38 protein-coding genes and 5 pseudogenes (1 of these 43 running past the window's edge) are annotated in these 57,671 nt (G+C 68.0%); 27 read left to right on the plus strand and 16 right to left on the minus strand.

Going from position 1 to position 57,671, the window contains the following annotated elements; translation table 11 throughout:
- The 4 genes and pseudogenes from JE024_RS38230 to JE024_RS38240 form a co-directional block, all read left to right on the plus strand.
- A partial coding sequence (locus tag JE024_RS38230; RefSeq protein WP_205378602.1) for a Helicase associated domain protein occupies positions 1–238 on the plus strand: 238 nt, incomplete at its 5' end.
- A gap of 372 nt (positions 239–610) precedes the next feature.
- A pseudogene (locus JE024_RS42475) lies at positions 611–1,096 on the plus strand (TniQ family protein); the annotation flags it as partial.
- Between the two features lie 66 nt (positions 1,097–1,162).
- Positions 1,163–3,901 carry a helicase associated domain-containing protein gene (locus tag JE024_RS38235; protein ID WP_244883672.1) on the plus strand — a complete coding sequence of 913 codons (2,739 nt, stop codon included), beginning with the start codon at positions 1,163–1,165 and terminating at the stop codon, positions 3,899–3,901.
- Between the two features lie 228 nt (positions 3,902–4,129).
- A complete protein-coding gene (locus tag JE024_RS38240) occupies positions 4,130–5,995 on the plus strand; it encodes an ATP-dependent nuclease (RefSeq protein WP_205378604.1) in 1,866 nt (621 codons plus the stop codon).
- 400 nt (positions 5,996–6,395) lie between these two features.
- On the opposite strand, the gene JE024_RS38245 is transcribed toward JE024_RS38240, so the two are convergent.
- From JE024_RS38245 to JE024_RS38255, 3 genes are all read right to left on the minus strand, one after another.
- Complete coding sequence (locus tag JE024_RS38245) at positions 6,396–7,661, minus strand: IS701 family transposase (protein ID WP_205374336.1); 1,266 nt, start codon at positions 7,659–7,661, stop codon at positions 6,396–6,398.
- Positions 7,662–7,792: 131 nt separating this feature from the next.
- A complete protein-coding gene (locus JE024_RS38250) occupies positions 7,793–9,214 on the minus strand; it encodes a hypothetical protein (protein ID WP_205378605.1) in 1,422 nt (473 codons plus the stop codon).
- Positions 9,208–9,816 carry a hypothetical protein gene (locus tag JE024_RS38255; protein ID WP_205378606.1) on the minus strand — a complete coding sequence of 203 codons (609 nt, stop codon included), beginning with the start codon at positions 9,814–9,816 and terminating at the stop codon, positions 9,208–9,210. The genes JE024_RS38250 and JE024_RS38255 overlap by 7 nt, the downstream gene beginning before the upstream one ends.
- A 679-nt stretch (positions 9,817–10,495) precedes the next feature.
- Between JE024_RS38255 and JE024_RS38260 the strand changes: the two genes are divergently transcribed.
- The 14 genes from JE024_RS38260 to JE024_RS38325 all read left to right on the plus strand — a co-directional run bounded on the left by JE024_RS38260 (position 10,496) and on the right by JE024_RS38325 (position 25,888).
- Positions 10,496–11,437: a DNA-binding protein gene (locus JE024_RS38260; RefSeq protein WP_307840744.1), complete on the plus strand. Its 942-nt coding sequence runs from the start codon at positions 10,496–10,498 to the stop codon at positions 11,435–11,437.
- A 122-nt stretch (positions 11,438–11,559) separates the two neighbouring features.
- On the plus strand, positions 11,560–12,318 hold the full coding sequence (locus tag JE024_RS38265; RefSeq protein WP_244883674.1) for a TnsA-like heteromeric transposase endonuclease subunit: 759 nt from the start codon (positions 11,560–11,562) through the stop codon (positions 12,316–12,318).
- Entirely contained in the window at positions 12,315–14,414 is a 2,100-nt protein-coding gene (locus tag JE024_RS38270) for a TnsB C-terminal domain-containing protein (protein WP_205378607.1), read from the plus strand. Before JE024_RS38265 ends, JE024_RS38270 begins: the two co-directional genes overlap by 4 nt.
- A 74-nt stretch (positions 14,415–14,488) precedes the next feature.
- On the plus strand, positions 14,489–15,457 hold the full coding sequence (locus tag JE024_RS38275; protein WP_205378933.1) for a TniB family NTP-binding protein: 969 nt from the start codon (positions 14,489–14,491) through the stop codon (positions 15,455–15,457).
- Between the two features lie 255 nt (positions 15,458–15,712).
- Positions 15,713–15,883, plus strand: a complete 171-nt coding sequence (locus JE024_RS38280; protein ID WP_205378608.1) for a hypothetical protein — start codon at positions 15,713–15,715, stop codon at positions 15,881–15,883.
- Positions 15,883–16,461: an ImmA/IrrE family metallo-endopeptidase gene (locus tag JE024_RS38285; RefSeq protein ID WP_244883677.1), complete on the plus strand. Its 579-nt coding sequence runs from the start codon at positions 15,883–15,885 to the stop codon at positions 16,459–16,461. The genes JE024_RS38280 and JE024_RS38285 overlap by 1 nt, the downstream gene beginning before the upstream one ends.
- A 158-nt stretch (positions 16,462–16,619) precedes the next feature.
- Positions 16,620–17,141, plus strand: coding sequence for a GNAT family N-acetyltransferase (locus tag JE024_RS38290; protein ID WP_205378609.1), 522 nt, complete (start codon positions 16,620–16,622; stop codon positions 17,139–17,141).
- Between the two features lie 1,100 nt (positions 17,142–18,241).
- Entirely contained in the window at positions 18,242–20,653 is a 2,412-nt protein-coding gene (locus JE024_RS38295) for a preprotein translocase subunit SecA (RefSeq protein ID WP_244883679.1), read from the plus strand.
- Between the two features lie 219 nt (positions 20,654–20,872).
- Positions 20,873–21,496, plus strand: a complete 624-nt coding sequence (locus JE024_RS38300) for a tyrosine-type recombinase/integrase (RefSeq protein WP_205378610.1) — start codon at positions 20,873–20,875, stop codon at positions 21,494–21,496.
- The gene (locus JE024_RS38305; protein ID WP_205378611.1) at positions 21,493–22,437 is read left to right on the plus strand and encodes a hypothetical protein; all 945 of its coding nucleotides are present in this window, start codon (positions 21,493–21,495) and stop codon (positions 22,435–22,437) included. Before JE024_RS38300 ends, JE024_RS38305 begins: the two co-directional genes overlap by 4 nt.
- Positions 22,438–22,488: 51 nt before the next feature.
- Positions 22,489–24,003 carry a tyrosine-type recombinase/integrase gene (locus JE024_RS38310; RefSeq protein ID WP_205378612.1) on the plus strand — a complete coding sequence of 505 codons (1,515 nt, stop codon included), beginning with the start codon at positions 22,489–22,491 and terminating at the stop codon, positions 24,001–24,003.
- Positions 23,993–24,154 carry a hypothetical protein gene (locus tag JE024_RS41645; protein ID WP_244883680.1) on the plus strand — a complete coding sequence of 54 codons (162 nt, stop codon included), beginning with the start codon at positions 23,993–23,995 and terminating at the stop codon, positions 24,152–24,154. The genes JE024_RS38310 and JE024_RS41645 overlap by 11 nt, the downstream gene beginning before the upstream one ends.
- Before the next feature lie 494 nt (positions 24,155–24,648).
- The gene (locus tag JE024_RS38320) at positions 24,649–25,308 is read left to right on the plus strand and encodes an HNH endonuclease (protein WP_205378613.1); all 660 of its coding nucleotides are present in this window, start codon (positions 24,649–24,651) and stop codon (positions 25,306–25,308) included.
- Positions 25,292–25,888: an HNH endonuclease signature motif containing protein gene (locus tag JE024_RS38325; protein WP_205378614.1), complete on the plus strand. Its 597-nt coding sequence runs from the start codon at positions 25,292–25,294 to the stop codon at positions 25,886–25,888. The genes JE024_RS38320 and JE024_RS38325 overlap by 17 nt, the downstream gene beginning before the upstream one ends.
- Positions 25,889–25,925: 37 nt before the next feature.
- Here the strand turns inward: JE024_RS38325 and JE024_RS38330 are convergent, their stop codons facing one another.
- Entirely contained in the window at positions 25,926–26,177 is a 252-nt protein-coding gene (locus JE024_RS38330) for a hypothetical protein (RefSeq protein WP_244883681.1), read from the minus strand.
- Positions 26,178–26,859: 682 nt separating this feature from the next.
- On the opposite strand from JE024_RS38330, the gene JE024_RS38340 reads away from it, so the two are divergent.
- The 3 genes and pseudogenes from JE024_RS38340 to JE024_RS41650 all read left to right on the plus strand — a co-directional run.
- Positions 26,860–27,180, plus strand: coding sequence for a hypothetical protein (locus tag JE024_RS38340; protein WP_205378616.1), 321 nt, complete (start codon positions 26,860–26,862; stop codon positions 27,178–27,180).
- 96 nt (positions 27,181–27,276) lie between these two features.
- Positions 27,277–28,047, plus strand: coding sequence for a hypothetical protein (locus JE024_RS38345; protein ID WP_205378617.1), 771 nt, complete (start codon positions 27,277–27,279; stop codon positions 28,045–28,047).
- Positions 28,048–28,212: 165 nt separating this feature from the next.
- A pseudogene (locus JE024_RS41650) lies at positions 28,213–28,458 on the plus strand (fic family toxin-antitoxin system, toxin component); the annotation flags it as partial.
- 192 nt (positions 28,459–28,650) lie between these two features.
- On the opposite strand, the gene JE024_RS38350 reads toward JE024_RS41650, so the two are convergent.
- The 8 genes and pseudogenes from JE024_RS38350 to JE024_RS38385 all read right to left on the minus strand — a co-directional run bounded on the left by JE024_RS38350 (position 28,651) and on the right by JE024_RS38385 (position 38,443).
- Positions 28,651–30,153 carry a serine/threonine-protein kinase gene (locus JE024_RS38350; RefSeq protein ID WP_205378618.1) on the minus strand — a complete coding sequence of 501 codons (1,503 nt, stop codon included), beginning with the start codon at positions 30,151–30,153 and terminating at the stop codon, positions 28,651–28,653.
- A gap of 186 nt (positions 30,154–30,339) precedes the next feature.
- Positions 30,340–31,788 carry a MobF family relaxase gene (mobF, locus tag JE024_RS38355; RefSeq protein ID WP_244883682.1) on the minus strand — a complete coding sequence of 483 codons (1,449 nt, stop codon included), beginning with the start codon at positions 31,786–31,788 and terminating at the stop codon, positions 30,340–30,342.
- A 1,797-nt stretch (positions 31,789–33,585) separates the two neighbouring features.
- Positions 33,586–33,969 carry a hypothetical protein gene (locus JE024_RS38360; protein WP_205378977.1) on the minus strand — a complete coding sequence of 128 codons (384 nt, stop codon included), beginning with the start codon at positions 33,967–33,969 and terminating at the stop codon, positions 33,586–33,588.
- 180 nt (positions 33,970–34,149) lie between these two features.
- A complete protein-coding gene (locus JE024_RS38365; RefSeq protein ID WP_205378619.1) occupies positions 34,150–34,626 on the minus strand; it encodes a hypothetical protein in 477 nt (158 codons plus the stop codon).
- Positions 34,627–35,356: 730 nt separating this feature from the next.
- Positions 35,357–35,665: a hypothetical protein gene (locus JE024_RS38370; protein ID WP_205378620.1), complete on the minus strand. Its 309-nt coding sequence runs from the start codon at positions 35,663–35,665 to the stop codon at positions 35,357–35,359.
- A gap of 111 nt (positions 35,666–35,776) precedes the next feature.
- Positions 35,777–36,058, minus strand: a pseudogene (locus tag JE024_RS38375) (telomere-associated protein Tap); the annotation flags it as partial.
- A gap of 27 nt (positions 36,059–36,085) precedes the next feature.
- Positions 36,086–36,598 carry a hypothetical protein gene (locus tag JE024_RS38380; protein WP_205378621.1) on the minus strand — a complete coding sequence of 171 codons (513 nt, stop codon included), beginning with the start codon at positions 36,596–36,598 and terminating at the stop codon, positions 36,086–36,088.
- Between the two features lie 1,668 nt (positions 36,599–38,266).
- Positions 38,267–38,443: a hypothetical protein gene (locus JE024_RS38385; protein WP_205378622.1), complete on the minus strand. Its 177-nt coding sequence runs from the start codon at positions 38,441–38,443 to the stop codon at positions 38,267–38,269.
- 2,610 nt (positions 38,444–41,053) lie between these two features.
- Between JE024_RS38385 and JE024_RS38390 the strand changes: the two genes are divergently transcribed.
- Together JE024_RS38390 and JE024_RS38395 are read left to right on the plus strand one after the other, a co-directional pair.
- Positions 41,054–45,022 (plus strand): nSTAND1 domain-containing NTPase, encoded by a 3,969-nt coding sequence (locus JE024_RS38390; RefSeq protein WP_205378623.1) that lies wholly within the window; start codon positions 41,054–41,056, stop codon positions 45,020–45,022.
- Positions 45,023–45,193: 171 nt separating this feature from the next.
- Positions 45,194–45,766 (plus strand): hypothetical protein, encoded by a 573-nt coding sequence (locus JE024_RS38395; protein WP_205378624.1) that lies wholly within the window; start codon positions 45,194–45,196, stop codon positions 45,764–45,766.
- Between the two features lie 503 nt (positions 45,767–46,269).
- Here the strand turns inward: JE024_RS38395 and JE024_RS42615 are convergent.
- Positions 46,270–46,395: pseudogene (locus JE024_RS42615) on the minus strand (transposase); the annotation flags it as partial.
- 43 nt (positions 46,396–46,438) lie between these two features.
- On the opposite strand from JE024_RS42615, the pseudogene JE024_RS38405 reads away from it, so the two are divergent.
- Together JE024_RS38405 and JE024_RS38410 are read left to right on the plus strand one after the other, a co-directional pair.
- Positions 46,439–46,906 (plus strand): annotated as a pseudogene (locus JE024_RS38405) (RNA-guided endonuclease InsQ/TnpB family protein); the annotation flags it as partial.
- Positions 46,907–47,140: 234 nt separating this feature from the next.
- A complete protein-coding gene (locus tag JE024_RS38410) occupies positions 47,141–47,458 on the plus strand; it encodes a hypothetical protein (RefSeq protein WP_205378625.1) in 318 nt (105 codons plus the stop codon).
- Positions 47,459–48,974: 1,516 nt separating this feature from the next.
- Here JE024_RS38410 and JE024_RS38415 read toward each other — a convergent pair.
- Positions 48,975–50,147: an MFS transporter gene (locus JE024_RS38415; protein WP_205378626.1), complete on the minus strand. Its 1,173-nt coding sequence runs from the start codon at positions 50,145–50,147 to the stop codon at positions 48,975–48,977.
- Positions 50,148–51,147: 1,000 nt separating this feature from the next.
- On the opposite strand from JE024_RS38415, the gene JE024_RS38420 reads away from it, so the two are divergent.
- On the plus strand, positions 51,148–51,744 hold the full coding sequence (locus tag JE024_RS38420; RefSeq protein ID WP_205378627.1) for a hypothetical protein: 597 nt from the start codon (positions 51,148–51,150) through the stop codon (positions 51,742–51,744).
- A 422-nt stretch (positions 51,745–52,166) separates the two neighbouring features.
- On the opposite strand, the gene JE024_RS38425 is transcribed toward JE024_RS38420, so the two are convergent.
- Positions 52,167–52,589, minus strand: a complete 423-nt coding sequence (locus JE024_RS38425) for a DUF6283 family protein (RefSeq protein WP_205378628.1) — start codon at positions 52,587–52,589, stop codon at positions 52,167–52,169.
- A gap of 313 nt (positions 52,590–52,902) precedes the next feature.
- A complete protein-coding gene (locus JE024_RS38430) occupies positions 52,903–53,550 on the minus strand; it encodes a GNAT family N-acetyltransferase (protein ID WP_205378629.1) in 648 nt (215 codons plus the stop codon).
- A gap of 2,719 nt (positions 53,551–56,269) precedes the next feature.
- Between JE024_RS38430 and JE024_RS38435 the strand changes: the two genes are divergently transcribed.
- A protein-coding gene (locus JE024_RS38435; protein ID WP_244883683.1) for a pentapeptide repeat-containing protein crosses the window boundary here: on the plus strand, positions 56,270–57,671 show its 5' portion. It continues 188 nt past the right edge of the window; the window shows 1,402 of its 1,590 coding nt (coding positions 1–1,402); its start codon is at positions 56,270–56,272; its stop codon lies off the right edge, out of view.

Raw genomic sequence — 57,671 nt, forward strand, 5'->3', positions numbered from 1 at the left:
GGCGCGGGGGAAGCGGGCGGGGGCTGGGGCGAGCGCGGCGTTCGAGCGCGGCATCGCGGCGCTCGCCCAGTACATCGAGCGGGAAGGACGCACCGTGGTCCCCCGGGCCTGGGTCGAACAGTTGCGGGACGGGCCGCAGAATCTGGGGGTGTGGGTATCGAACACCCGATCACGGCGGGCCGGGCTGAGCGAAGAGCAGCGCAGCCGGCTGGCCGCACTCGGCATCGACTGGGCGTGATCGCGGGCTTCCCCGTTCGGCGGCTGGCCGCTGGCGGTCGGGGACACGGTCTGCCATTGGGGGACTGTTGGCGGGGCGGGTTGCGGTGCTGTGAGGGAACGCGGCGGCACTGGGGGCGCCTGCGCGGGTGGTCACAGCTGTGCGGTGAGCCCGAGCGCGACCGCCGCAGTGAGTACTGGTGTGCTGCGGGTGAGGCCTCGGGTGAAGTGGTCGCGGCGCCGTCTGCCCTGCTGGTTGAGTTGGGGGCTGCAGTGGACGACGTGTGCTTGGTTTTCGACGAAGAGCGGGCCAGACGTCCAGGGTAGGTGGCTGACGGCCTCTCAATCTGCGTCGTTCATGTGGTGAAGCCTGTCAGATGAACTACTCGGTCACATGAGTCGAAGCGCGCGAGTTGTCACAGGCGATGAAGGGGAGGGAAGGCTGTTGCTGGCCGTGGGTGCCTTTCGGGTGGCTCCTCTGCAGGGTGAGATGACGCTGTCGTTCCTGGGGCGGGTCGCGGACAGGTACGGATTGACGGTGCGGAGTCTGCTGTGGTCGATGACTGACGTGGCTGGCCAGCATGGTGTTGCTGGGGCTCTGCGGGGCGACAGTGAGGTGTTCTTGAACGCTGCGGCCCGGGACCGGGCCGCAGCGTTGTGCCGTGTGCCGCAGGTGGGCTTACGCCGTGCGTTGCCGGCGTGGATGCGGGAGGAGCCGCTGGGGTCCTCGAAGGAGAGGCCAGTGGCGCGGCTCCACAACGGGGTGGAGACGGTCGCTGCCTGGGGTCCGGCGTGCCCGGGCTGTGTGGCTGCGCGGACCGGTCGCGTTGCACCGGCCCGGATGTATCTGGCGGCGCACCAGCGAGTCTGCCCACGTCACTGGTGCTGGTTGATGGGCGTGCCTGGCAGCGGGGGTCGTGTCGTCGGGTTGGGCGGATGCCCGGAGGTGGTCCAGGCGCAGGGGGGTCACCGCAGGCTGCTGCGTCGCTCCTCCGTCGCCGGTGCGGCTTTCGAGGCTGCTGAAGCGGTCGCAGCCTGGTGGTGGGCGCAGGAGTGGCCCGAGGAGCGCCTGTGGCCGATGCGGCTGGCTGCGACCATGCCTGCGGGCGAGGATCCGCAGCGGTGGCGGATCCTGGCGCGGGATCTGGTCACCTATCCCGAGACTGTCCTCCTCGCCACGCTTCTGGCCAGCCGGGCCTGGCGGTTGCGTGTCGCGGCTGACAGTGGTGGTCACCTCCCCTACCGGTTGGCTGATGTGCCCTGTGCGCCCAGCGAGCTGGGCCATCGCCTGCGGCGTCCGTGGCTCACCGAGCGTCTGGCCGCCTGCACCCACGGACCGCTGTTTGCCTGGACGTACCAGTGCATCCGTACGGGGGGCGGCAGTGGAGACGACGAACAGCGGCTGTGGCAGGTCCCCTTGGCGCTCCGGCCCCGGCCTCTCGCCGAGGTTCTCGCGGGCTACCAGCGTCGGCAGACCGCGGGCACAGAGGGTCTGCCGGCTCAGAAACGGCTGCGGGGCCACAGCGTGCACGCCGACGGGGCCTTCGCCGCCGGCCTGGCCCACGCGCGTACCTACGCCGCCCAGCACGGCCACCTCGCCACTCGCCGCGACACGCGAGTCGGTTCCTTCTCCCTGGGGAAATGGGTGCACAACCAGCAGGCCCACGCCTTGGCCCTGCCCGAAGAAAAGGCCGCCGCCCTGAAGGAGGTGGATCCGTGGTGGAACATCCCCTGGTCGGTGAAGTGGCAGCGCTCCTACTACCGCGCCCGCGACCACGTCAGGCGCCACGGCCCCCTCAACGCCGCCGACGGCTTCCCCGACACCCACGTGCTGACCGGGGAGTGGCTGTACCTGCAGTGCACCGACTACGGCTCACTCCACCCCGAACAGCGCCGTCTGCTGGCCGACATCGGCATCACGGCCCAGGTTGCCGGTAGCGCACGCCCGCGCCGAACGAGCCGGACAGCGGGCATCGATATGGCTGTTGCCTGTGCGCGCGCCTTCGTCGCCGAACACGGATGCCTGGCCCTGGCCACCAAGAACATCTCCCACCAGGGGCTTTTGCTCGGGAAATGGCTCGCTGCCCAGCGTTGCCTCACCCGCCGCCAGGACGAACCAGCGCACCTTCAGGTGCTCGACACGATCGACGTGTGGTGGAACCCACCGTGGCCCCTGGCGTGGCAGCGCACCTGGCACCGGATCCGCGCTCATGCCCAAGAGCGGCGCCAAGGGGCTGCAGAAGGTGGCTGGCCGGACGGCAGTGACGGCTGGGCCACATGGCTGTCCGTACAGTGCACCGGCTACAAGCAGTTGCATCCGCTGCAGCAGCGTCTGCTGACGGAGATCGGCATCACCGCCGAGACCGCCGCCGCTTGCCCCCACGCGATCATCGGCCAGCTCTGCGGTACGGGCCCCGGGCTGGCCCACGCACGCACGTACGCCGTCGCACATGGCCACCTCGCCACGCCCCTGAAAGCTTGTTTTGAGGGGTTTCCGCTGGGGCGGTGGCTGAGCGAACAGCGCCGCCAAGCGCGGCAGCACCACCGTATTACGGGCGGAACATGGCCGGTCAGCACGCTCCTCGCAGCGCTCGACCCCTGGTGGAACCCGATCTGGTCCTTGGCGTGGCAGCGCGATTGGAGTCGCGTATGGAGGCGGTCAGAGTTTGCGTCCGCAGCCGACGGCGGTGGTACCGGCATCGCGGACCTGGAGAAGGAGCTGGCTGACTGGGTGAGGCGTCAGTACGCCGGCTACGGCACCCTCGACGCCGGACAGCGCCACCTGCTGATCAAGATCGGCATCACTGCTGAAGCAGCCCGCGCCGCCGAACCACCGGCTCCCCGCGCCCGCACCGGCCCTGGTTTCCTCGACACCGCGCTCACCCAAGCTCGCGCTTATGCGGCCGTGTATGGACATATCTCCGTGCCCTCCTCCAGCACCGTCCTCGACGGGTTCCGGCTGGGGAAGTGGCTGGCCTGGCAACGGCGACGCGCCAATCAGGGGCGCCTCTCCCCCACCCGGGTCAAAGCCCTGGCCATGATCGATCCGTGGTGGAATCCGCCCTGGCCCCTGCAGTGGCAGCAGGCCTACCACCGCATCCGCACAGCAGCTGCGGGTGCCGACGGCCTCCCGGCCACGAACCTCTCCCGAGGCCTTTACCGCTGGATCCGTGTCCAGCACGAGTCCTGGGAGCATCTCCACCCCGCCCAGCAGGACCTCCTGACCGCCCTCGGCATCACACCCCACGCCGACACGAGCGAACGGCCCGCCTCAGCCACACGCTCCTACCCCGTCAGCCCCGGACTGGGCCATGCACGCGCCTACGCCGCCCAGCATGGCCACCTCACCCCGGACAAGCACACCCGGCAAGACGGCTTCCCTCTCGGCCAATGGCTGGGCCAGCAACGCCGCCATGCCCGCGCCGGCACCCTCTCTGCCACCACCGCAGCCGCGCTCACCAGCCTGGACCCGTGGTGGAACCCGCCCTGGCTCTACACCTGGCACCGCACCTGGCAGCAATACCGCACCACGATCAGCGGGAACAAACCCGTCCCGGACACACTCCACCACTGGGCCGCCCAGCAACGCACCCGCTGGCATACCCTCCACCCCCACCAACAACAACTCCTCGCTCACACCCGCATCGTCGGAGGAGATTGCGGTGTGCAACAGACCGGCGAGTAACCCGGAGTGACTGCCTGTCCCCCTAGCGGTCAGGGAGGCTCCCATCGTCCGAGAAGGGACGTATGTCGCCCTTCTACGCTGACGCGCCATCTGCAACGTGCGATCTTGGCTCTTCCATGCCTCATCAGACGCTAGAGTTTTCCCACCTCGCCCCGAAGTGGTCTGTTCCAAGGGCGCGTTGACGGCTGCTGGCCCCCGCGTGTCCGTGCCCTATAGCAAGGGAGCCTTGTGCGACTCGTCGAACTCAGCGTCACTAATTTCCGCTCGCTGGGCGACGTCCAGAGCATCCCAATCCACAAGCAGACCATCTTGACGGGCCACAACGACTGCGGGAAGACAGCAACCCTGGATGCCATCGCCTTCCTGCTCGGCGAGCGCCCTCTCGCGGACAGTGACGTCTCTCAGTTTGCCGAAAGTGAGCCAGCGCGCGCTGCGCTGCCATCGGACGATGACGCTGCGGAGCCGATCGCGGTGACGGTGGAGGGCAGGTTCGACCTGTCCGACGCCGATAAGAAGGCCCTAGGGCTCACCTCTTCGATTCAGGTGCGCCGACGGCACGTAGAAGGTGAAGGCGTCTCACTCGAGTGGCTTGCCCAGGTGCCGCAGAACCCCGCTCTACGGAACATCTCCTCCCTGAAGGTGCCCGAGCTCCGCAGCCTTGCCTCGGAGGTAGGGATCAGGTTGCGTGACGGCCAACCGAACGTCAAGGCGAGCTGGACCGAGGTCCTTGAGGACTACGTGGCCTCAGCCCCAACGGTTGCCGGCTGGGCGCAGGCGCCGGAGCACGTCGTCAGCGCCCTCCCTCAGCTTCTCTATTTCCGAGGCGATGCCGCGGAAACTCCCGACACTGTAGTCCGCAGCATCCTGACGGCGAAGTTGCGCGAGTACACCTTGCGTGAGGAGACCCGGCAGAAGATCACCGACCTGGAGACCGCTTTCTCCGGCCTACTCAAGGATGACGCCGCTCGCCTGCAGAAATTGGTCGAGGAACGATGCGCTCTCGACTCCTTCTCACTGGAGCCGACCGTGCAGTTGCGGCCGACCGTCAGTGGCGTCTCGATGACCGCTGCGGCGCCGGGTCAACGGGCGGTGTCGCTGGCTGCGGCCGGGGCGGGCAGGTCCCGCAGGATTTCACTAGCCCTATGGGAGGCCAGCCAGCAGCTTCTTTCGGAAGCAGCGGAGGGCGGCGTCACTGGCGGTGTGATCATCGCTTATGACGAGCCCGACACGCACCTCGACTACGAGCACCAGCGCCGCATCATGGACATGATCAAGGTGTCGTCGTCCGCCGAGCAGTCCACCGTAATCGTTGCCACCCATTCCCTGAACCTCATCGACGGCGTCGACATCCAGGACATCGTGCATCTCAACAGTAGGGACGGACGAGCCTACGTACAGTCACTCGGCGCAGACGACAGCGACGAGGACACCCGGCGCTTTCTGTCAAACATGGCGGTTTCCCTGGGCTTCCGCAACAGTGTCCTCTTGCATGAACGGTGTTTTGTGGGTGTGGAGGGCCCCACCGAGTACGCGGCACTACCAGCGCTGTTCAAGCTGGCGTTCGGCTACCCGATCCAGTCCGCGGGCATCGCACTGTGGGACTGCGGTGGCAACGACGGCGCCCTCAACTTTGCCAAATTCCTCAAAAAGCACAGGCGCACCGTCCTGTTCCTAGTCGATGGCGACTCGATGCGCGACAAGGAAAGGGAATTTAGTCTCAATCGCCTGGAGAAGTACGGTTTTACCGAGAAGGACTGCCTCTTCCTGGGAGATCCGAACGAGCTGGAGGACGTCTTCAGTGACGATCAGTGGGCCGACACCATGAACGCCGAGTGGCCTCGCAAGGACGAGAAGCAGTGGACGCCCGCGGATGTCGCAGGCTTGCGCCGCGCCGGTAAGTTCAGCAAGTCGCTTCACACCCTGCTGTACCAGAACTCCGAGCAGGCTCCGCGTAAGAAGGAGAGCATGGTCGTCCAGCTGGCGCAGCGACTTCGGCAGCCCTCGGACGTTCCGCCTGCCCTGGTGAAGTCGTTCAATGACGCGATCAAGGTGGCCAGCGAGGCCGGGCTGCGTCACTGGTCCGAGGACGAATGAGCCAACCGTGCTGCACGGCGGGCTTTCATCCTGCTCAGACGCTGCTCGCGGGTAGGAGCCTCCCATGAGTGCACTCCCGCAGAAGCCACCCACCGTCGACCGTGTCTGTTCTTTTCCTCGCCGCACCACCGACACCCGGACGGCGCGGGTGGATCTGTATGCCGAACACGCACAGCCATGGCACGCCCCTCAACACTCTCCACTTGGTCCGTCACTGGCGTACTCAAAGAGTCCCATGGGGCACTGACAATCGGCACAGCGAGAGCCGAGCAAAACAGACAGAGACTAGTAGGGCTTGGTCATGTTGGTGCAGGGTCCGGTATGTCGCGGTGACAGGTGGGGCAGGCGCCGGTCCAGGTCGCGAGGAGTATCTGCAGCTCGCGGACGACTCGGTAGAGGCTCAGGCCGGCGCCGTCTCTTTTGGGGATCGGCTCAGTCGCTGGAGGGTGCAGAAGGCGTGGGCTACTGAGACAAGGGTGACGTGGTGGTGCCAGCCTGGCCAGGTCCGGCCTTCGAAGTGGGCCAGGCCGAGGGCTTGTTTCATCTCGCGGTAGTCGTTCTCGATGCGCCAGCGGAGTTTCGCCGTGCGCACGAGGACGGGCAGCGGGGTGGTCTCGGGCAAGTTGGAGAGCCAGAACTGCACGGGCTCGTCCTGGTCGGCGGGCCATTCGGCCAGCAGCCAGCGGACCGGAAGCTCGGCGGTGGTCGCGGCCTTGCGGATCTCACGTCCGGCGGGCCGGATCCGCAGGGCCACGAAGCGCGAGTACATGCGCTTGAATCCGCTGCGGCCACTGCCCGGCCGTGATCCTTCCCTCCACTGCACCGGCCGTGCAGAGGATTTGCCGGCCGCGATGACCAGGTCTTTCACTCGCTGTGCCGACTCGGGGTATGCAGGGACCGGCCGCCGGCCCCTGCCGAGGTAGGCCGGGGTCGTAGGCTGTGCGTCCTCGGGGTGTGCGGTGGTTGTGGTCGAGATGCCCACCACGTAGTCGAGTCCGCGTGTCTCAAGGCCGAGCCGGAAGGCGGCGGTGTCCCCGTAGCCGCCGTCGGCGATGACCTGGGGCACTTCGATGCCCCAGGATCGAGTCTCATCGATCATGTCGAGGGCCAGCTGCCACTTCTCGACATGGCCCACCTGGGCAGGGATGGCGCACTTGTTACGGCGGGCGACCTTGGCCGGATCGGCTGTCGGTGAGGCGGGATCCCAGCTCCCTGGCAGGAACAGACGCCAGTTCACCGCCGCGGAGGCGCTGTTGGAAGCCAGGTGGAGCGAGACACCGGCCTGGCAGTTGGTGACCTTGCCCGCAGTGCCGGTGTACTGCCGGGTCACGCACGCCGACGCGTCCCCGTCCTTGAGGAATCCGGTGTCATCGATGACCAGCGCGATGGGCTTGATGACCGGCTGTATGCGCCAGGCCAGCCGGGCCCGCACATGCGCCGCATCCCATGGGCTGGAGGTCACGAAGTGGGCCAGGGCCTGCCGGTTACCTTCCTCGCCAAGGCGGGCGGCCATCGGCTCCACCGACTTGCGGCCGCCGTCCAGCAGCAGCCCCCGCAGATAGACGCCGCCCCACCGGCGCTGATCCGCCCGCGCGAACGGCTCGAACATCTCCGCCGCGAAGTCCTCCAGATCACACCGAACCGCGGCCAACTCCTCGCTCAGCACATCCAGTCAACGACACGGCCGATCAAGAAGACACGCCATGGCAAATCGCACATGACCAAGCACTACTAGTGCCGTTGCCTGCTCTCATCGGCCCCGTCAGCGTCGAGAGAGCTGACGGCACCGTGCTAGCCCTATACGTCGTCGAAGCTGGACTGACTCCATGGCTGGCCGGGGGGCGCGGCTTGGGCGCCGAGCAGCTGCGTGATCTTCTCAGCTTCGTCGCCCGAGAGATCAGAGAGCAGGCGCGTCGTCGTGCCGAGTAGGGCATCCATCGGTACCTGGGTACGTGCGCCGCGGGCGCTGGCGATTCCGGAGCCGAAGACGCACTGGAGAGTCTCACCGGAAGGAATGCGGGCATCGGCCTCGATGACTCCCTCAGCCTGTCCCAGAGCGTCGCTGATGCCGTCGAGTTGGGTGTCGTGGGAGATGTCGTCTCCGGGGCCGCCGTATCCGACGTGGCGGTCCGTCACGACCATACGCAGAGAGGTCAACGGGATGCCGAAGCGGTCAGCCCTATTCCTCACCTCGTCGAGGCGGGGCAGATCATGCTCCTGCCCGGACGGGAGCTGGCGCCGGGACTGAGCAACAAGCACATGAAAACGTGGGGTCTGAAGGATCAGCTGGCCAGCCTTCACCGCCCAGCGCCACGGACTAATGTCCGCCTCTGCATCGCCGGGCACGATCATGCAGACGCGACTGGTCCAGAGCCGAATCGCCTCACGCATGAGGTACTGAAGATTGCCCGTGCTGGCGGCCGGGGTGCGCAGCAGAATGTGGAGGCTGATCATGCGGACGACCCGATTCCAGAACGCGGTGTCGGTGATGTCCTCGGATTCCAGCAGGTACATCAGGGCCGTCTCGTCGAGATGGCCGATGCCTTGCGGGGCGGGGAAACTGGCAAGCGTGGAGCCGCCGCCCTGCCATAGCGCGGCAAGGAAGGCTGACATCCGGTCGGCGACGTCGGTGGTCATCCGCGCGGTAAGGGCGTCGATGGCGTCGCGGGTGGGGACGCGTTCTCCAGCCCGGGCAGCCTCGGCTCCTTGGACGACCGTGCTGAGGAACTCCTCAGCCGCCGCTTTGTCGAGGGTGCCGCGGCCGCCTTCGAGGACGGAGCGGGACACCAGATGAGGGATACCGGGAGAGTCGTCGGCCGGCTGGAGTGCGCCAAGCGCGGAAGCGTCGAGGAGGAGCGAGGTGCTGCTGCCGGACAGTGGGGGAAGGTCTCCTTGCTGCCGTGCGGTGGGCAGTTGCCCGAGCGCCAGGAGCACCGGCCGGTCCGCACGAGGAAGGCGCTCCAGGTCGTCCTCAAGCTCGTGCTGGTCCGATGTGGTGCGCAGGTAGATGAAGCGGCGCGGTGTGCGGGGTCTGCCGGGCCATTCCAGGACCATGTCGGGGACATGGGTGTGGTTGAAGAACTCGGTCTTGGTGACGGTGGCGCCTGGGTCCATGCGGCGCAGGTGCCGGGCGACGGTGTCTTTGACCCGGGCGAACATCATCCGGTCGTCGGGCTCGTCCATGGCCTGGGAGATCGACTGTTCGACGAGGTTCACCATGAGCCCTCTCTGCGGGTGAGTTCGGCGGCGACGATGGCTGCCCAGTCCTTGAGCGGCAGGAGAGTTTCCTGCTTGTCCGAGAGCACGATCAGCCATAGGCGTGCGGCGACCGACCGGGTGAGTTCGCTGTCTAGGAGCTTTCGGGCTTCCTCGGTGTCGCTGGTGCCGAAAACTCGGTTGCTGTGCTGAAGGACTGCACTCTCCACCTGGTCAGGTGAGTTGAGGGTGGACCAGGAGTTCGCACGGAACGGCGCCCAGGTGATCCACATGAAGTGATCGCTGAGGTGGTGCTCTCTCTGCGCCGCCACGTAGCACTTGGCGAGGAACTCGTCGAACTGCGTTCCTTGATCGCTGGGTTGCGCGTAGTTCTTGACCTCTGCACAAAACATGTCGTTCTGGTAGGGGTCACCGCGCATGGCCCCGCCCAGATCGAAGGAGAACGTCCGGCCTCCGTACGGCCAGGGCAGAGTCAGCCGACGGCCGCAGGACTCCGAGTCCGTGTTCGCGTACGCACCGAAGATACGCATCGTGCCCTCGAGCCACTGCTTGGCTCTGCGGGCCCCCGAGAAGCCCTTCATCTGAGCGTCTTCGCCAACCACCACACTCGTAGCTTAGTGCGATCGGACCATCACGGTCGGCTCGAACGGGCTAATCTCTCGCCACACTGAGGAGTGGCTTCAAGGGGAGGGGCAGCTACGGCCTCAGGGAGGTGCGCCCACGACGCCCGGGGCCGGAAGGAAGCACCGCGAAAGCTCCCTCCCGGATCGGCCAACACGAGACCGTGGTGCAGTGATCCCTCCTCCTGGCCTTTTGCGGACCGCTCCCCTACTCGGAGAGACGAGCTCGTCGCTGATCTGCCGCATCGCGAGCCGCTACGGACTGGAGGCCAAAGCCCTGCGGTCCAGGTGGCAATGGCGCAATCACCAGCCCAAGCACGAGGGCGGGACCTCTCGGGCAGATGCCGAGGTGCTCCTGAACGCGGCCGGACGACAGCTCCTGGCAGGTCTGTGCGGCGTCGAGGAGGGTGTGCTGGCGCGGGCGTTGCCGTCCTGGGGGCGGGAGGATGCCAGGCTGCCGGCCGCGGAGGTCGGGGAGCCGACGGCGGCATGGCGGACCGGTGGTGCGGTTGCCGGGCCGGTGGCTTTCGGCTGTCGTCTGTGTACGGCCCGGCGTACGGGGACGGCTGGGCCGGCGGTGCTGTACGCCCCACGGTGGAACCGTGTGTGTGCACGGCACGGGCGGTGGCTCCTTGATGCGGACGCCGACCAGCCTCACGAGTACTTGGACGTGCGGCGCCTGCCGGAGGTGGTCGCGGCGCAGCGGCGGTGGGCGGGGGTGGCGCGGCGTGCGGTGCGGGCGGGGGCCGAGCCGGAGAGGGTGTTCGCGCTGGCGCAGGCGGTGGTGGCGCGCTGGTGGGAGCAGGCCCTGCACTGGGAGCGGGAGAAGGTCTGGCCGCGGCGGCTGCATCAGGTCGCGGGCGGTGATGCCGGGGGTGATCTGGAGCGGTGGCGGATCGTGGGGCGGGACGCGGTGGTCTTTCCCGAGGTGGTGACCGTGGCCGATGTGTTGCTTGATCCGGCTATGGCTCAGTTGGTGTGGGTGGACAGCGGTGCCGGGCAGCCGCGAGTGCTGCGCGTCGACGGGTTGTTCTGCCGTCGGCTCGGTGAGCGGGTGGGGCGGGAGTGGCTGGGGCCGCTGGCTGCGGCGGACCATGGCGGTCCGCTGATCGCGTGGATGGGCAGCGTGATCCGGTTGCGCCGTGGGGCCGGTGGGCCTCTCGGATACGACAACGACCCCTGGTGGCTGCGCCGGGAGCATCAGCCGGTGACGATGGCGGGGCAGTTGCGGGTGCTGGGCAAGGAGAGAAGGGCGCCGGGTTCGGGGACGATGTGGCGGGCGGTGGTGCCGGCCGAGCAGCGGATGCGGATCAGCAGTCTCCTCGGCAGTGCCGAGGAGCAGTTGCTGCAGCTGCGCGGCGTGCAGAGCGGGCCGACCGCCGAGGTCGCCCGGCAGTTGCTGCAAGGCCTCGGTCACAGTGCCGGTCTGGTCGAGGCGGCCTGGAAGCGGACCGCGGTGGCGGCGGTGAATGGCGGAGTGCCGTTGGAGGAGGTGGCCCGGTGGGCGGACATGCCCGCCGAGACGCTCAGGAGCGTGCTGAGGGCTGGCGAGCGGGGAGACGGGGTTGAGAGCAAGGTAGGACCGGGCGCATCGGCTGTTAGCTGATACAGCACTCGTTTGTGGCAGAAACCTTGAAAACGGCGGCGCCTGTCAGCAGGAGCGGCTTGGCTGACGCGGTGATCAGCACAGGAGCGACCCGGCTCGAGGGCTGGGGAAGGCGAGCGGCCGTGGGCCGAGGGAGCGGGTTCGAGGCGGTGTTCCTCGACCCGGTGGGGCAGGCGGTGCAGCAGCGGTGGGCGGATGCCGCCGTGACCGTGGCGTTCGAAGGCCTGCCGCCGGTGTCGGCGTTCCCGATGGTGCCGGGCAGGCGGTGGGGGCCGGGCCTGTGGTGGTCGGCGACCACCGGGCGGCACGTGGCCGCGGGGTCGAACGCGATGCGCACCCAGCTGATGGTGCTGGACCGTGACCCTGACGTGACCGGGCTCGCGGGGCGGCCGGTACGGCTGCTGTGGCGGGACGATCGGGGGCGGGTGCGTTCCTGGGTGCCGCAGTTGTTCGCCCGGTACCGCGACGGCACGGGTCTGCTGGCCGATTGCCCCGGCCGCCTGGAGGCAGGCGGCGACCGCGCGGTGAGGGCTGCCGAAGCGGTGGGCGAGGCGTGTGAGGAGATCGGCTGGACCTATCGGCGCCTTGCACCGCTCGGTGACGTACCGGCCGCCAATCTGAAGTGGCTGGCCGGCTACCGCCATCCCCGCAACGTTGGCCGCCCGGGCCTGATGCCCGCTGTTCTGGAGGTGTTCGCGCGGCCTCGGCCGCTGCTGGAGGGAGCCGAAGCTGTCGGTGACCCGATCGAGGTGCTTCCCGTCGTCTTTCGCGCCCTGTGGCACGGACAGCTCACGGCGGACCTGGAGGCGCCGCTGCACGAGTGCGTCCTCGTCGGCCCCAGGGGCTGGAACGGTCTGGACAAGGCGGGAGGTGCCGGGTGAGCGCGCGGCGCAATGCCCGGCCGGCGGTGAGGGTCGGGGCGCATGTCCGGTTCCGCGGTGTGAAGTGGCAGGTGGTCGCCCTGTCCGGGCAGACCATTCACCTCGTCGGCCCGGACAGCGGCGGTGAGGCCGTGCTCGCCGGGTACCTGTTCGCCGATCCCGGCTTCAGCGTCATCGGAGCCGACCTGCCGCAGGCGGCCCCGCAGTGGGGGCTGTTCGAGACCGCGCCCGCCGCGGCGCGGAACAAGGCTCTGGCCTGGCAGCGGCACGTGAGGGAAGTCGAATGCGGCCTTGCCGACGGGCCAGGCAGCGAAGGGGTGGTGCGGGAGCAGTACGACCCGGAGCGGCACACGCTGGCCGAGCGGGAGCAGGCCAAGGCCGAGGAGCTGACCGCACTCGGCTTCGGGCGGGTGTCGCGTACCACGGTGCAGCGCATGCGCCTGGCCTACCGCAAGCAGGGACTGTGGGGTCTCCTGGACCACCGCACCACCCGCGCCTCCAGCCCCACCGGGCGCTCCGACGAACGCGTCGTCGCCGCCGTCCGCGAGGCACTGCGCCGCCGGCGCGGGTGTTCCAGGGGCACCATCAACGGCCTGTTCCCGCTGATCAACCAGATCCTTCAGGACCGGCACGGTCCCGGTGCGGTGCCCGTGCCGTCCCAGGCCACGCTGTACCGTCTCGTCACCTCCCTCGCCCGCCCCGGTGAACTGCCCAGTGGTCCGGTGCGGCAGGTGCCCGCGAGTGTCGAGGGGCGGGCTTTCACCCCTGCCACCGCGCTGCGGCCGGGCGAGCAGGTCCAGATCGACACCACCCGCCTGGATGTTCTGGCCCTCTTCGACGACGGGCGCCTCGCACGGCCCGAGCTGACCATCGCCGTCGACGTCGCCACCCGCTCCGTCCTGGCCGCCGTGCTGTGCCCCAGCGCGACCAAGGCCGTGGACGCGGCCCTGCTGCTGGCGGAGATGGCCGTCCCGCACCCGGCCAGGCCGACCTGGCCGGACATCCTGCGCATGGACCACGCCCGCGCGCTGCCCCACCAGCGGCTGGCCACGCTGGATGAGCGCCTGGCTGGTGCGGCGGCACGGCCGGTCGTGTTGCCCGAGACGATCGTCGTCGACCGGGGCAAGGTCTTCGTCTCCGCCGCGTTCACCGCCGCCTGCGAGACCCTCGGCATCAGCGTCCAGCCCGCCCCGCCCCGCGCCCCCACCGCGAAGGGCATCGTCGAGCGGACCTTCGGCTCCATCAACGCCCTGTTCTGCCAGCACCTGCCCGGCTACACCGGATCCGACGTCACCCGCCGTGGCCCCGATGCCGAGAAAGACGCCTGCTACAGCGTCGCCCAGCTCCAGGACCTTCTTGATGAGTGGCTGGTGCACTACCACCACCGGCCCCACGAAGGGCTGCGCCACCCGATGATGCCCAGGAAGGCCCTCACCCCTAATGAGATGTGGGGCGCGCTCGTCGCCGTCGCCGGATACGTGCCCGTCCCGTTGACCGGGCGCGACTACCTCGAACTGCTGCCCGTGCGCTGGCAGGCCATCACCCCCGCCGGCATCTCCATCCACCACCGCACCTACGACGCGGATCTCCTCGCCCCGCACCGCGGCCAGGCCTCACCCGTCGCCGGCCGGGGCGGGAAATGGGAGATCCACTACAACCCCCACGACGTGCGCCAGATCTGGGTCCGGCTTCCCGACGGCGAACTCACCGAGATTCCGTGGATCCACCGCGACCACGTCCACCGGCCCTTCGACGAACGCACCTGGCATCACATCCGCACCCAGGCCGTCGACGGCAACCACGGTGACGCCGAGCAGTACGAAGCCGGCCTCGCCGACGCCCTCGACCAGCTCATGCGCCGCGTCCACAGCGGCCACGCCACCACAACGGAGCAGGCTCTCATGGCCCGCACCGCTCACATCCCGCTCCCCACAGCCCGCGATGGGGACCACGACACCGAAGCACCCGCCGACAGCCCGAGACAGCAAGACGACGACAGCATCGACGACCTCGGCGACCTGCCCGACGACGTCAGCCCCGCCCCGGCCGCCGGATTCGGGCTCTACAACGCACACGAGGAAGCCGCCGCATGGTGAACCCGAGCCAGCCAAGCGCGGGCAGCACACAAGGCGGCACCGACGACAGCGGCGAGGCGGAGCCGTCCTGGCCCCTGACCACCTGGCAAGGCTGGGACCGCTTCGCCACCACCGACCCGCCCGCCCCTCCCCGGCCAGGTGACCCGCCCCGCAGCACAGAGGAACGTCTGGCCTACCACTCCGCGTTCGTCACCATCCGCACCCCCGCCATCAGCACCCTGGCCACCCAGGTCCGCACCCTGATGCTCCTCGGCCGCCATCAGCAGACCACCGCACGGCCCTCGCTGATCGTCACCGGACCCGCCGCAGCAGGGAAAACGACCGCCCTGCTGAACGTCGGCCGCACCTGTCACCTCGCCCACATCCGCAAGAACCCCGCACCGCCCGGATCAGCGCACGCAGTGGTACCCGTCGCGTATGTTCTGGTCCCGCCCGGAGCGACCGCGAAAACCCTCGTCACCGAGTTCGCCCGCTACCTCGGCATCCCCGTCACCGCCCGCATGACCCAGACCCAGATCACCGACGCCGTCTGCCACACCTACACCCAAGCCGGTGTACAGCTGGTGATGATCGACGAGATCCACCGCCTCAACCCCCGCACCACCACCGGCGCCCAAACCGCCGATCTGATCAAAGACCTCAGCGAACGCCTACCGGCCACATTCGTCTACGCCGGCATCAACGTCACCGACACACCCCTCTTCAGCGGGACACGTGGCGCCCAACTCGCCGGACGCGCCACCCTCGTCGACTGCGGCCCCCTACCCGCCCGCCACGGCACACGCCACCCATTCCGCGACGTCATCACCGACATCGAAAACGCCCTCGACCTCACCCACCACAAACGCGGCACGCTCCCCCGACACGCCTCCTACCTCCACCAGCGCACCGCCGGCCGCATCGGATCCCTCACCCGGCTGATCCGCCAAGCCGCCATCACCGCCATCAGCGACGGCACCGAACGCATCACCAAGGCCACACTCGAAGCCATCCGCCTCGACCACCTCGCCGAAACCCACCACCGCCCCCGCCGAGACCGATAGACCCGCCCTCCACACAGGCAGAACAGCTCTGACCAGCACAAACACCAACCGGGCCTTTACACGCTAGAACTACCTACAACAGACCCAGCCCCGCTCAGCACAGAACACATAACCCCAGCCCACACACCACGCCCACCCCGACCAAACCACTCGCTCGACTTCTCAACAAACCCGCAACACCCCAGGCCACCAACGACCCAGCACACCAACAAACCCCCCACCCAGCGTTACGGGGTTCCCGCCGAGCAGTTCGCGGTGGGAGGTGACGCGCCCGCGCAGCGGGAGGAGCCGGAGCTTGTCACGCAGATCGGCTCACTGCTGCGGGCCCGCAAGGACCTCGAGCCTGAGGACATCACCTATCTGGAGGCTGTCATTCAGGCTACGGTGCGCCGCGTGAAGGCCCTGCCCCGGGACAAGGAGGCGTAGTGCGCAGAGGGTTCAAGGCCGAGGCGAAGCGCCTGGCACTGGAGGTGCGGGAAGAGCTCGGTGTCACGGCGCACGAGCCGATGGACCCCTACGCTCTGGCGGAGCTCTACGGCATCGACGTCTTCACCCTGCACGAAGTGGCTGAAGACCACTCCGGTGCGATGGCAGCCATGCGTCACTTCACCGAAGTCCGTCCCGACGTCTTCTCCGCGGCGGTCCTGTGCCTGGGCCGCCGCCGGGTGATCGTGGAGAACTCGGGTCACGAACGTCCCCGGCGCGTCTCCACCCTCGCGCACGAGATGTCCCATGTCCTGCTTGAGCACGAGTTCACCACGCTGCTCCGTACCTCGGGGCGTGAGTGCCGCAACAGCGACCACGACCAGGAGAGCGAAGCGGCAGAGCTCTCCGGTGAACTGCTCCTCCCCTTCGACGCGGCCCGCCGGCTGGCCCACAACGGCGTGCCCGACGAATCCGTAGCCGCCCGCTTCGGTATCAGCGTCAAGTTCGCGCGCTGGCGGATGAATGCGACGGGTGCCCGGCGCATAGCTCAGCGCGCAAGGGCCCGAAGCGGCCGCTGATTGCCACGCCACGGAGACCTATCCGGCAGGGGTCCTCCAAGGACCGTCGGCCTTGTTCTGGCGGACCCACCCCACCCAGTCGTTCCTGTCGGCTCGGTGAGGCAAAGAGTGTCAGCACGAGCGATACTCCGCGCCAGCGGCCCTGCGATACTCAGACCGTGCCCTTGATCCGCGACATCACCGAGGTCGACCACTCGGTGGTGGAAGAAATCCTGGACTCTACTGGCCTCACCATCTGCGGGCCCTACGACCCCGAGGGCATGGAGGTCGTCGTGGCCGAGGTCTGCGGAACTGTTGTCGGGGTCGCCGAGTTCCATCTCCACTGCGATTTCGGACACGACGAAGGCCGGGAGACGCACGCCGGCGAGCAGGCGTTCGTCTTGACCGTGGCCGTTGCCAATGCCTGCCGTCGCAGCGGAGTCGGCCGCGCGCTCCTCACCGAGGTAGCCCGCCGAGCCCACGAAGCCGGACATACTCTCCTGGCCCTGGTCCCACAGGACGGCGACGATGCAGCCAGCCGGCTGGCATTCTTCCGGGCATGCGGGCTCAAGCCCTACGGGCACGACCAGCCGGGCGCGGCCTGGGGCTGCCCGGTCTCGGAGATCTTCAGCGCGAGCGTGGCGGGGCCAAAGCGCGCTGAGCTCTCAAAGGGACACGCCCCGGGTGGAGCTCCCTCCTAGGGACTCGATACCAGAAGGACAACACCGGGATGTCGGCGACGCCCGTCGTCACCTGAGCCGCCAACTTGTCGCCGGTGCTCACCCAAGGCTCGTAGCTTGCGTCAGCCAGCGCTGTCCCAAGAACGCAGAAACCTGGCAGGCAGTGGCAGACGACCTGGGGGAACTGACACGACAGACTGCAGGTGTCGGCCGGCCGGCGGCGGCGCGGCCCGCACCTGCGGCAGCCCGGGCCTGACTCCCACCACCGCCCGCCACACCGGCACCCGGGCAGGCAGCAGATGCAGAGTCTGCTCGACCGCGACCGTCTCACCGCCCGTGCCGGACGGCACGGCCTCCGGGCCGTCCACGACCGGCGGACCGTTCGCACCCTCTGCGAAGCCGAGTTCGGCCAGCGCCCGGTCGTACCGGCTCGGCTCCACCCGGCCCGACGCCGCCCGGGCGACCTAGAAGCACCCGGCCCGCCCGCAACTCGTCCTTGATCGCACGGTGCAGAGTCGCCAAGGACGGCACAAACTCCGCCCCCCAGTGCTCCAGGACGCCCTCGTCCTGCGCCCGGAGCATCCTTCGGCGCAGTTCGGCGACGTTCCCGCCCGCCTGGGGCAGCACCTCCCACAAGGCGTCCCCCACCACGAACCCGCCCTGCCGTGGCCGCGCCTCCAGCCGCCCCTCGCGTCCCTCGGCCAGCCACCGCCATACCGTCCGCTCCGTCACGCCCGCCAAACCGGCCGCGATCCGCACGTGCAACGACGACAGACCACCCTCACCCCAGTCCACCACGAGCAGCCGCCGCACCACCACAGCCCGCACCACCCGCCCGGCCTCCGCCGAACCAGGCGGACCCGGCGCCGTCTCCCCCACCGGGGTTCGCACAGCCGGGCCGCGATCTGCTAGCCGCACCATGACAGCCAACCGGTCACCCCATGACAGCAGCGGTCTCCCACCAGCGACCGCCGACCACCCGGCTAACCGCAGACAGCCGGCGAAGGTGGCTGCTGTGCAACGCCAAATCCCTTGCTGGCCACCCGTATTATGTGGTGAAGTGCCCCATGGGCTCCCGCACGAAGCGACGCGAAGCGCGCAACAAGAGACATCGCCGTTCCGTGCCGGAGACGCTGGTGCTCGATCCGCACGCGCAGGTCATAGCGGATTCCTTGACCACCATGACCACGCTCATGGCCTCCTTCACTGGCGACGACCCTGCATCTGAGGCCGACGCGGCCTTCGCCACGGCGATCGAGGAGTTCGTCGTGGAGGTGCGGCGTTTCGACGCGATGCGGCTTATCGAGGTGGCTCGTCAGCGATTCTTGCCGATGGCCCGCGAGGGCGAGATACCTGTCACTGCGGAAGCGGGCGCGGTCTACGTCGAACTGCTGGCGCTGATTGCTCTGACCGCCCGGCAGGAGGCAGGGACGACGGTCGGGCCCGAAGCCGGATTTCAGGAGATGAGCCACTTCGTCTCCAGCGCGAAGGAAGAGCTGAGCAAGGTCCTCCACCTTGCTCAGCTGCGTTCATTCGCGCGTGCTGACCCGAACGACAAGTTCGCCATGGTCTCTTTGTTCATTCGGGGCGCCGAAGTATGGATGCGCAATCCGTCATATCCGGAAATGGTAGAGGAAACCAATCTGGCGCTACTTGACGGCGTTGAGAGCGTCCGCGCAGCCCTGCAGGCGCAACTGGGCTTCGACGCCGCGGATGCAATTGCCGTCCTCAACGCCTGCCACGACCTGCAGCAGGACAGACTGAACGACCGCATTGAGGCGATGGGCAATGCGGTCCTGGACGCGATGGCGGCGGAGGACGAAGGCCGGGCGGACAGGCAGCTAACGGAGCAGGCCATGCTCAGCGTCACGTCGATGTTCGAGCCACCTGCCGCGCAGGCCACTGTCACGATCGACGACATCGCTGCGCATACGAGCCTGCCGGAAGAATGTGTCCGGGCCGTTGTCGAGCGGTTCCGCCTGGACCTGGGGACGGACAGTCCGATAGATGTCGTCGAGGCGTTCACCAGCGGAAGGAACCCGCTGCGAACACGGCCACTCATCGTGGGCACAGACGGGCGTCTGATGCTGCCGCACCCGGCGTTGAACGTGTTCGCTGTGCGGGAGAACCTCGAGGAACACCTGAAGAAGACAGCTCCGGTGTGGAGCCAGTACGCCAAGCATCGCGGAGACCTTCTCGAATCCCGCACACACGCCGCGCTGGAGCGTGTCCTTCCCGGCGCTCGTTTCCGGGACGGATTGGAGTACTACCTACCCGCGAGCGATGATGAAGCTGAGGCCGCCGACCCCTCGAAGTACACCAAACGGGCCGAGGGCGACCACCTCATCGTCCTCGACGATGTCGCCATCATCGTGGAGGACAAGGCCGTCGCTTTGAGCGCCCTATCCCGCGGGGGCAAGGCGGCACGGATCCGTACCGACCTGACCGGCATCATCACCAAAGCAGCCGACCAGGCCGGGCGAATGCGCGACGCCATCGAGCAGGACGGCGGCCTCCGCACCAAGAACGAGGGATGGATCGACCTCAGCCAAATCCGTGAGATCCACACCATCGCCGTCAGTCTCGATGACCTATCAACGGTCCTGACTGCCACCGCCGAGCTGGTGCGGGCCGGCCTGCTGGCCGAGGACAACATTCCATGGACGGTATCTCTGCACGATCTCGAGCTGATCACCGAACTGGTGGCACGTCCGGCCGAGTTCCTGCTGTACCTGCGTCGGCGCCGCAACCCCGACGTCACCGTGATGTTCCACGCGCCCGACGAAATGGATCTGTTCCTGTACTTCTTCGAGGCAGGCCTTTGGGTGGAACCCGACCCGGTGCAGGTGCGTGCGGCGTTCCCCTTCCTGCCCGAGCCGGCCACAGCCGAACTGCGCCGCTACCGAAAAAGAAGCCCTGCGTTCCTGACCAGCCGAACCGATGCGCTGGACCAGTGGTTCCACACCCAAGACCGCGACAGCGCGTGCTCAGCACTGGCGCCCAAGCCGACGATGGTGCCATCACCGCTCGCGCCAGTGGTCGACGAGTTGCAGTCCCGCAATGTCACTGGATGGCTGAGCATCGGCGCCACGCTGCTGTCTGGGGCAACCGACGTGCAGCACAAATTCGCCCGCCACGGCAGCGAACTCCTCGACAGTCCGAGCCCCGAGGGCCGTAGCCTGACCGTGCCGCTCACGGCCAGCGTCGACCCGGCAGAGGGCTGGCTGTTCGTGTGGGCCACCCATCCGGCTGGAGCCGATTCCGAAGAGACGGACAGGAGGCTCCGCAACTACCTCCGAGCTAAGAAGCACCAACTCGGTCTGCCGCGAGGCGTCGTCTTCCTCTACGACCAATCAACCCGCAAGCTCCTTGATATTTGCTACGACGGGCACACCGGACCGCTTGATGCTGCTCAGACGGCCATCTTGTCGTCCTTGCGGCCGACCTCAGAGCTTCATCGCTCCATCCACCCGAACGCCAAGCGGCCGCAAAGCGGCACGAGGAACGCAACACGGCACAAGCGGAAACGATAGGAACAGCCGCGCCAGAAGCCACTCCTGCGACACCAACGCCGCCGATCATGGGCCTACGTCACATCTCGACGCACTGCGGTGTCGGTGAGCAGCCGGATCCGTAGGACAGGCGGCGCCGATGGTGAGCGCCGTCTTGATCGCGGCGATGCGGGCGAGGACGGCCAGTTCCGCACCGTAAGAGCGAAGATGCTCAAACTGCCGGAGCCGTCCAATGATGCCGTGGAGTATCTGACTCCGGAAGAGGCTGACCAGCTGTTTCAGATCGCCACGCATGCCCGTGACCGGTTCCTGGTCGCCCTGCTCGCGTGCACGGGGGAGCGCATCAGCGAGGCTCTGGGCCTGCGGCGCCAGGACATGCACCTGCTCAGCGACTCGCGGATGCTCGGATGCCGGGTCGAAGGCCCGCACGTCCACGTCCGACGGCGGGCGAACAACGCCAACGGAGCCCTTGCCAGGTCTCAGTTCGCCCGGGTGATCCCGGTGACCGAGGACGTCGCGGGTCTCTATGCGGACTACCAGCTCGAACGGGACGAGGTCCCCGAGGCGGCTGACTGCGACATGGTCTTCGTGAACCTGTTCCACGCCCCGCTCGGGCAGCCGATGCGCTACGGCACAGCGAAGAGGCTCTTCGACCGGCTGGCGAAGAGGACCCAGCTCACCGCACGCCCGCACATGCTGCGGCACGGAGCGGCCACGGCCTGGGTCCGCGCCGGCGTCGACGAGGACGTGGTCCAGGACCTGATGGGGCACATCTCCCGGTCCTCGCTGACGCCCTACCTGCACGCGAGTGAGGCGGACAAGCGGGCGGCGGTCGAGCTGGTGGCGGCGGGGCGGCGGTCTTGACCACTCCCGCCGTGCTCGCCGCGGAGCCGTTCGCCCCGGTCGTCCCGCTTGATTCGACCGCCTGGGTGAGTTGGCTGCAAGCGCGGGTGGATCTCCTCTGGCGGCCGGGTGAGTGGTCCCAGCAGGATTGGTTCTTCGACGGCGACGTGGACAACCCGCGCACGGCGGCGTCGAGGTGCCTCACGGCCTCGTGCTGGACCTTGATGCCCTCCCGCAACCTGTTCTGCCGGCACTGCCTAGATGCCCACAAGGCCAGCTTGCTGAGCCGGGAGGAGTTCGCCGCTTCCTATAGGCGGCCTCGGCGGATCCGCACCCAGCGCGGATCCGAGCGCGAACCGTGCGTCCTGGCACGCCCCTCGGGCCGATGCGAGCGGCCAGCCCACAGCGGCGGGCTCTGCCGCACCCACTACTCCCGCTGGCGACGGCGCCCTGACCAGCGGGTCTCGGTCGAGGAATGGCTGGCCACCACGACGGCGGAACCGCTGCAAGCGAAGCCGACCGGCGTCGTCCGGGGCTGCGCGAACCAGAGGGTGATCTCCGGGCTCTGCAACACGCATTTGCAGTCATGGGAACGGGAGAAGCGGGCGGGCGCCACCCGCGACCCCGAGCAGTGGGCCCGTCAGGCCGCCAACCGCCTGCTGACCAGCCAGTTCAGCCTGCGGAACCTGGCGGAACCTGTCCGCTGGGAATTTCTCTACGGGCTGCAACAGCGGGATGCCCGCGGCGGCGTCATCGAGCCGGTGGCCGCCCGGCAGCTGGCGCGTCGGCTAGATGGGGTCCCGAGTCTGCTGGCCGTCGATGTCGAGTCCTTCGTCGAGGGGATCGCCACACAACACAACCTCACGTCCTTGATCCGCGAGGTTGTCCGGGCTCTGCGGCGGGCCGCACTGTCGTTCCGCGGTCTGAAGCCCACCGATGTCGACAGCTGGGATCTGGGCTGATTGGACCTGCGGTCCTCGACCCTCGGCGGCCGTCGCCATCGGCCTGCGCAGGTGGACGCGTCCGCAATCCGCCAGCAATGGTTTCGGGACGTGATCAAGTCGTGGGCCACCTCCGTCAGCCTGGACAGTGGCAAGTTCAAGCGGGTATTCACCGCGTGTGTCATCGACTCCGATGCTCTGCATGCCCGGCCCGGCGGAGGCCAGGACCACACGAAGCTGAGGTTCGCCGACATGCAGGCGGTCTTCACCGCGATGAGCCGCATCCGCCGCACCACCGACGACGAGCTCGCCAGCAGGAGCTGGCGCCAGCATTCGTTCGGCTGCTTCCTGGAGATCGTCGACTTCGGCCGCAAGACGGACATGCTGCCGGGCATGCCCGGCAGTTTCGACCCCGACAAGACGATGGTACTGCCGCCCGAGGAGACGACCGAGGACGCTGCCGGCCGGGCTGTCCCTGAGCCTGTCATCGCCCAGCTCGATGCCCATCTCGCCCTGATGGGAGCCGCCTTCTCCTACGGCGAGATGGCACGGGCCGATATCGAACTGATGATGCAGACGGCCTACCTGGTCCTCCGTGACACCGGCCGCCGTCCCATCGAGGTCGCCAGTCTGAGCCTGAAGTGCCTGGAGACCCGAGGGGACGAGAACACCCTCGTCTGGGACAACGTCAAGAAGCGCCGCTACGGCCGCAAGCTGCCCATCACTCGCGAGACCGCCACGGTGATCAGAAACTGGCAGGCCCGTCGACGTCAGACGGAGGTTCCCTCCCGCAGCCGGAAGCAACTGTTCCCGTCGATCACCGATCGCAGCGGGTTCGCGCACATGGACACCTCCAGCCTGGCCAATGCGTTGCGGGAGTGGGTCGCGGCGATCCCGGTGCTGCTGAGCGACGAACTCGACGTGCAGGGCCGCAGGATGCCGTTCGACCGAACGCTGATCTTCCCCTACGCGTTCCGGCATGCCTATGCCCAGCGGCATGCCGACGCGGGCGTCCCAGTTGACGTCCTCAGAGAGCTGATGGACCACCGGTCGATCGTCACAACGATGTCGTACTACCAGGTGTCCCTGAAGCGGAAACGCGAAGCGATCACGACCCTGCGGAAGCACACCGTCGACCGGTCCGGCCGTCCGGCACCGTTCACCAGCCCGACCGACTACGAGGCCCAGTCGGTCGCTGTCCCATTCGGCAACTGCCGCGAGCCCAGCAACGTCAAGGCCGGCGGCAAGGCCTGCGCAATCCGTTTCCAGTGCGCCGGCTGCGGCTTCTACCGACCCGACCCGTCCTACCTGCCCGCCATCGAGGAGCACGTCAACGACCTGCGGGCCGACCGTGAGACCGCCAGGGCGATGGACGCCGACGACTTCGTCGTCCGCAACCTCGGCGACCAGATCACCGCGTTCACGAACGTCGCCGACACCATGCGCGAGCGGCTCAGCAGCCTCCCCCGGGACGAACGCGAGGAGATCAAGGAGGCCAGCGCGGTCCTGCGGAAGGTCCGTGCGACCCGGGACCACAAGCTGCTGCCACTGACCGTGATCCGCAAGGAGACCCCCGATGCCAGCTGAGACATCCATGAAGCCCTCCAGGACACCCGCGGAGATCCTCAAAGCCGCACGTCAGCGGGACAGCGCCGACAAACGCGGACGCGTCCTCAAAGCGGTCCAGGACATGCTCCACGCCAACCGGCGCGTCACCTTCGCCACGGTCGCCCGCTAGGCGGGCGTCTCCAGCTGGCTCGTCTATGCCCCTGGCCCGCGTGAACGCATCGACCAGGCGCGGGCCCGTCAGGCCGCCTAGGGACACCACGACCAGCAGAACGGACGGAAGGTCTCGACCGCCAGCGAGCAGACCGACCTGCTTCTCGCCCGCCAGGAGATCAAGCGGCTCCGGACCGAGAACGACCAACTGCGGCGATAGGCCCGCGTTCACCTCGGACAGCAGGTCGAACAGCTCGGCAACCACGATCTGGTAGACCGCGTCAACGAGCTCACCGAGGAAAACCTGCGACTGTCCACCGCGGAACGGCAGGCGACCACCCAGAACGCGGAACTCCAGCAGCGAGTCGCCGAGATCGAAGACGACCTCAGCGCTGCCCGCACCGGCCTCCCCCGCATGATCCGCAGCCAGAATCACGGTCAGCTAGCCTGATCCATCGTCACTTGTCGTTGCCCCCGCTACTCTCCACGGGACCATTGAAGAGAGGGCTCGTCATGGCGGAGCGCACGCCGAGCACCGAAAAGTGCACCGCGGCTGATTGCGAGCGGCCCCAGTGGGCTCGGAGGCTCTGCAACCCATGCTTGAGCAGGGCATACCGGCGAGGCGAGATCGAGCGCGTTCAGGTCCACGGGCGGACCGGGTGCGACGTGAAGGGTTGCGAGAGCCCACATCACGCGAACGGCCACTGCAAGATCCACAACGCAAACGAGCGTCGGATAGGCCAGCCCGTGGCTCCCAAAGTGGTAATCCGAGGCACCATCGAGGAACGATGGCTCGCGAAGGTCATTCCCACCCCTGACGGCCACTGGCTCTGGCCCGAGTCACCGAAGGGATGCCCCTACCCCAAGCTAGGCGGCAAAATCGATGGAAGGTGGACGACTGAGTATGCCCACCACGTCGCCTATCGCTGGGCTCATGGCGCCTTGCCCGAGTCGGGGGTCGTCCACCACACCTGCGGTTTGAGGCTGTGCTCCAACCCGGACCATCTCCAGTCCGTCGACGCCGTTGCGAACATCCTGGAGATGAAGCAGCGGATCAGCCTGGAGCGTGAGATCGAGATGCTCACCGCGGCCGTTGCCGCTCTTGAGGCTGCTCTTGGTCTGGATGTTCCCATTGACGACCAGGAAGGGGGCAACGATGCCTCGATGGCCTAAGGAACGCGAAGCTCGCGGCTGTGGCATCGAGGGCTGCGAGGGGAAGCACGTCGGCAAGGGCTACTGCAAGAAGCACCTCTATCGACTGAACACCAACGGTGACCCTCTCGCCGTCCGACACCGGATACATACCGGCACCGTTGAGGAGCGTTTCTGGAAGAAGGTCGTGACTGGGCCGGATGACTGCCTGCTGTGGTCTGGTGCGAAGATCCCGGACGCGTCACGGGACGACGAGGACCGCTACGGGATGTGGACCTGGGACACACCCGACGGGACCCAAAGGCAGCTCGCTCACCGATTCGCCTATGAGTCCAAATTCGGGAAAATCCCCGAAGGCGCGCAGCTCCACCACACATGCGCCCGCCGCGGGTGCGTTAATCCGGCGCATCTTCAACTGGCCACCGCTCTGGAGAACACCGCCGAAAGCCTCCAACGCAAGCACCTCACAGCGAAGCGCGATGCCCTGGTCGCCCGATACGCGGAGCTGGCCTTGATGGCTCAGCACCTGAACATCCCACTCCAAGAGTGCCCCGTCGAGCCCAACAAAGATGAGCCGGAGGCCCCGGGGACACTGTTCTGACCCCGCACCAGCAGTGGGCCTATCGCTCCAACGTCCCTTATGTCACTGCCATGCGCACACGTCCCTGACCAGCATTAATTCGCTCCCGACCCGAGATAATGATCTGGTGCAGCGCCGTGACGTAGTAGATGACCCGCACCCCGTCGACGTCGTCGCTGTAGTCGCGCAGCAGGGTGTCGGGCACCGGGGTGCCCAGCTCGGGGTTGACGCTGATCGCGACGATCGCCCGGTCAAGGCGGTGCGTTTCACTCGCCGTCAGCTTCGCCAGCTGGCTCAGCGCGGGCTCCACCCTGACAACCTGGGACCGGCGTGGCGCGTGCTCAGGCGACACGGGGCTCCTCGCCGGCCAGGCGCTCCAGGTGCGCGTCGCGGGCCTCCTCCCACAGCACGCCCGTCTCCGGGGACGGGTAGCCGTGGGCGGCGATGTCCTCCAGCACCGAGGCGAGAACGTCGACCTTCGCGCGCTGGTCTGCCGCGTACGCACGAGCCGACGCGGCGGCCTGCTCGTCGAGGGGCTGGCGGTCGGACGAGGGCCGGCTGCTCGCTCATCGGCAACTCCTGGGCTTCTGTCTGGCGTGTGTCACCACGGTATCGCCGGGCCGCACCACTGAACCCTCATACGAGTGAACCGGGCCGAACGTCGACTTGTCCCTTGCCGCACGGTGCTGCGCCCAGCAACCCAGCAACGGCGAGGGGGACATGCCGGTGCAGTTGCCGCCGCCTCGACGGATCGCCCCCACGTCGGCGGGGAGGACGACCCGGCGGCGCAGCGGCGCACGTTCGGGGACGGAGCACCCCCGCGGTCGCGGGGGTGTTCCGCTGTCGCTGGATCTCGCGTCCGGCCATGGCCAGTCCTCCCCGCCGACGCGCCCCTGCTGCGCCCCCAGTGCGCGTTGAGGGCTTCTTCGTGCCTCTGCTGAATGCGGGTTCCTCGGGCATGCTGTTCGGCTTCAACGGGCTGGGAGGTGGAGGTGTCCGCGGTGTGGCGGTCGGAGCAGGTGCTGCATCTGCCGACGTTCTGGAAGGGCCTGCCGCCGGGCTCGGAGTTGAAGCGGGAGCTTGCGCAGCCAGTGGAGTACGCGGCCCGGTGGATGGTGCCGGCCAGGTTGCTGGCTTTGGGGCTGATGCTGATAGTCCATGACGCGGTCGGCTACGGGATGCTGACTCTGGTGGGGGCTGGGGTGTCGGGGTGGTGGATGCGACTGCTGACGGGCCGGGCCAGGGATGCGCGGGACGTGTGGGCGAGGTCGATGTACTGCCGGGTGTGCCCGGCTGCCTTCGTGGCCGTGTAGGCGAGGGACAGGCCACTACGGCTGGGTAGGTCACAGGATCGCCTCAATGCCCGCGGTCGCCGGTTTGGGGTTGGCGGCGGGTGGGAGTTTCCGCGCATGACCACTCCACCAGGTATCAACCTGTCGACGAAGATGCGGTACTGCCGCCTGGGGCGGCGGCAGTTGGATGCCCTGTTCACTGTGGCCTCGCAGGGCTTCCAGCCGTCTGAGGTCGCGGTGTCGCACACCCGGCACAATCACACGTACACCGCCGGGACACTTGGTGCTCTGATAGCTGTGGTGACAGCTGCGCCACTGCCGAGCCCGGTCGACGCGTGGGACAACTTACGGTTCACGGCCACGGACCCGTCCGGCCGGCGGAGCATCGAGATGGACCTGTCGGCGAAGGAGGTGTCGACGGCGGTGCGTGGCTCGGACGCAACGTTGGTCTACGGGGCAGAGACTCAGATCAGGCTCTTCCTGCAAGACAAGTCCGTAGGTGGTCTTCCCCATGGGGCGCAACCAGGCATGCCCCGAGGCGTTGCGTGGTTCACAGCTGTCGCAGGTTTCGTCCTGCTGTACTGGCTCGTCGCTCTTGCTCTGATCGCTAACGGCAGGAGGGGAGCCTCGAGGCTTGAGGAGCTCGTTCTGTACTCCGGGCCACCGGCTGCTGGGCTGGCGCTGGTGTTCTGTGGGGCGATGATTGCGGCGTACTCGGTCGTTTCGCTCCGGTCCTTGAAGCCTGTCCTCGCGCCGACGCGGGATCTGCCAGTGGGGGGTATGTGGTCGCGGTTGGGGGCGATCGAGAAGATCACTGCGGTGGGGGTGGCCGTGGCTGCTGTCGGCGTGGTCGGGACGCTGCTGTCCGCCGGCGCGGACGTGTTCTGAGGGCTGGACGGCTGGCTCGGAGGGGCGACGTTCGCGACCGCACGTTTCGGGCATGGCGAGGGCGCAGCGCCTCCTCGACGAGGAGGGCAGCTTCCTCGACGGTCTCGAGAGGGATCTCGACGCCCGGCACTCCCCCGCGGCAGATCGGGGTGCCGCTGCGTGAGCATGTGCCTTCACGTGGATCTCTCCTGGATCCTCGAGGTCGCGGAGCGCGCCGGCCATCGCGATCCCTCTCCCGACGACTGGGGTGTCCCGCTCGCCGCGGTCGCCCGTCACCGCGCGGAGCTGCTGGAATCTGCGGTCTATCAGGGCGCCTACGCCCGCGCTGTCGCCCTCGTCCACACCCTCGGTCGGCTGCGCTGGCTGGAGCACTCCAGTCTCAGCGTGGCGTGTGTGGTGGCGGTGATGTATCCAGTGCTCTGGCCGGGAAGGTTTGCGGGGTTGTTCGCACGAGCCGGTTGCCGTGCTGATCCCTGGCTGGCCGGGTCTGGAGGGCCTGGGATGATCGGCGACATGACGTGCGATGTGTGCGGTGGTGAGTTGCCCGGTGCCCCCGATTCGTTTCCGCCGGTGTGCACGTCCGTGACATGGCGTCGATGTTGGTCACTCGTTGGGCTGGTTCTCAGTGATGATTTTGCGGATGCCGGTCCGCAATAGTGGCTGAAGGGATCGGACGGCGAATTCTTCGAACGACCACTCGACGGCGCCTGAGCGGGTGCTGGCGTCCTGGAGGGACTCCAAGGCGACGAGGGCGCGGTCCTGGGTCGTGATGCCTTGCAAGATTTCCGTGAGGACATCGCGGACATGCCAGCGGATGTGGTTAAAGCCAAGCCCCGGGAGAGCACGAATAGTGTGCCTCAGGATCTGCAAGTCCCAGGTGGCGACGACGGCTCGGTGGCAGAAGTCCGCCAGTCCGTCGCAGTCTTCGAAGCCGAATTCACGGTAGGTCTCGATGAAGTTGCAGAACTTCTCGTAGACGGTCAAGAAGGCGACGGCGTCCCACTTCCAGGTGGCCGCGATACCGTTGGTTGACATGCGAACGAGGATCGGCACGACATCCACGAGGTCATCGGAGGGGATGCCCTGCGTCCAGAGCAGGAACTCTTCGATAGCTGAGACGTCGGGAGAGTCCAAGGTCAAGCGGGGTGACAGCAACCTGGCGATCGTTTCGTCCGACTGCCACTCGGGGCTCGTCGCGAGAGCCCTGTTAATGGCTTCCAGGAGTTGGCGGGGATTTTCATATCGCTGTGCGTACTTTGCCGTCGCGCGCTGAATCACGGGTGAGAGCGGACTGGTGGGGACGTCATTGTCCACAAAGGGCGGCTGACCGGTGACCAAGTGCTGGAGGATCTTGCCGAGGGAGTAGACATCGGCGCGAGCATCTACTGTCTTGGCGGCATTCCACTGCTCGGGAGCCGCGTAGAGGCGGGTGCCAAGCCCGTCTCCGGTCATAGTCAGCGTCGTCGTCGTAGGTTGCTCCTCGCGCGCCAGCCCGAAGTCGCTGATGGCCCACTGCCCATCGGAGGTTCTGAGCACGTTGGCGGGTTTCAGGTCGCGGTGGAACACACCAGCGTCATGGACGTAGGAGAGGCCGTTGCAGAGCTGGGTCATCACATCGGCGATCTCGACATCCTTCCCCTCGAACTCTGTGATGACGTCGTGAAGGCTGCCCTGCGCGAGGGGCATCGCGTACCAGATTTCGTCCTGATTCGACATGTCGCCATGGGCGATGACGGGAATTACGTTCGAGTGTGTCAAGCCGGTCAGGACACGCAGTTCCCGCTTGAACCGCCGTGCCGCATCCCCGTCTAGGTCTTGGATGTCACGCTGGATCTTGACGGCGACGGGCTGGCCGGTCTGGCGGTCAAGAGCACGGTGAACGTCGGCGAACCCGCCCTTGTCAATGAGAGCCTCGACCTCGAACCGGTCCCCGATGAGGCGACGGGCCCGGGCGGCGGGGGGCCGGCCGGGCCCAGTGCTGCGCCAGGCCGACGAGGACCACGTCGCAATCACGTCGAGGTCCCAGATTGGTCCTTGCGCGATCTCGACGACCGGGGGCGGGAAACTGGCCCGTTGACGGAGAACGGCCAGCCGCTGCGGGCTCATTCCCAGAAGCTCGGCAACTTCAGAAACCCCACCCGGACGCATCCCGACCACCCCTATGACTTATTGGTTGAGGAGATCTCAACCGTAACAGAACGTGGCCGTGTGGCGACTATCCGCATCTAGCGCTTGCCTCCCTCCATCGGGGGCGGGGTGGGGCGGGTTGATCTCGGGCGGGGTGATGTCCAGTCAGTCGGCGTGGGCGAGGACCTGGTCGGTGATCTGCTCGGCCGCCTGGTCCGGTGCAGTGGCCCCGGCCCGGGTGCGCATCAGGTAGCGGCGTGCTTCGGCCAGTACGTGGCGGCGGCGGAACGTCGTACGCCGCTCGGACACGTGGGCCAGGACTTCTTCGGCCGCCGCGGCGGGGTCGAACGCGGTCGGGGCGGGCCGCTGTCCGGCGGCGGCGCGGGCGGTGGCGAGCAGGTTGTCGACGACCTCCCGGTTGGTGGCCGCGATCGCCCGGCGCCGCCACTCGGCGAGCAGGTCATCCAGGGAGCGTGCCTGCCGCTTGGGCGGGCGGGTCCTTACGGTGGCCTGCCACTGCAGCCGGGTCCGGGCCGACCGAGCGGGCTGGCGGCCGTGGCGGCGCCGGTAGTCGTCGAAGAGGGACTCGGCCATGTTGCGCACCGCGGTCGAGCGCTGCGCAAACGCGGCGCGCAGCCGAGCGTCGATGCCGATGACCTGCATCACCGGCCGCTGGCCGGGGGTGACCTCCACTTCTTCGGTGGCGAGCCCGAGGCGGGCGCAGGCGAGTTCGAGCGCGCGCTGGTTGAACAGCTCGCTGGCGACGACGACGTCGCGCAGCAGGAGGCGGGAGTCCAGGTTGCGCCAGCGCCCGTCGGGGCCCTTCACCCGTGGGGATATGACCGCGTGCTCGTGGAGCATCGGGTCGCCCGCGCGGGATTCGTAGTGCAGGTAGACGGTGGCCAGCAGCCCGGGTTCGGCCTGCTGTTGGGCGACACCGCCCGGACCGGTGCGCACCGCGAGGGCGTTGTGCTCGATCCAGGCCAGGGTCTCGGTGCGGGCCTGGGCCAGGACCTCGAGGACGATGCGGCGTACCTCGGGGCCGCCGAGCGCGAACAGCAGCGAGAGTTCCTCGCTGGAGAAGGTGAGGTCGTATCCGGTCACGGCGCGGCGCTGTGGGCCGCTGCGGGCGGCCAGGTACCGGCCGAGCTCGGCGCCGTCCGCGGGGGTGCGGTGGTACTCGGCCTCGAAGGTGCGCGCCGCACACCGCATGCGCACGTCCTTGGTCTCGGCCTTCGTCAGCGGGCGGCACAGCCGGTCGCTGACGTGCTCGATCTCCTGGTCGAGCGGGGAGAGTTCGGCCAGGTGCGGCACGGCCGGCCCGAGTATGGCGGCCGTCATGGCCCGCTTGAGGGAGGCTCCGGCGCCCAGTTCGTGGGCGGCGATCTCCTCGGCGTCGGGGTGCATGCCGAGCCCGTACAGGGCCCGCATCTGCGCGTCGCTCACGATCCCGGACAGCCCCAGAGCGCGCGCGGCCTGCCCGTGCCACACCCCGGGCGGTACTCCGGGCGCGCTGGAGGACACTGTCAGCTCGGCACCCGGGGCGCCGTCGCCGCGGGCGATGTTGCGACGGTAGTAGCGCTGCCGTCCCGCGGTGAACGCGTTCGCTGTCATCCCCGCGACGCCAGAAGATCACCGCGTGCAGGGCCGGTGCGGCACCGCCCGGCCCGGGACCCCGAACTTCCCAGGGCCCGAAAGACGACCTTGGAACGCGTCCCGCCGGAAGGGAAAACCCTGCTTGAGCATGGGCAGGCGTCAAAAGTGCCAGAGGTGTACAGGGACTGAACCGTCATCGGCCGGCGACCGCACAGCCACGTCCCTCACCAACCTGCCCATCAACCGGGCACCACCCGGCCTCCACACACCACCGGCACGCACCGACACTCTGGGTTCCGCCACCCCATCGCCCGGGGACGTTCCTGAACGGGGTTCTGTCCTGCCTGCTCGGGCGTCGTCCCGTGAGCGGGACCGGGCGCAGCGAGAGGCGTGCTACGGCCTGGGACGGGGGTGACGTGGCCGCCCTGGCGGGGGTGGGGGCCAGCTGAGACTGACCGGGCGCGGCCTGCCACAGGGGTGGGCGCCAAATGCCGGGAGGTGGCTGTGGTGGCGTCGAGCCGGACCAAGGGGAAGGGGAAGAACAGCGCGACTCTGGCGCGCCGGAAGGCGGCGCTGAAGCGTGCCGCGGAGCGGATGGCTGAGCGGCGGCGGGCGGCGGAGGAAGCGGAGGCGCAGCGACTGCGCCAGGAGGCGGCGTTTGACGAGCTGGTGGCCGACTTCGAGCTGGCGGTTCAGGACGGGGCCGGGTGCGGATCGACGCGGCGAAGACTGCGGCGGCGCGGGTCGTGCTGGCGAGGGGTGAGGCTGGGGAGACGGTGGCCGGGTGCGGTCAGCGGTTGGGTGTGGGGGTGGATCGGATCAAGGAGCTGCGGCGGCTGGGGCGCGAGGGCCTGGCCGCCGAGGGCGCGGCGCCGGAGAAGGGGAAGGCGCGGCGCTGGAGTCGGTGGGCGGGGCGGGTCGGGAGCAGCAGCGGGATGGTGGGCGGGGGCGGGCGGGCGCTTCCCCGGTGACGGCTTTGGCTGTTCTCCCGGCGTCGGGGGCGGCTTCGGTCCGGTCTGCTCCTTCGGCGGCTGTCCCGGGTGTTCCGTCGCCCGGTACGCCGGCCGGGTTTTCGGGGGCGCCGGGCGGTGGGGGTGGAGTGGGGGCGGGGTGGCCGGAGTCGACGCGGTGACGGTGGTGTGTCGGGGCGGGCAGAGGCGCTGGCTGCCGAGCGGGGGTGCGGTGGCCGGGGCCGGGGGGTGGGGGTGAGCGCTGGTGGTTCGACCAGGGTGCGGCGGGGCCTGGGGGGGGTGGTGGTCTGGGGGGCGGGCGGCTGCTGCTGGGGCGGGTAGGAGGCGGCGGGGGTCTGCTGCTGTTGCCAGGCGGCCGGTGCGGTGGCCTGGTGTGGGGGGGACGTGGCCGGTGATGCGGCCGGGGTTGGTGTCTTTGAGGTAGACGGTGACGGGGGGCCTGGTCGGCGACGAAGATGCGTTCGTGGATGCCGGGCGGGGTGAGGATCCACCAGATGGTGTCGTCGCGGCGCTGGGTGTGGCGGATGAGTGGTGGGGGGAGGGTGACCTCGTCGGTGATGCCGGTGTCCGGGTGGGTCTCGGGGACCGTGATGTGGTCGGCGGCGCTGAAGAGACCGGCGTACTGGGCAAGTTCGTTGATGGTGGTCTCGTGCTTCACGGCGCTCCCCCCTTCTGGTTGTGGCCTGGGTCTGTGAGTTCGCTTGGGACGGTAGGCGGCCTGGGGGGGCGGGGCGGGTGCCGGGGGGCGGGATACGGGTCGGGGTGGCGGGAGCGCGGGGCGGGAACACGGAGCGGCCCCGCGCTGGGACAGGTGTCCGGGCACGGGGCCGTAAAGGGGCGGGGGCTACGTGGTGGTCATGGCGAGGGCCGTGACCTCGTCGTCGTCGGGGATAGGGCCCGGTCCCCGGCCTCCTGATGCGGGGGCCGGGGGCGGGGCGGCGTCAGTGGTCTTCGGGTTCGAGGGCTTCGGCGAACGGCCGACCGCCAGGTGCGGGTCGTGGAATTCGATGGTGTCTGAGCCCTCCAGTGCCAGTTCGTCCCGGGCCGCGGCCTCGGTGGGGGCGTTGACGTAGACGGTGGTCAGGCCGGGGACGATGAGTGCGTACGTGGTGCCGGGGGCTTGGTCGGCCGGGCCGGTGGTGGTCGGGGCGTGCCGGGGTGTGGGTGGTCTTGGGGCTCCTCGTGGGTGCGGTGCTGGGTGGATGCCGGCGCGGGGCGCGGCGGGCACATGGTCGGGGGCGGGGGCGTTGGGGCGACAAGGGTGGGCGGGGGCGGCTTCGGTCTGGTGCGTGGCGCGGGCCGGGGGCTTGCTGGCCGGGCGCCGTGGGACGTGGTGGGGGGTGGGGTGGGCGGGCGGCCCCGTGCCGGGATGGGGTTCGGGCGCGGGGCCGTAAGGGGGCGGGGGTGGTTATTCGGTGATGTAGGTCTGGTGCATGTGCGTGTCGTCGAAGGTGGCCTTCAGCAGGAAGCGGGTGGCGCCGTCGGTGGCGGCTTGGCGGAGCATGCCGAGCAGGGTGGTGCCGTCCTCGAAGATGGGGGTGGTCAGGTCGATGGATTCGCGGAAGTCGTCGCCGCCGAGGATGGAGCGGGCGTCGGTGCCCGGTCCCCAGCCGTCGACGTGGACGACGGTGGGCAGGTACGTGTCGTCGGGGGTGTCGGTGGGGTCCTGGCCGTTGTTCATGAGGTGGGTGCCGTCGTCCTTGACCCACCACAGGCGGGGCGTGGCCTCGGTTTCCGCGTAGCCGAGCTTGTGCTGGTCGGCGGCGGCGAGGACCTTGGCGAGGGGGAAGACGAGCGTGGCCTTCTTCTGGTTGTGGGCGGTGTTGGCCGTGACGACGTCCAGCAGGGGGTCGGTGCTGGTGTGGGAGATCGGCGGGATGGTCATGGTGCCGAGGAATTCGTTGAGCCAGTCGGGACGCTGGTCTGGGGGCAGGGCGAGTAATCGCCGTGTCTCGGCTGGGTCGCCCGGGGCGGCGGGGCGCCGCCGGTCGGCTCGGTGGTCAGGTCGCGGAACCACTGGGGGCGGGCGTCGGGGGCAAGGGTGAGGAGCGCTTCGACGTCTTTGAAGGGGTGGGGTTGCCCGTACCGTGCCGGGGCGGGTGGTAAGGGCTGCAACGGAATGCGGCCCCGCGCCTGCCGGGGTGTCCGGTGGCGTGGGGCCGGGCGGGGCGGTGAGCCGGTGGGTGTCAGGAACGTGTCGGGGCGGGGTTGCCGCTGGTCAGGACGTGGACGAAACCGGTGGCGTGCCGCCAGGCGGCCGGGCAGGCGGCGTGGTGGCGGGGGCGATGGTGAGCATGGCGGTCACGTCGCCGGGGGTGTCGGGGAGTTCGGTCGTCACAGGTCCCACGTCAGCGTCGGGAACAGTCGGCGGGTCTGGGCCTCGGCCCAGGGCTGGACCGTGTCCCACGCCTCCTGGCCCGGCTCGGCGTGCCAGACGGGAGGGCCGCCGGGGGGACGGTGGCGGGCCGGGAGAGCGGGAAGCTGGACACCGCTCCCCCGGCCCGGTCAACGCACTGTGTCGGCGTGGGGAGCAAGGGGCGCAACACGCTGATCGAGCTGGCGTGTTGGACGGGACCGGAAGCGCGCGGCGGGGTGCCGGACGGTTTCCCGGGGGGTCAGCGGCGCTTACGCCTGGTGCTGGCGGAGTGCTCGCCGCTGAGGGTCCGCTCCCGGCTGGACACGGTGAACTGCCGGGTGGACAGGTCGAAGACCACCCAGGGGGCGTGAGCGTGGGCGGCGGTGCTGGCGTAGGGCTGGTGCTGCCAGTCGTTGCGGGTGCCGTAGAGGTCGTGGAAGTGGGGGAAGCGTCCGGCGGTGATGAGGGCGTTCAGGTCGTCGGCGAGGTTCTGCCACAGCGGATCAGTCCCGGAGCCCGTGGTGCCGGTGGTGCCCGTGCCGGTGCCCGTGGTGCTGGTGGTGGCCATGATGATGCTCCGCTTCTCGAAAGGAGGGGCGGCCCGGCGGGTGCGGGGTGGTGGTCACCCCTTGGGCCGGGCTGGCGCGCGCTGACCGTGGACGGTCGGGGCCCAACGACCGCCGAGGTCGGCCATGGTGGCAAGGTAGGCGTCGCGCAGCCGGGTGTACCAGCCATCCACATAGCGGCCGTTGTCACGGCGCACCCACCCCTCGCTGGGGGCAACGTCGTAGCCGAGCTCCACCGCGTAGGCGACGGTCGGGGTCGCGTACCAGGCCGGGCACTCGGGGCGGTCGCCCTTCGGCGTGAACGGCGACGGCAGCAGACTGCCATCCAGCCCCACCCACGCCTTGCCCACCTTCACCTGCGACAGGCCCACACCGCTGAGGTCAACCAGCCAACTGCGCTGTCGACGCAGTACGCCCTTCTCTCAACCACGTGGCTTGGGCGATTCAGGGCAACGACCGGTCAACGACTCAATGTACGCCGACAGGAGTTGCAACGTCATATCGGAAAGGTAGGCCGTTTCCGTGTGTCCGCGATACTTCATCTGATCGGCGGCCAACGCTTTCGGGATGCCCTGCCCTCGAACCCAGGCCTTGATTTGCCGCTCAAATGCCCATGCATCTCTCGTGAGGTCGAAGTTCCAACGTGCGACCAGCCTCCAGTGCTGGGAGAGGTGTTGGGCCAGCCTCTGTTCGAGGTTGGCAATGCCCCACTTAAGCGCCTGGTGACCGTCGTGAACCACGAGGTAGAGGTAGCCGGGCTTGCTAGGGTCGATGCCGCGCTCTGCACAGAAACCGCACCCTCCCTGCGAGCCCCGTATGTTGTGCAAGGTCGGGCCCGGGTCAAGGACCATCTCGCACTTCTTGCAGCGGGATTTCCAGGGAACCTCCGTGCTGCCAGGATAGGGAACGAGCGGATCGAGCGCCTTCTCCAACATGCTGGCGATGGCTTCTTCCTCGGAGACTCTCAACGCTTGTGCGATCTTCTCAGAGCGGCATGACCAGCATTGATGACCGCGGAGGCGGACCTTCGCGTACGTCGGATTTCCAACATGACCGCACCGACTGCAGCGGCACAGCCAGGGTTGAAGTGATCCGGGGTAGTCCACGAGAGGAACCAGATCGGCTTCACGCATGGCCTTCCGCGCGTGTTCGTCGATGACATCACGTCCAGCGCAGTTGGTGCAGCCGCCGCGGCCTTTTTGGACGTGGGCCAACCTCTTCGGCTTGATGGCCCCGCAATGGATGCACCTGGCAGACCATGGTTTCCCCGCCCCCGGGTAGTCCTCCAGTGGAGACCAGCCCCACTGGAGCATGACTGCGCAGGCCCCCTCTGTATCGCGAATGAGTTTCGCTGCGATCTTGCGCGAACGGCAGGTCCTGCTGCAGACCCCTGTTCCCTTGTTGACAACGTCGTTGTAACGTGGCGAACTAGCCTCGCCGCAGGTCAGGCATAGGCATCTCCATGGGAGTTGGGTCCCGGGAAATGGCTCCAGCGGCTGCGCTTTTCGTGCAAGCATTGCTTCGACGGCAGCGGCTTCGGTCACCCTGCGTGGCACTGGTTGTCTCCTGATCATGGCAGTGCGGGCTCACTCACCCGCTGAGGGAGACCTTATTTCATCCCCTCTCGTCTTGGCTGCGAGAAGGTGAGATGGGTGATCCATCAGCCTGGCGCCTTTTCTCAGTGCTCTGCTGGTCCGCGAGCCGCGGAAGATGGCGACGCGACTACCGTCGTGGCGCGAGCTCGACCTGCCTCACCTCTGGGATTCCCAGGAAGATCGGGCAGTTCGCGCGATCCGCCCTGCCTCCAGCTGCGCAAGGTGCGGAGGCCGGCTCTGCATAAGTGAGAAGCGGCTCTGGCCCCTTCCTACGATCCGTGACAGAGCGTCACGGCTTCCAGCGAGTTGGACAGCATGGAGTGTGGCGTGAACGGGTGCCATGATCGTGACTTGCCTCAAGAAGCGGTAGCAGGGAGGGCGAGTGAAGCGCTACACAGCTGATCAGATTCGAATAGTTGCGCTCGAGGAGCCCGTTCGGGCCCGTCCGGCCATGTACTTTCGTGTCGAGCGGGACAGCACCGGAACTGCCCACTGAGGTGCTTCAGCAGGTGGTCTGGGACGCGCTGTACCGCTGTGACGGCGCGCATGGGCAGATCAGGGTCGAGATCGCATCCGACCTCAGCTTCACGTGGATGATGATCACGGGCACAGCGCCAACGAGCGTCAAGAGCCACTTCCCGAGTTCTATGAATCGCTACTCGATAAGGACCGGTGGGCTCCGGCAGCAGCCGCCGCGTCAGCGTCCGCGCGATCATTGAGGTTTGGCTGGACGGCCATGGAGACAGACAGGAGTTGGACGGGTGGCTCCCACAGGCGCCTGGGGCAGTGGCTCATGCGCAGACCGTACGGAACCAGGATCACGTCACGACCGTGCTTGTGGTAGTGACTGACATGACCGTGCTAGGTCAGTGAGTGCCGGTCCCGGTGAGGGGCAGGGTTTGATGCCTCCTGACATCGCAGAGCGAGCCCGCCTTGGCCAAACCTGGCCGGACGGACATGCTCCTTGTGCGCGTGCTCTGGGTCCGGTGCGGCTGGGTGCTGGTGTGTTCAGCAAGGGCCCTTGTCCTGTCCGGTGCCGCAAACCGGGCCGGGGTCCTCGTAGATGGAGATGAGGAAAAGGGCGAACGCAATCATGGCAATCGTGACACCGATCGTCCAGTATCTGTTCTGCCGGCGACGAGCGTCCTCGCTGTGGGTGTCAAATTCATCATCGGCGCGAGTCATAGTGCCTCCTTGAAAGGCTTTCCACCGTCCGGTGTTCCGTGCGGCGTTTCATACCCGTGAGATTCTCCCTCTCCCAGGCACCCGCGTCTCCCGGTTGTGAATCTAGCGTCTGCGGAGCGCCTTCGGGCGCCATTCCGAAACAGCCAGCGATGATCTGGCAGCCCTGGCTCGAGACGGCGTCGTCGGGTCGAGGTGCCGAAGTCGTGCAGCGTGGCTGCTCAGCGGGGAGTTGGTCGCCCGAAGTCGGGCGCTGGCGTCAGTCAACGGCTGGGCTTGGGCCACAATCACCGTCAGTCGTCCTCGTCCTCATCGTCGGCCCACAGAGCACCGGGGACACAGCCAGCAGCAAGCCGACAGAGGCAAGCGAGTCGCTCATGGCTGGCAGGAAAGCCACCACCACGGCGGCGGTGAAGCCTTCTCCGACGCACCGCAGTCCCAAAGGCTGTTATCGACGCGCGTCCCGCCGGCGCCATCCGGTCGTCGGCATAAGGGGGATTCGGGAGGCTGCCAGCCTGCCGCCCCGTTCGGAGCAGGAAGCCCGTGCCGCGTACCTGGCCGCACTGAACGCGATCGACCCTCAGATCATCAAGCGGACGAGGCCAGGGACATCTAGTCGAGCCTGGACAACGAAGCGAGACTCGCTGACTTGGCCCTGGACCGGTTCACGGTGAACACACGACTCCGGAGGTGGCGACCGCCGCCACAAGGCAGCGGGCCAACAACGCGGTGCACGAATACTCTGCCTGAGCTTCTGACCTGCTCTGGACTGTGCCCTCGGCAACCAGAGGGTCGAGAGGCAATCGTGCATGTTTGCCCCACGATCCGCCAGCAGGCTCGTCCGGCATGCCCAGTCCGACAAGATCGCTCCCCGGGCGGAGCCGGAGTACGCGTCCGTGACGGACGCTTTCCGCCGTCAGAAATCCGCGCTCACGAACTGAGGGGTGGACCTGGCGGTATCCCCGGGAGGGGCCTTCGAGGAACTTGACTGCCCAAGGTGCTGGTCTCTCGTGGAAGCCTTGGCGGGTACGACACACCACACGGTAGCCACAAAGGCCTTCGTTGGGTGGCCCGCATCTCCGTCGGCACGAGCGTGAGGGCACGGCCTGCAGCGGGACCCCAACAGTGCAGGCTGGGGCCCCGCCCTTGGCACGAAGAGCCCGCCAGGCTCCTTTCCGCGCCATCAGGATCAACGAGCCGGAGCTTTGCGAGGCACGAAGACATGGACCGTGAGAGTGAAGCCGACGTGACGTGGGTGAGCGGAAGGAGTCGACCGGACGGCCCGAGCCGTGCAGTCGCTGTGCAGGACGCGCATGTCCGGGACGTTGGTGCCCTCTCCCTGCCTGTTCGCCCGGGCCCGGCCACCGTGGTGCCAGCCCAGCCCAGCGTTGCCATGGCCACCACTCTCACGTGTTGCGCGGCCACCTTGCATTCACGGAGATGGGCTCTAGCTGCGAGCCCGTGCACCGCTCGGAACGCCGGGGGCCGAGGGTGTAGGCATCGTCTTCGCGTGCCTCGCCGTGATGGCACCTGCTCGCGCCCTGTCCCAGGAGGCTCTGGGCGAAGGCCAGCATTGCGCTGCACACGGAAGATGCTCTGTTAGTTGGCGGTGCGGGGTATAGGCCCCGCCGCGTCCCGTGCGCACAGTCACGGGACGGGGTTTGGAGGTTGTCCGGGATCTCGCAGGTCCCCTCGCGGTCAGTCGTTCAATGCCAGCCGATTTACCCGTCCTGATTGGCGGCACCGGTGTCCACGCCCATGAGACCTTTCCTCCAGGCTTCGCACCAGGCCCGGCGGGCGATCGTTGCCCCAGTCCTCAAAATGGTCGTTTCCGCCGGTCACCCCGCGCCCCCTTCATCCATGCCACTGCGAACGGCCGGCGTCGAGCCGCTCTGGAGCCGGGCCTCGATGCGACAGGGTTCGGAAGCAGCGGTGGCCGATCGAGCATTCCCTCTGCCTTCGTTGTCGAGGCGGGAGGTCTGGGGTTAATCGCACGGGCAGACGTCATGTGTGTTGAGGGGAGTCGGGGTCGTCTGCTGCGGTGGGGAGCTCGTTGTGCCCTTCTGACCAGTGGTTCACCCAACCGCACAGAGAGCACGCGTACCGGCCGTTAACGCCGCGGATCGTTGTTCCGCACCGCCTGCACTCAGTCCGCGTGATCTCGGACGTGACGGGACCCGCTCCATCCGGCGCGTCCATGCTCCTCACCCCACACTCCTTCGGGAGTGGCCGAAGACCACCCGCACAACCGACTGCACACCCAGCGCCCATTCTGCTGTAGGGCACCTGCCCCGCACCGCTGACAGTTCATCTCATTCTCCTCTCCGGAGACTGCAGCGGCACCTGTACCCAGCGCAGAGCTTGATCATCCGCCCACTGGGCTCCGGCCTCGTCGGGTCAATTTCAGCGGGAAGCGGGTCCTCGAACTGACGGCAGTTGTCTGCGCGGGCCCGGTTCTGAGAGGTGATACAGGTGCCCGGCGGCCCCTGTGCTGTGGCCTGCCCTCTCTGCCGCCGCCGAAATGGCTGATCGGACATGTACACCTATATGCCGGGTTAAGCCGCGCTGTACTGTCGCGATTCCGCGGCTTGGCAGCACAGCTGAAGGAGATGCGTGAGCGAGACGACGCCGGACCCCGATCTTCTTCCGCCAAAGGATTGTGACGATCGCTTTGCCTACGGTGCCGCGGTGCAGCGGCTGCGTGCTCGTTCTGGCTTGAGTATCCGCAGGTTGCAGCGTGCGTGTGCTGAGGTGCACGAGGTGAGCCGGGGCACGATCGAGCACTGGTGCAAGGGCGGGATCGTGTCGGCTGTCAATGAGCCGGCCTTCGAGTGCTTTCTGCGGGCTATGGGGGTGACGGACAAGGCGGCTCTCGCTTCATGGATCGAGGTTGCCCGGAGGTTGCGGACCAGTCGCGGAAGGCCGCTGGCGGCGGAGCCGTATCGGGGGCTGAGGAGCTACGACGCGGACTGCGCTGCGGTGTTCTACGGCAGGGCCGCTCTTGTCGCAGATGTTCTGAGAGAGGTCGAAGCGCTTCGTGAGAGCGGCGGGGCGGTGGTACTGACCGGTGCCTCTGGGACCGGAAAGTCGTCGTTGCTGAACGCAGGGGTTGTGCCGGCCCTGGCTGCGGGCAATGTGGCGGGCAGTGCGTCGTGGCCGGTCCTGAGTATCAGCGCGGAGAGCCACGAGGCGCACCCGTTGGCAGTGCTGGCGCGGGTGGCCGCCGCCCGGCTGAAGGATGACCCGGAAGCGGTTCTGCGTCAGTTGCGGAGTGGCGGGGATGCGGTCAGCGCCTTGTGCGAACGGATCGTCGCGTCGACTCAGGCAGGCTCTGCGTCTCGGGGTCGTTCTGGAGGGGACTGTCGTGTGGTGGTGGTCGTCGACCAGTTCGAGCGCGCGGTGGTCAGCGCCGAGGACGGTCCGGGGAGTGAGGAGTCGCTCGCGGAGTTCGTCGGTGTTCTGGGGGCGATGGCGGCTGCGCCTGCTCCGGCAATCGTGATCGTCGGTGTGCGTCTGGACTTCCTCGACGCTGTGACGTCTCGGCAGGATGTGCGGGCTTTGCTTCGGGGCCGGCCGCCTGTGTTCGTGGGTCCGATGAGTGAAGACGATCTTGCTCAGGTCATCAGGCAGCCTGCCCGCGCGTTCCATGTCGATCCGGAGTCCGGCTTCGTGGAGAAGGTGCTGGGCGATGTCTCAGCTCGTGGGGGTCGGCTGGCGCATCAAGCGGGGGTGTTGCCGCTGCTCTCGCATGCGCTGCAGATGACATGGGACCGTGGCGGGGGCAAGGAAATGACCATTGCCCACTATGTCGCGGCCGGCGGGGTCGAGGGCGCCTTGCGGTCGACTGCCGAGACTGTTTACGCCAATCTTTCTCCCGCACGCCAGACGGTGGCCCGGCGGGTTTTTCTCTGTCTGGTCCATGTACAGCCTAGCGGGGTGGCAACCCGCCGTCGCGTGTCACAGGACGAACTCTATGAGGAAGTCGGCGGTGATCAGGGCGATGTGGACCTTGTGGTCGACCAGTTCGTCGATCGGCGGCTGGTCATCGTCGATGACGGCGGTGTGGAGATCACCCACGAGGCACTGATGGTGGCGTGGCCCGAGCTGCGGTCGTGGCTGGACGCCGATCGGGGCAGCCGGCTGGTGGCCCAGCAGGTGGGCGCAGATGCCCGCGAGTGGGATCGGGCGGGACGGCCCGGCGGTCTCCTTTACACAAGCACGCGGCTGCAGGCTGCGCGGGCGTGGCGGGATACCTACCCCCTCGACGTCGGGGAGTTGGCCCGGGCGTTCATCGATGCGTCGGTCAGACGCTCCCGTCGCAGGTCTCAGCTGGTGTCGGGGACGATCTGCGTGCTGATCGCGTTGGTCTGCATCGCCGGAGGGCTGGCCGGTGTCGTGTTCTATCAGGCGCGTGACCTTGAGCAGCAGCGTGATGAGGCTCAATCGCGGAGTCTGGCTGGCCAGTCGGTCCTGTTGAGAAGTAAGGACGTCAATCTGGCCCGCCAGTTGGCGTTGGCCGCCTTCCGTATATCCCCCACCGTGGAAGCCCGTTCGGCGTTGGTGGAAGCGACCGCGCTGCCCGCGGCGGTCCGGATGCTCGGGGCCGACAAGCGCCAGATCATGTACGCGGTCGGCATCCATCCAGGGGGGAGGGTGGCAGCCGCAGCGGCGGAAGGAGCTGTGCGGTTGTGGGACATTTCCTCTTCCGGGCGGCCGGTGGCGCTGCCGCGGATGCCAGGTGGCGTGTGCGCGAAGATCTACGCTCTGGCCTTTTCTCCGCGCGGTGATCTGCTCTCTGCGTCCTGTGACGATGGCAGCATCCGCCTGTGGGACATGAGTGATCCCATGGCACCACGTGCTCTGCCCTCTCTGACGGGTCTGGGAACGAAGGTGTACTCCGTCGTGTTCAGCCCGGACGGTGCGATGATGGCCGCCGCCATCACGCGGGCGGGCGCGGACGGCGAGGTGGCAGGAAGTGCGCGCCTGTGGACCGTCATCGGAATATCGGTGCGGCCACTGGGTCGGCCCCTTGTGGCCGGGCAGAATTCAGCGGTGAAGTCGGTGGCTATCCGTCCCGGCAACCGGGAGCTCGCGGTCGGCTCGGACGACGGATCCGTGCGCATCTGGGATATCAGTGACCCCGCCCGCCCCATCGCACCGGTGATCGCGCCGGGAGGTACCAAAGCCGTCGGTCAACTCGCGTTCAGCCCGAACGGCCGGCTGCTGGCCTCAGGCGGCGCGGACAACCTGGTGCGTCTATGGTCGACCACCGACCCCCGCAAGCCCGTCACGGCGGGCGAGCCGATCGGCGGATCCGCCACCTACATCAATGCCGTCACCTTCTCCCCCGACAGCGCCACGCTCGCACTTGCCGGCTCCGACAGCAACACCGGCATGCGCCTGGTGGACGTGCAGAGCCGTCGCGTCCTGGCGACCATGCCACACCCGTCACCCGTCACCTCGGTGAAGTTCAGTCCCGACGGCCGACACGTGATCACCGGGGCGAACGACGGCACAGCCCGGCTGTGGCCGATCGACTCCCCCGCGATAGACGGACTGGACTACATCCTCAGCGCCGCCCGCTTCGCACCCGACGGCCACACCCTCGCCTTGGGCAGCGCCGACCTCCGACTTGTCGATATCACTGATCCTCAGCACCCCAGGCAACTGGGCGGACCGCAGGTCAATCCTGACCGGTTCTCCGGCACGCTCGCCTTCGCGTCCCGCAAGCCCCTGCTGGTCGAGGGCCGCGGAAAATCGGGCGGCGTCCAGCTGTGGGATACCTCCGTCCCTGCCCGGCCGGTCCCTGCGGGGGCCGTGCTCCCGGCCCACTCCGCTCAGGTCGAGACCGTCGCCGTCAGTCCCGACGACACGGTGCTGGCCACCGGAAGCCGCGATGGCACGGTCAAGCTGTGGGATATCCGCACCCCCAGTAAACCCTTGCTGATGTCCACACCGGGTTCGTTCAACGGCTTCGTCAACCAGGTCACTTTCAGCCCCGACGGCTCGGTCCTCGTCGCTGCGAGCACCGACAAGACCGTAAGGCTGTGGGACGTCCGTCAACCCCAGGCACCCCTTCCTTTGGGGGCTGCACTCACTCCCGCCGACCACTACCTCTACGCGGCGGCATTCAGTCCCGATGGCAAGGTCCTCGCCCTGGGCCTGGCAGACGGCACAGTCCGCCTCTACGACATCTCCAACCCCTCCCGTCCCAGGTCCGTCGGGAAACCCCTGACAGGACCGGAGGGCTACGTCTTCTCCATCGCCTTCTCCCCACAGGGCTCGTCCATGGCCGCGACAGGCGGAGACGGCACCATCTGGATCTGGAATATGCACAGTCAAAGCGCTCCGACTCGACAGGCCACCCTCCGCATGGGGCTGGGAGCGATGTACCCCGTTCACTTCCATCCGCTGCGGCCGCTTCTCATCTCGGGCGGAGACGAGAAGAAGGCCTGGATCTGGACCACCGACGCCGACCAGGCCGCCGACCTCATCTGCGACACCTCCGGCGACCTGATCACCCGCGAGGAGTGGGCCAAGTACCTGCCCTCCGACGTCTCCTACGCCCCGCCTTGTTCCTAGACCAACCGCGACCTTCCCCTGTCCAATCCCGTGTCCAACCTGGTCCTTTGCTCTGGTGGCCGTCGTAGCGGCTGCGTCATGGTCGGGGTGAGCCAGAAAGCATCTGGCTCACCCCGACCATGACGCAGCCCGGCTTCAAGAGCCGGGCCATCGGAGAGGAATCAGTCGAACATGAAGCGTGGATTGCGCCTGCGCCGCGCAGGTCGCGGAGCGGCCGTCTCACTCACGGCCGCGGGCTTGGCAACCCTGGGCCTGACCGTGCTGGCCCCGCCAGCGACCGCAGCCCCTTACTGCGGTCCGAGCAAGTTCGTCCAAGAGATCAAGGTCGCTGACTGGGGCGACGGCGCATTCCAGATCATCCTCACGCCCACCCCGGAAGCCCGCTGGCATGCGTTTACAGCACTCAGCCCTCGCGACGCGGTCGTTGAGCAGTGGCACGCCATCCAGGGCTGCGTGTCCGGCCTCGAAGGCGGTCTCGCGGACTCCATCTGGGACCAGCTCGAATGCCACCAGGTCAACTCGGCAGTCCCCGCTCCGCGAGAGGGCAGCAACTGGCTGACGGGAGAGACCTACGAATTGGAGAGCTGGCGGCCGGTGCTTCCCCGCGCCGTCCCCGGAGGCGCCCTGGTGTTCACCGAGTGCATGAACCTCCTGGGACGGGACCCGGCCGGCCCCACCTCTGCCCCCTACCGACCTGACGCAGGCCGACTTGACCTGCACGGAGCGCAGGACAACATCGCATAGAGCTACGGCACGGGTACGGCACACCCGCCTGCACCCGCCGCCTCGCCTCATGCACCTTGTTCCGACCGACGCCCTGCCGGCGCCCCGTGCACCCCGGCAGGGCGTTGGCGCGCCCCCGCCTATCGCTCATTCCGCGGTCCCCCTCCGCCCGGCAGGCCACCCTCCTACCGGGCCCCACGAGAGCGACAGACAAGCAGACTTAACGAGGACAGGCATCAGGTCGGAGCCGTCTGCCAGCACTCTGATTCCAGCGTCCGGTGCACCTTGCAGAAATGGCCGCGCCACCTCAACGCCAAGTCGACACCCCGTCGTCGCCGACGCTGAACGCGGAGCCGCGAACCAACCACCGCCCTGCCGACGGTCCGTGCACCGGGCAGGGCGTTGGCGCGCCCTGCCTCTACCGCTGATCTTGCCGAGTTCTCCCCTCTTCAGGACAGGGGTGGAGGCCATCCCTGCACCGGAGGCGCGAAGCGCCGGAGTTCTCTGCGTCTCCGGGGTGCCAGTCAGGCAGGCCGCTTCTGGTTCTCGATGTATTGGTTGAGTACGGTCAATGGTGCGCCGCCGCAGCTCCCGGTGAAGTACGAGCCGGACCAGAAGTGTCCACCCCACAGATACCGGCCCACGTGGCTCGTACTCCTTACGCAGGGCCCGGTACACCGGCCCCACCCGCCCCGCGCCCACGCACGGGCAGCCGATGCCCGGCGCAAGTTCCACCACCAGCTCTCCACAAGGCTGATCCGCGAGAACCAAGCCGTCGCAGTGGAAGACCTGGCGGTCAAGGGCCTCGCCCGTACGCGCCTCGTGAAGTCCGTTCACGACGCCGGATGGTCGGCGTTCACCGCGATGCTGGAGTACAAGGCCGCCCTGTACGGGCGCACCTTCCACCGCATCAAACGGTTCGAGCCCACGTCCCTGGTCTGCTCCGCCTATGGCGTCAAGGACGGCCCCAAGCCCCTCCACATCCGGCAGTGGACGTGCGGGGCGTGCGGAACCGTCGGACCGGGACATCAATGCGGCCATCAACGTCGCCCAGGCCGCCGGACTGGCGGTCACTGCCTGGGGAGCGCGGTAAGACCGGCACACATCCCGGCACAGCGTGAAGAAACAGGAACCCAGCCGGCGACCACCAGCAGGAACGCGGGAACAGGCACGCCTTCAGCCCTCCACGCAGGCAGACGTACACCAGGCTCCTTGAGTGTCCGAAGGACTGTCCAACACTGTCCTAGCTGCGGCTTCGCCCTTGATCGGACAGCGGTTCGGCGCGCTGACTGGTGATGCGCCCCGGTCCCGGAGGCGCTTCGTCCCAGCGGAATGACGAGCACGAAGGAGAACACGATGCGCAGCGTTTGGAAGGCACTTCGTACAAAGGGCGCGGTGGCCACCGCGACGGCAGGTTTGGCCGCGACGGCTCTGCTGAGTGGTGCCGGGAGTGCCGAAGCCGCCGGAAGCTACATCTCCTCCAACAGCGGTGGCGCCAACGTGCGCAGCTGCTCCAACACCGCCTGCTCCTCCTACGGCTACCTCAGCAACGGGTCAGGTGTCACGATGCAGTGCTGGCGCGATGACCAGTGGGTATACCCGCCGAGTTCGAACTATGCCTCCAACCGGTGGTTCAAGGTGGCCAGCGGTGTCGGTACCGGGTGGGTCCACTCCTCTCTGGTAGGCGGCCAGACCAGCGTCGGCCGCTGCTAGAGCGAAGACGCTTGGGGTGGCCGGCCGGCCTTCTCGGCCGGTCACCCCAAGCGATGCACCTCGATGGCAGGCAGGGAGGCGGCGCGGGCCGCGAGGACAGCGCTGCCGGGCGGGTCAGGGTGGCGAAGAGGGCTCGCCAAAGGCGACGTCAGGGCGCTCTCCGCTCTCTTTACGCCTTCCCATCCAAGATGGTCGGCGATGTCATCGAGTCCCGTCTCGCTTGAGTTGCAGACGTTCCCGGCCTTGAGTAGGAATCGTCCTTCTCGGGCGTCACAGACCCCTGCCTGTCCCGTGCGTGGGGAGGCTACTCGGCGGCCCGGCGCAACGTGCGAAGGAAACACCGGGCCGCCTTGCCGTCCTGTCAAGCCGGCAATCAGAACCTACGCACCTTGAGCGACGCTACGCACCCCCGACACCGCAGACGGGTGACACCTGCCCTGGCCACACGTTCGGTGACGGCGAGTCGTCCCACTCGCCCCGCACCTCCTCCAGCTGTCTGGCCAGCTGTTCTGCGAGCTCGTCCGCGCATTCTCGCCACAGGGACCTGGTCCGGTTTATGCGGTCCGTACGAAGTCACAGGGTGGATGCACTTAGCCGGAGCCAGGTGAGGGCGACGAGAAGGCCCGGACGTGGTCGGGCGACAGGTGCAGCTCATATGGCAAGCAGCAGTCAGAACAGAGGGTCGCAACCAGAGTTCCGCAGGAGCAGACCTGGTTCAGCCCACCATCGGGAGTCGCCCCGCAGCAGGCAGGGGAGGCGTGCCGTGTCGTCATCCCGCGGCAGTCATTAGGGTTTATGACGATATTGCCTCGTGGCCCGTGCGAGATCAGTGGTTGCCCGTCGATGTTGTAGCGAGTTCCGTGCCGTGGCATCACTGGGTCGGGTGCTTCGGCAACGACGAGAGGCGGGCAGTAGGGTTCCAGTTCGATCGCGTAGCAGCCGGACGGCACGGTGGCCGGCGATGGCCCCATTTCCTCCGCATCCCACCAGGCGTAGTCGGGAGCTTCGGGCACCTCTGGCAGACGCTTCAGGGGCCCGGTCAGCGCAGCGCCGCAGGCAGCACACACGAACACGGTCATCTCCGGCTCGGTCCGCTCGGCCATGGTGGTGTCAGGCACCCCTACTCGCTACCCGGCTGGACACTGACCCATCCCGATGACGCTGATCCTCCATGGAAGAACCGTACTGAAACGCGCTGATGGCCTTGCGGCCGCCTCCACCAAAGCCAGACGGGCGATCTACTTCGCGGCCGAACCCTCGCAAGGGGCAGCAGCGACCCGAGGACCGATCACATCAGTTCTTGGGCCTGTTCTTTCACCCTGGCGGAAGCACAGTGCACCTCAGGCTCGCGGCCCGCGTGATCTGCGGATCCGTCAGTACTGAATCCCGGCACACCAGGTAAAGCTGGCCACGACACCCTATCCCTGGCTCTGTTCACGTCGCAGAGCATTTCGGGAGGTGCTGTCCTCGCCGGATGTTGACGGGAAGGGGCTCTGACCCAACGTCTACGGAGCTTTCACCCTCTGTAACCTGCCTGGCAGGCCGCAGTGGTCGCCGCCGCGGGCCGCAGTGTATGAACCACCAGTAACAGCGCACACCCGGCGGCGGCAGCCAATGGGATGGTGAAATGGCCGCCGAGCGAGCCTGCCTGTCCGGTACCGAACGCAAGACCGAGACGGATCGCGCTCGAACCCCAGCCGACCGCCTCGCTCGACCTGCCGGGCGGAGCAAGCGTGGTCACCGTCAGACTCGCCGCAGTCAGCAGCGGTACGAACAGTGCGCCCGGCAGCATCGCCAGGGCAAGGACGACCGGCGCCGGGACGGCAGCGAGCAGCGGAAGCCATGCTGCTGTGAACATGAAGCCCAGCAGCGCCAGATGACGGGGCCGAGCATCAGCCGCACCCTGGAAGCGTGCGAACAGGACACCGCCCAATAGCCCCGCCGCAGAGAACACCGCAGGCAGCACGCCCGCGAGCCAAGGCGCCTCCTCCCGAGCCGCAACCGCGACCCCCGCGACATCCAGGGCACCAATCGTGGCACCGAGGAACACAAGCGAGATCAGCACAGGTCGCACCGCCCGTGAACCCAGCACACCAGACTGCCCCCGACGGTGTGCTGCTCCCCGCCACTTGCGCGCGGGACGGGCGGAAACGAAGGCAAGCGAGCCAGCCAACGTCGCCACAGCTGCCACGAGCAAGGCCGCAGCCGGGGAGAGCCATGTGGCAATGCCAATGGCCAGGGCGGGACCAGCGACATACACGATCTGCTGGGCTGAGGCGTCCAGGGTGCATGCAGTGCGCACATGCGCGTCATCCGGCAGCGCCGCGCCCCACAGTGATCGAAGCCCGCCCTCCAACGGAGGGCACCCGGCGCCCGCCAGGACCACACAGGCCACAGTCAGGGGCAGATGCGACGTACCTGCCAGCGCCACCATGCAGAGCGCTGCGGTCACCGCGGCGGCGCCCAGGCAGCACGGCACGAGAAGACCGCGCAGGTCCGCCAGCCGCCCGAGCAGCGGCAGACCGAACGCAGGTGCGAGGCCATACATCGCGGCCAGCACGCTGCCGGTTGCCAGCGAGTGACCATCCGTCCGCGCCGTCAGAAGCAGGGTGACCGGCACCATACCCAGCGGTAGGCGACCGACGACCGAGGCGATCAAGAGCCGCCCGCAGTGCCGGTGGCGGAGCACATCACGAAATGTGGGGGGAGCCGCCCGTAACGCTCGCTCATCAGTCTGTGCTGGAGCGGGCGATGGGGCGTAAGGCGGCACCTCAAGAGTGCGGGGGACATCACGAACCTGCACGTGCGCCATAGATCGATAGCTCCTGCAAGAAGTTCGAGGGAACCGGACAGGGCCGGCGCCCGTACACCGGAGCCCGGGGGCAGGCAACGGCGCACAGGCGCCAGCGGCAACCAGAGCAGCCGCCGCGGCAAGAGCCCAACAGGACACCCGGCTACCGACAACGCCGCATCCAGTGACACGGACAGCGGAAGCGCATCCTCCCGGCGTCTGGCACGGTCACTGCTCACGACGGTCCGCTACCCGAGCTTGCAGCTGTCCGTCACATGCGCGCCCTGCAGAGGCAGGCCGGAACCCGTAGGCCTCCTGCCGCTCAGGCTTGGCGTCGGTGCACTGCTCGTACTCATCGTCTTCACTGGACTGAGCGTCTTCTCTCCCCGGTTTCGGACGCGTCGTCGCCGACGAGGACGGCCGCGACGGCGGGACGTACCTCCGGTGCCCTGGGGAGGGGTGCTACTTCCGAAGAGGTCACACAGGGCCGGTCGGGGGTTCGGCGGAGATACAAGTGGCAGCAGTGCCAGAGGTGCCGCGGCCGCTGGCTGGCCCATACTCGCCGCCGCCCGCACCCGGTGTCAGCCTCAACCTGAACCTCAGCCTTGCCTGCACCTGCATGGCATGCCTCGGCAATCCGGCTCGCTTCTCGCGTCAGCAGGCCCCCGCCAGGGGCACACGTCCTCGCCGGTGTGACACCGACCTGTCCCATGAGCGGGACCAGGCGCGGTGACAGGAGCCTCAGGGCTTGGGACGTGGCCGCTGGGCGTGGGCTGCGCGGAGGTTGCGGCGCTCGACGCTTGTCGAGGCGACCTACCAGCGGGGTGGGCGCGCGGATGGCTGGGAGGTGGTTGTCATGGGGTCAGGCGGGACCAGAGCCAGGGGGAAGGCCGGTGCGGTGCTGGCGCGTCGCAAGGTAGCGCTGGAGCGGGCCGCGCAGCGGATGGCCGAGCAGCGGCGGGAGGCGCAGGAGGCGGAGGCACAGCGGCTGCGGCGGGAGAAGGCGTTCGACGAGTTGGTGGCTGACTTTGAGCTCGTGGTGGAGGGGGAAGCGGCGGTGGTGGCCGAGGTGGAGCGGGAGGTGGAGCGGGTGCGGGAGCGTGGCCGGGTGCGCATCGACGCGGCTCGGGTGGCGGCGGCGGGGATTGTGCTGGCTATGGGGGAGGCGGGAGAGACCGTGGTGGGGTGTGGGCGTCGGCTGGGTGTGGGCGTGGAGCGGGTCAAGGAGTTGCGCCGGCTTGGCCGTGAGCATCTGGCTGCGCAGGAGGAGGTGGGCTTCGAGTCGGGGACTGTGGCGGGCAGGAGTGGGGGTGGGCGGCAGGGTCCGGTGGAGGGTGGTGTGGGCGCGCGCGGCGGGGACGCGTCACTGGTTGCTTCGGTTCCGCCGAGTTCTGTTATTCGGGCGGCTGTTCCGGGTGCGGTCTCGTCTGGTGTTCCGCCCCGGCCGGCTGTGCCGGGTGGTGCGGACGGGGCGCGGGCGGTAGTGCAACGGTGACGGCTGGCCGGGGCAGCAGGCGGGGTGTGCCGCTTTCTTGGGGTGTCATGACCGCGGGAGGGCGTCCCTGCGGATGTGGGCGGGGAGCGTTTGAGGTTTCTTGGGGGGCGAGGCTACGGGGCTGTGCAGTCCCTCTGTGCGTGCCGGTGCCGTTTATGGCGGGGTGTCGTTGATCACATCGTCGGGAGGGGCTCTGGGCGGCGAGGAGCAGCAAGGGGGCCCGTGCGCGTGGGGCTTGTGGGCTCTGTGCCTGTGTGTTGTTCCGGCTGGCGTGGGGGTGTGGCGGCTGGCTGCGGTCTCTTGTGGGGCTGTGCGGGCGGTCCGCTCCTAATTTCTGTGGGGCGCAGGTGGCAGGTGTTGGGGCTTTGCTGCCGCTGTAGGGGGCGCCCCTGTGTGGGTTCGTGGCGGGGGCGCGCTGGGGGTTAGGTGGGCCGGAGGTCGGTGCGTGCGCGGGTGACCTTGTTGATCAGGCGCTGGGCGTCTTGGTCTGGCTTCTCGATGTCGGTTTGGCCATGTAGGGCCGCTTGTGTACCGGAGTCGAACAGAGGGACGGGTGATTGGTAGTCGACGATCTCGGTGAAGGTGTCGGCGTCGATCTTGCCGGAGAGCAGGGCGATCCTGGGGGCGAGGAGTTCCCGGCCGTGACAGCCTGCCCAGCCTGCGCATACGCGGCTGGCTGCGCTGCCGCCATCTAATTGGTGGCACTGGAACAGTCCGCCTGGTTGTTCGCCGGTGGGCGCGTCATAGCCAACGAGTTTCGCGTACTCCTCTTGCGCCCAGATCCCTGAGGGGACATCGGTGCGGTAGGGGCATGACTCGCAGGGGCGCGGAGCCGGTCCGCGCATGGGCGTGTGTTGCGTGTTCGCTGGCGTTTCGCCTGGGGGAACGGACCCGGGTGCCACGACATTCTCCCTTGGTGTGTCTTGCAGAGGGCTTCACTCTGCGCCTCGTTGTTCCAAGCCTCGCTACCCGCGGCTGGGCGGGCCTTGGGGTTGTGTGAAGCCTGTGGGCGTCGCCTCGCATGACAGCAGTGTGGCAGTCCTGCCGGGGTGTCCGGGCAGGTTACGATCGATCGTTTTTGACAGGTATCGCTGTGCTGTCGGTCGATGTGTGGGGCTCTCGCGTGATGTCAGGGGCTGGCGGGCCTGGTGCGAGGGCTCAGATGCCTCGTTCCGTGATGAGCATGGTGGTGCCGCGGGTGGTGGTGCGGCGGACTTTCACGCCGGGCTGAAGGGCCTTGACGGCGAGCTGGTATCCGTCGCCGCCGTCGTCGCAGGAGGTCAGTCCGCCCTGGGTGGCGAAGACAACGGGTTCGCCTTGCGCGGCCAGCGTGTATCCCCGCTTGCGGTACCAGCGCATTACCGGAAATGCGCCGATCTGTACCTTCGCGAGCATCAGGTGTACTCCGTCGCTGCGGGCTGCGTCCTCTGCCACGTGCAGCAGGGCGGACCCGGTGCCGAGGCTGCGGTGTTCAGCGGCAACGGCAAGGAGCTCGATCTCTGCCAGGGTGTGGGTGAGGCGTGGCCTGAGTGGTGCAGGCTGTTCCTGGAGCCAGCGGATGGGTGGTGTCGCGTAGATCATGCCGGTAATAGAGCCCTCAGTGGTTCTGGCGACCCAGCAGTGCCCCTGCCCGTAGGGGAGGGGGACCCGACCGCCGTGTTCATCGATGGCGGCGGCCAGAGGCGACAGTGATGCCGGCTGGGCGGGAAGGGTGCCGGGCAGGGCCATGGTTCCCAGGGTCGCTACGGCCTGCCCGTCTCCCGGCGCGGCGGAAGCGATCACGGGACTGCAGGCGTCATCGGTCATGAGAGCACCTTAAAGCTGGGCAGGATAGGAGAGGAACGGCCGCTTGCTGCGCTTGCTGGCGGAGAGCGTGGGACGACCCTTGCGAGGTCAGACCACGCCACGCTGGCAGGCACCAGGGGACGGGGCAGCTCGCCGGGGCGCGGAACGTAGCAGTCCGGAGACCTGATGCGCTCCGGCCACGAGCACAGTGCCCCGGTGAGGCCAAGCACCGCAACACTTAGCGATTCATCGCCTGGAGTGGTGATCCCTGCGGGGGCAGGGAACAGGTTTGGTTGCGCGGCGATGGCACCACATCGCTTTCCCGCGGCGGGCTGGGCCTGCCGGGCGGCGACGAGCGTGGGTGTCCAGTCGCGCAGTGTCCCCGACAGCGGGGACGTGGCGGAGGGCTGGCGTCGAGCCAGTGGAGCACTGGACCATCCCCACTGCTGGGGGAAGCGCGGATGACGCTAGCGCCCTGACGATAGGGCACCCGCGCTACGGCGTTGATACGGGCGAGGCCTGTCGGTATCAACTTGATCAGCGGGGCATCCCGGCAGGCGCGGGCACCGGAACCCTTCCGCCTCGAGGGCGGCGGCCGAATCCTGACCATCGCCCGCACTTGGGGATGATGCGATGGACTCATCCCGTGCCCAACGACGGGTCCGTGGCTGCGCTGGTGGGAACAGGGGCCGAGTACGTATACCGGGGCCTGGTTCACTGGATCATCCCCGCGGGGTCGGGGAGCAGGCGTATTTCCTGCGCGTGTTGCGGTCAACCTAGGGATCATCTCCGCGCGGGCGGGGAGCAGCCGAAGTGGCGGATGGGTGCGGGCACCAGGACGGGGCCATCCCCCAGACGCGGGGAGCAGGGGTGGAGCGCTGTCCCTTGCCTGACGACGGGGTCATTCCCGCACGGGCGGGAACAGGTTTCCACAGCCGACTGGACTGCGACGACCTTGGGGTGATCCCCGAGGAGTCGGGGAGCAGGCGGGCCGGTGCTTCGAGTGTTCGGGAAGCTTCGGGCCATCCCGCGTAGGGACCTGAGGCCGGCCATGAGCTTTGCGGTAGACGGGTTCGGCGGTGCCTTGTCGGACGTTGAGGCCGGGAGCCAGGACGTGTGCGGGGGGTTGGAGGCGGCATGATGCGCCAGGGGACGTCTCCTGCGCGGGAGGCGGTTCTCGGTTCGGTGACGGGGCTAACACCCCTCGGGCCATCCCCACGGGCGCGGGGAGCAGTTGTCGAGCGCCGTCTCTCGCCTGACATTGGGCCAAGTTCTGTGTGGGCGGGGCCCGTGGTGTCTCACTGGGCGAACTGGTCGCGGGCTGTCTCTGAGAGTTGATTCCCGTCCAGGCTCGGGGCCCTGGTCGGCGGACGGCTATCCGCCGAGTGGTTGGGGGCGGGCTTTCTGAGCTGGGATCCTTTCATCGCAGGTAGCTTACGCGCCCGACTTTCGCCGAAACCGGCGGTCCGGGGCACGGTCGGGCCGCGTAGTCCTTGCCAGGGCGTCAACGAGCAGGCGGAGTTCTTCCTTAGGTCGTACGGCTCCGACTGGACCGCCGGTTTCGTCGGCTTGCGGGTGATGCGCATGATGGGCAGTGCGTCGGCCCCTCTCCTGACTGCTGCACCGTAGCCCGCTCCCGTGATATCGGCGGCATGCTGTTTCCCCTTGCCGCAGGGCAGGTACGAAGAAAGGTTGCCCTACCTCGCGTCTTCGCCTCCCGTGATGTCGGCTCCTGCCTCCATGGTCCGGTGCCCGGACATCCCTTGGGCTTCTCGTGCTGCGGCTGCCAGGGCTGGAGGCCGTGGGTGTGTAGGGCGAAGCAAGCGTTCTGCACGCACAGCGGACGGCAGTGCCTGCAGTGACGGAAGCGCTGGCACGTCGAGCGGACACCGCAGTTCGAGATGTTGCGGCCCTCGTGCGGGCGCTCCTGATTGGCTGTCGGCGTCTGCCGAAAGTCGACCGGTGGCGGCACTTGGACTCTCACGTTTGTCGCAGCATTGCTTGATCATTGTGCAGTGTTGATGGCGAGGCGGGGGCTCAGGCGCCGGAATCGACGCACATTTCAAGCATCGCCGACAGCCGCGGATGTCGGGTTCGGCACACCCTGCCCGCCCGCTTCCACGCCGTCCTCACGCGCGTGCATATCGCGGCTACCGATCGCCACATCATCCGTTCCCGCCGATGCCGACGGGATCCGTCGATCGAGGACGTCGCTTCGTCAACAGTGCCCTCGGTTTCGAGCTGTCCTGCTGGTGGCACGAGGCAGGGTGGTCACGGACCGTATCGGTGGCGACGACGGCGATAGTCTTGAGCAGGTCTATCGACCAGGTGCTCGCGGTCGCGAAGTGGGCCGCTGTGGTGTCAGCGCCGCGCGGCATCGGAAACGCCGTCCTCTGGACGGCCGCGATGAGCAGAGTCACGCGGGGCGGCGGGAAAGTTGAGAATCTAGCCGGATGCGGGCCTGGCCAGGAACCGTTCAGACGCCTGACCTTTGCCGTCGGGGCAACCGCCTTGCGGGCATTAGACGTCCCCAACGACGACCGGCCCCCCACCCGCGCCAGACTGGCCCCACTGCGCACACGGTGCCCATACCGCCGATCCAGTCGGCTGCACCGGTATCAAGGTTGCCCCCTACGGCGCGTGTCTCGCCCACCTGCAGAACTCTGACTGCGTCGCCTACCTGGCGGGCCTGGCACCTGGCAGCGCCGTCGACCACCGCGGCACCACCTTCACCCAGCCTTTGCTCGCCTCACTGCTGTTGGCTGTCTGCGACCTCGCGACCGGACACCCCCGCTTCGGCATCGCCGACTTCTGTTCGGCGACCTTCCAGGCCGGCGCCGACTTCGGTTCGGCAACCTTCCAGGGGCGCCCCAACTTCCGCAGGGCGACGTTTCAGGCGGGCGTCGACTTCGGGTTGGCGACCTTTCAGGAAGGCGTCAACTTCGATTCGGCGACCTTCCAGGGCTTAGCCAGCTTCATGTCAGCGTCTTTCCTGGGCTCCGCCGACTTTGGTTCGGCAAGCTACCAGAGCGACGCCTGGTTCATGTCGGCGTCCTTCCAGGGCCCCGCCTGGTTCATGTCAGCGTCTTTCCTGGGCTCCGCCAACTTCGATTCGGCGGCCTTCAGTGGCCCCGCCTGGTTCATGTCAGCGATTTTCAGGGGCGATGCCTGGTTCGGGTCGGCGACCTTCCAGACCGACGCCAGGTTCGAGTCTGCGGTCTTCGAGCAGGAAGTGAGTCTGGGGCCGCTGGTGTGTGCTGGGCGGCTGAAGCTTTCGGGGGCGGTCTTCGGTGGCCCGGCGACACTATTGATTGCCGCGCACCGGTTGGAGTGCCGGCGCACCCGTTGGTCATCGACCGCCTCGCTGCAGTTGCGCTACGCCACCGTGGACTTCGATCACGCGGTCTTCGAGTATCCCCTCACTATCGCCGCCCAGGCCGCGGCGTTCACCCTGCTTGACGGGCGGGCGATCGATGAGCAAATGCTGGCCCACGCGCCCGATGCCGGGGTGCGGATCGCCACGCTGCGCGGGGTCGACGCGGCCCATCTGGTCCTTGCCGATGTCGACCTGGCTGGGTGCCTGCTCCTTGGGACAGTTCATCTGGACCAGCTGCGGCTGGAGGGCGCCTGCACTTTCGACACGACGCCGACCGCCGTTCAGTGGCGGGGCCGGCGTCCGGTTCGCTTCACGCCGCGCCGCACCCTCGCCGAGGAGCAGCACTGGCGGGCGAGCCGGCCGGGAGCCGCCCCGGGGTGGAACACGGCCGTACTGGGCGCCTGGCGAGCCGGGCCGCTGCAGTTGGCGCCGGTGTACCGGGCGCTGCGCAAGGCGTTCGAGGACGGCAAGCACGAGCCGGGGGCCGCGGACTTCTACTACGGTGAGATGGAGATGCGCCGGCACGCCGACGACATTCCTCGCAGTGAACGGGGCCTGCTGACGGCCTACTGGGCGCTGTCCGGGTATGGCTTGCGTGCCTCGCGTGCCCTGTGCTGGCTCGCGGCTACGATGCTCGTCACGATTGTGCTGCTGATGGGGTTCGGGCTCCCGCAGGACACCCCGAAGCAGCAGGCGACCGGCACCGTGCCGGCGGGCGGGGGCAAGGTCACCTTCGAGATCGGCAAGGACGACCCGCTCAACCCGG

Origin of the sequence: Streptomyces zhihengii, assembly GCF_016919245.1 — a bacterium.
In the GTDB taxonomy this organism is placed as follows: domain Bacteria; phylum Actinomycetota; class Actinomycetes; order Streptomycetales; family Streptomycetaceae; genus Streptomyces; species Streptomyces zhihengii.

Bases quoted from the DNA above. Each gene is read 5' to 3' on its own strand.
- JE024_RS38385 (WP_205378622.1), bottom strand. From the start codon at position 38,443: ATGACTCGCGCCGATGATGAATTTGACACCCACAGCGAGGACGCTCGT.
- JE024_RS38325 (WP_205378614.1), top strand. From the start codon at position 25,292: ATGCCTCGATGGCCTAAGGAACGCGAAGCTCGCGGCTGTGGCATCGAG.
- JE024_RS38320 (WP_205378613.1), top strand. From the start codon at position 24,649: ATGGCGGAGCGCACGCCGAGCACCGAAAAGTGCACCGCGGCTGATTGC.
- JE024_RS38380 (WP_205378621.1), bottom strand. From the start codon at position 36,598: ATGTTGGAGAAGGCGCTCGATCCGCTCGTTCCCTATCCTGGCAGCACG.
- JE024_RS38365 (WP_205378619.1), bottom strand. From the start codon at position 34,626: ATGACCATCCCGCCGATCTCCCACACCAGCACCGACCCCCTGCTGGAC.
- JE024_RS41645 (WP_244883680.1), top strand. From the start codon at position 23,993: ATGCCAGCTGAGACATCCATGAAGCCCTCCAGGACACCCGCGGAGATC.
- mobF (WP_244883682.1), bottom strand. From the start codon at position 31,788: ATGACAGCGAACGCGTTCACCGCGGGACGGCAGCGCTACTACCGTCGC.
- JE024_RS38250 (WP_205378605.1), bottom strand. From the start codon at position 9,214: ATGGTGAACCTCGTCGAACAGTCGATCTCCCAGGCCATGGACGAGCCC.
- JE024_RS38370 (WP_205378620.1), bottom strand. From the start codon at position 35,665: ATGGCCACCACCAGCACCACGGGCACCGGCACGGGCACCACCGGCACC.
- JE024_RS38350 (WP_205378618.1), bottom strand. From the start codon at position 30,153: ATGAGCCCGCAGCGGCTGGCCGTTCTCCGTCAACGGGCCAGTTTCCCG.
- JE024_RS38425 (WP_205378628.1), bottom strand. From the start codon at position 52,589: ATGCGCGGACCGGCTCCGCGCCCCTGCGAGTCATGCCCCTACCGCACC.
- JE024_RS38430 (WP_205378629.1), bottom strand. From the start codon at position 53,550: ATGACCGATGACGCCTGCAGTCCCGTGATCGCTTCCGCCGCGCCGGGA.
- JE024_RS38345 (WP_205378617.1), top strand. From the start codon at position 27,277: ATGACCACTCCACCAGGTATCAACCTGTCGACGAAGATGCGGTACTGC.
- JE024_RS38395 (WP_205378624.1), top strand. From the start codon at position 45,194: ATGAAGCGTGGATTGCGCCTGCGCCGCGCAGGTCGCGGAGCGGCCGTC.